Annotated in this window: 49 protein-coding genes (1 of these 49 only partly in view); 31 read left to right on the top strand and 18 right to left on the bottom strand. The window is 66.7% G+C overall.

The genetic code is table 11. The annotated features are described in order from the left end of the window. The 3 genes from pbpC to EPK82_RS22370 all read right to left on the bottom strand — a co-directional run. Nucleotides 1-2,100, bottom strand: the 5' portion of a protein-coding gene (gene pbpC / locus EPK82_RS22380) for a peptidoglycan glycosyltransferase PbpC (protein WP_134678077.1). The gene continues 222 nt to the left of window position 1, outside the view; the window shows 2,100 of its 2,322 coding nt (coding positions 1-2,100); it begins with the start codon at nucleotides 2,098-2,100; its stop codon lies off the left edge, out of view. A gap of 81 nt (nucleotides 2,101-2,181) precedes the next feature. Then, nucleotides 2,182-2,526, bottom strand: a complete 345-nt coding sequence (locus EPK82_RS22375) for an endonuclease domain-containing protein (protein WP_037052631.1) — start codon at nucleotides 2,524-2,526, stop codon at nucleotides 2,182-2,184. Between the two features lie 125 nt (nucleotides 2,527-2,651). Then, entirely contained in the window at nucleotides 2,652-7,550 is a 4,899-nt protein-coding gene (locus EPK82_RS22370; RefSeq protein ID WP_134678076.1) for an alpha-2-macroglobulin family protein, read from the bottom strand. 163 nt (nucleotides 7,551-7,713) lie between these two features. Between EPK82_RS22370 and EPK82_RS22365 the strand changes: the two genes are divergently transcribed. From EPK82_RS22365 to EPK82_RS22355, 3 genes are read left to right on the top strand one after another with little or no spacing between them, the layout of a single operon-like run. Next, nucleotides 7,714-9,093, top strand: a complete 1,380-nt coding sequence (locus tag EPK82_RS22365; RefSeq protein ID WP_134678075.1) for an MATE family efflux transporter — start codon at nucleotides 7,714-7,716, stop codon at nucleotides 9,091-9,093. Then, entirely contained in the window at nucleotides 9,065-10,093 is a 1,029-nt protein-coding gene (locus EPK82_RS22360) for a GGDEF domain-containing protein (protein WP_134678074.1), read from the top strand. The genes EPK82_RS22365 and EPK82_RS22360 overlap by 29 nt, the downstream gene beginning before the upstream one ends. Nucleotides 10,094-10,110: 17 nt before the next feature. Continuing rightward, a complete protein-coding gene (locus EPK82_RS22355) occupies nucleotides 10,111-10,572 on the top strand; it encodes a DUF2214 family protein (RefSeq protein ID WP_134678073.1) in 462 nt (153 codons plus the stop codon). A gap of 3 nt (nucleotides 10,573-10,575) precedes the next feature. Here EPK82_RS22355 and EPK82_RS22350 read toward each other — a convergent pair whose 3' ends face one another. Genes EPK82_RS22350 through EPK82_RS22340 form a run of 3 tightly spaced genes read right to left on the bottom strand, consistent with a single transcriptional unit; the run spans nucleotide 10,576 to nucleotide 12,063 of the window. Beyond that, nucleotides 10,576-11,007 (bottom strand): carboxymuconolactone decarboxylase family protein, encoded by a 432-nt coding sequence (locus EPK82_RS22350; protein ID WP_037052619.1) that lies wholly within the window; start codon nucleotides 11,005-11,007, stop codon nucleotides 10,576-10,578. After that, nucleotides 11,004-11,627, bottom strand: coding sequence for an FMN-dependent NADH-azoreductase (locus tag EPK82_RS22345; protein WP_134678072.1), 624 nt, complete (start codon nucleotides 11,625-11,627; stop codon nucleotides 11,004-11,006). Before EPK82_RS22345 ends, EPK82_RS22350 begins: the two co-directional genes overlap by 4 nt. A gap of 1 nt (nucleotide 11,628) precedes the next feature. Continuing rightward, nucleotides 11,629-12,063, bottom strand: a complete 435-nt coding sequence (locus EPK82_RS22340; RefSeq protein ID WP_134678071.1) for a GNAT family N-acetyltransferase — start codon at nucleotides 12,061-12,063, stop codon at nucleotides 11,629-11,631. 91 nt (nucleotides 12,064-12,154) lie between these two features. Here EPK82_RS22340 and pdxR point away from each other — a divergent pair, with 91 nt between their 5' ends. Further along, nucleotides 12,155-13,567 carry a MocR-like pyridoxine biosynthesis transcription factor PdxR gene (pdxR, locus tag EPK82_RS22335; protein WP_134678070.1) on the top strand — a complete coding sequence of 471 codons (1,413 nt, stop codon included), beginning with the start codon at nucleotides 12,155-12,157 and terminating at the stop codon, nucleotides 13,565-13,567. Between the two features lie 3 nt (nucleotides 13,568-13,570). Here the strand turns inward: pdxR and speA are convergent, their stop codons facing one another. From speA to EPK82_RS22315, 4 genes are all read right to left on the bottom strand, one after another. Then, on the bottom strand, nucleotides 13,571-15,484 hold the full coding sequence (gene speA / locus EPK82_RS22330; protein ID WP_134678069.1) for an arginine decarboxylase: 1,914 nt from the start codon (nucleotides 15,482-15,484) through the stop codon (nucleotides 13,571-13,573). Between the two features lie 123 nt (nucleotides 15,485-15,607). Further along, entirely contained in the window at nucleotides 15,608-15,979 is a 372-nt protein-coding gene (locus EPK82_RS22325) for a translation initiation factor Sui1 (RefSeq protein ID WP_037052608.1), read from the bottom strand. 297 nt (nucleotides 15,980-16,276) lie between these two features. Further along, nucleotides 16,277-16,825 carry an NUDIX hydrolase gene (locus EPK82_RS22320; protein ID WP_047590801.1) on the bottom strand — a complete coding sequence of 183 codons (549 nt, stop codon included), beginning with the start codon at nucleotides 16,823-16,825 and terminating at the stop codon, nucleotides 16,277-16,279. Continuing rightward, nucleotides 16,825-17,892, bottom strand: a complete 1,068-nt coding sequence (locus EPK82_RS22315) for a DUF2333 family protein (protein ID WP_037052604.1) — start codon at nucleotides 17,890-17,892, stop codon at nucleotides 16,825-16,827. Before EPK82_RS22315 ends, EPK82_RS22320 begins: the two co-directional genes overlap by 1 nt. Before the next feature lie 319 nt (nucleotides 17,893-18,211). Here EPK82_RS22315 and EPK82_RS22310 point away from each other — a divergent pair, with 319 nt between their 5' ends. From EPK82_RS22310 to ureC, 27 genes are all read left to right on the top strand, one after another. Then, nucleotides 18,212-19,825 (top strand): response regulator, encoded by a 1,614-nt coding sequence (locus EPK82_RS22310; RefSeq protein WP_134678068.1) that lies wholly within the window; start codon nucleotides 18,212-18,214, stop codon nucleotides 19,823-19,825. A 134-nt stretch (nucleotides 19,826-19,959) separates the two neighbouring features. After that, a complete protein-coding gene (locus EPK82_RS22305) occupies nucleotides 19,960-21,924 on the top strand; it encodes a methyl-accepting chemotaxis protein (protein WP_037052602.1) in 1,965 nt (654 codons plus the stop codon). 153 nt (nucleotides 21,925-22,077) lie between these two features. Beyond that, nucleotides 22,078-23,853, top strand: coding sequence for a protein-disulfide reductase DsbD (locus EPK82_RS22300; RefSeq protein ID WP_134678067.1), 1,776 nt, complete (start codon nucleotides 22,078-22,080; stop codon nucleotides 23,851-23,853). 175 nt (nucleotides 23,854-24,028) lie between these two features. Continuing rightward, nucleotides 24,029-24,475 carry a type II 3-dehydroquinate dehydratase gene (gene aroQ / locus EPK82_RS22295; protein ID WP_037052599.1) on the top strand — a complete coding sequence of 149 codons (447 nt, stop codon included), beginning with the start codon at nucleotides 24,029-24,031 and terminating at the stop codon, nucleotides 24,473-24,475. Nucleotides 24,476-24,525: 50 nt separating this feature from the next. Then, nucleotides 24,526-24,990: an acetyl-CoA carboxylase biotin carboxyl carrier protein gene (gene accB, locus EPK82_RS22290; protein ID WP_037052597.1), complete on the top strand. Its 465-nt coding sequence runs from the start codon at nucleotides 24,526-24,528 to the stop codon at nucleotides 24,988-24,990. 17 nt (nucleotides 24,991-25,007) lie between these two features. Then, nucleotides 25,008-26,363, top strand: a complete 1,356-nt coding sequence (accC, locus tag EPK82_RS22285) for an acetyl-CoA carboxylase biotin carboxylase subunit (protein ID WP_037052595.1) — start codon at nucleotides 25,008-25,010, stop codon at nucleotides 26,361-26,363. Nucleotides 26,364-26,490: 127 nt separating this feature from the next. Continuing rightward, the gene (prmA, locus tag EPK82_RS22280; protein ID WP_134678066.1) at nucleotides 26,491-27,369 is read left to right on the top strand and encodes a 50S ribosomal protein L11 methyltransferase; all 879 of its coding nucleotides are present in this window, start codon (nucleotides 26,491-26,493) and stop codon (nucleotides 27,367-27,369) included. 53 nt (nucleotides 27,370-27,422) lie between these two features. Then, nucleotides 27,423-28,664: a DUF3426 domain-containing protein gene (locus EPK82_RS22275; protein WP_134678065.1), complete on the top strand. Its 1,242-nt coding sequence runs from the start codon at nucleotides 27,423-27,425 to the stop codon at nucleotides 28,662-28,664. A 229-nt stretch (nucleotides 28,665-28,893) separates the two neighbouring features. Then, nucleotides 28,894-29,892 (top strand): tRNA dihydrouridine synthase DusB, encoded by a 999-nt coding sequence (dusB, locus tag EPK82_RS22270; protein ID WP_037052578.1) that lies wholly within the window; start codon nucleotides 28,894-28,896, stop codon nucleotides 29,890-29,892. After that, a complete protein-coding gene (gene fis, locus EPK82_RS22265; protein WP_037052576.1) occupies nucleotides 29,889-30,209 on the top strand; it encodes a DNA-binding transcriptional regulator Fis in 321 nt (106 codons plus the stop codon). Before dusB ends, fis begins: the two co-directional genes overlap by 4 nt. 75 nt (nucleotides 30,210-30,284) lie before the next feature. After that, nucleotides 30,285-31,892 carry a bifunctional phosphoribosylaminoimidazolecarboxamide formyltransferase/IMP cyclohydrolase gene (gene purH, locus EPK82_RS22260; RefSeq protein ID WP_134678064.1) on the top strand — a complete coding sequence of 536 codons (1,608 nt, stop codon included), beginning with the start codon at nucleotides 30,285-30,287 and terminating at the stop codon, nucleotides 31,890-31,892. A gap of 131 nt (nucleotides 31,893-32,023) precedes the next feature. Next, complete coding sequence (purD, locus tag EPK82_RS22255) at nucleotides 32,024-33,313, top strand: phosphoribosylamine--glycine ligase (protein ID WP_134678063.1); 1,290 nt, start codon at nucleotides 32,024-32,026, stop codon at nucleotides 33,311-33,313. 208 nt (nucleotides 33,314-33,521) lie between these two features. Then, nucleotides 33,522-36,302, top strand: coding sequence for a hybrid sensor histidine kinase/response regulator (locus EPK82_RS22250; RefSeq protein WP_134678062.1), 2,781 nt, complete (start codon nucleotides 33,522-33,524; stop codon nucleotides 36,300-36,302). Nucleotides 36,303-36,368: 66 nt separating this feature from the next. Next, nucleotides 36,369-36,962, top strand: a complete 594-nt coding sequence (locus tag EPK82_RS22245) for a MarC family protein (RefSeq protein ID WP_037052568.1) — start codon at nucleotides 36,369-36,371, stop codon at nucleotides 36,960-36,962. 206 nt (nucleotides 36,963-37,168) lie between these two features. Further along, complete coding sequence (gene atzF, locus EPK82_RS22240; protein ID WP_134678061.1) at nucleotides 37,169-38,968, top strand: allophanate hydrolase; 1,800 nt, start codon at nucleotides 37,169-37,171, stop codon at nucleotides 38,966-38,968. 4 nt (nucleotides 38,969-38,972) lie between these two features. Next, nucleotides 38,973-39,677: a GntR family transcriptional regulator gene (locus EPK82_RS22235; protein ID WP_037052563.1), complete on the top strand. Its 705-nt coding sequence runs from the start codon at nucleotides 38,973-38,975 to the stop codon at nucleotides 39,675-39,677. A gap of 75 nt (nucleotides 39,678-39,752) precedes the next feature. Continuing rightward, complete coding sequence (urtA, locus tag EPK82_RS22230; protein WP_037052561.1) at nucleotides 39,753-41,018, top strand: urea ABC transporter substrate-binding protein; 1,266 nt, start codon at nucleotides 39,753-39,755, stop codon at nucleotides 41,016-41,018. A gap of 208 nt (nucleotides 41,019-41,226) precedes the next feature. Continuing rightward, complete coding sequence (urtB, locus tag EPK82_RS22225; protein WP_134678060.1) at nucleotides 41,227-42,795, top strand: urea ABC transporter permease subunit UrtB; 1,569 nt, start codon at nucleotides 41,227-41,229, stop codon at nucleotides 42,793-42,795. Nucleotides 42,796-42,905: 110 nt separating this feature from the next. After that, complete coding sequence (urtC, locus tag EPK82_RS22220) at nucleotides 42,906-43,991, top strand: urea ABC transporter permease subunit UrtC (RefSeq protein ID WP_047589862.1); 1,086 nt, start codon at nucleotides 42,906-42,908, stop codon at nucleotides 43,989-43,991. A gap of 145 nt (nucleotides 43,992-44,136) precedes the next feature. Then, nucleotides 44,137-44,979, top strand: a complete 843-nt coding sequence (gene urtD, locus EPK82_RS22215) for an urea ABC transporter ATP-binding protein UrtD (protein ID WP_134678059.1) — start codon at nucleotides 44,137-44,139, stop codon at nucleotides 44,977-44,979. An 89-nt stretch (nucleotides 44,980-45,068) separates the two neighbouring features. Beyond that, the gene (gene urtE, locus EPK82_RS22210; protein ID WP_047589864.1) at nucleotides 45,069-45,767 is read left to right on the top strand and encodes an urea ABC transporter ATP-binding subunit UrtE; all 699 of its coding nucleotides are present in this window, start codon (nucleotides 45,069-45,071) and stop codon (nucleotides 45,765-45,767) included. 248 nt (nucleotides 45,768-46,015) lie between these two features. Next, nucleotides 46,016-46,774: an SDR family NAD(P)-dependent oxidoreductase gene (locus tag EPK82_RS22205; RefSeq protein ID WP_037052541.1), complete on the top strand. Its 759-nt coding sequence runs from the start codon at nucleotides 46,016-46,018 to the stop codon at nucleotides 46,772-46,774. 115 nt (nucleotides 46,775-46,889) lie between these two features. Then, a complete protein-coding gene (locus tag EPK82_RS22200; protein WP_134678058.1) occupies nucleotides 46,890-47,726 on the top strand; it encodes an urease accessory protein UreD in 837 nt (278 codons plus the stop codon). Between the two features lie 84 nt (nucleotides 47,727-47,810). Then, nucleotides 47,811-48,113, top strand: a complete 303-nt coding sequence (gene ureA / locus EPK82_RS22195) for an urease subunit gamma (RefSeq protein ID WP_037052536.1) — start codon at nucleotides 47,811-47,813, stop codon at nucleotides 48,111-48,113. Nucleotides 48,114-48,115: 2 nt separating this feature from the next. After that, complete coding sequence (locus EPK82_RS22190; RefSeq protein ID WP_134678057.1) at nucleotides 48,116-48,616, top strand: GNAT family N-acetyltransferase; 501 nt, start codon at nucleotides 48,116-48,118, stop codon at nucleotides 48,614-48,616. Nucleotides 48,617-48,623: 7 nt separating this feature from the next. Further along, on the top strand, nucleotides 48,624-48,932 hold the full coding sequence (locus EPK82_RS22185; protein WP_134678056.1) for an urease subunit beta: 309 nt from the start codon (nucleotides 48,624-48,626) through the stop codon (nucleotides 48,930-48,932). A 141-nt stretch (nucleotides 48,933-49,073) separates the two neighbouring features. Continuing rightward, complete coding sequence (gene ureC / locus EPK82_RS22180; RefSeq protein WP_037052527.1) at nucleotides 49,074-50,774, top strand: urease subunit alpha; 1,701 nt, start codon at nucleotides 49,074-49,076, stop codon at nucleotides 50,772-50,774. An 84-nt stretch (nucleotides 50,775-50,858) separates the two neighbouring features. Here the strand turns inward: ureC and EPK82_RS22175 are convergent, their stop codons facing one another. The 8 genes from EPK82_RS22175 to EPK82_RS22140 form a co-directional block, all read right to left on the bottom strand. Beyond that, complete coding sequence (locus tag EPK82_RS22175) at nucleotides 50,859-51,404, bottom strand: REP-associated tyrosine transposase (RefSeq protein ID WP_134678055.1); 546 nt, start codon at nucleotides 51,402-51,404, stop codon at nucleotides 50,859-50,861. 92 nt (nucleotides 51,405-51,496) lie between these two features. Then, nucleotides 51,497-51,940, bottom strand: coding sequence for a hemerythrin domain-containing protein (locus EPK82_RS22170; protein WP_134678054.1), 444 nt, complete (start codon nucleotides 51,938-51,940; stop codon nucleotides 51,497-51,499). 72 nt (nucleotides 51,941-52,012) lie between these two features. Further along, nucleotides 52,013-52,279: a DksA/TraR family C4-type zinc finger protein gene (locus tag EPK82_RS22165; protein WP_037052517.1), complete on the bottom strand. Its 267-nt coding sequence runs from the start codon at nucleotides 52,277-52,279 to the stop codon at nucleotides 52,013-52,015. A 75-nt stretch (nucleotides 52,280-52,354) separates the two neighbouring features. Then, nucleotides 52,355-53,218, bottom strand: a complete 864-nt coding sequence (locus tag EPK82_RS22160; RefSeq protein WP_037052663.1) for an isocitrate lyase/PEP mutase family protein — start codon at nucleotides 53,216-53,218, stop codon at nucleotides 52,355-52,357. Nucleotides 53,219-53,355: 137 nt separating this feature from the next. After that, a complete protein-coding gene (locus EPK82_RS22155; protein WP_134678053.1) occupies nucleotides 53,356-54,357 on the bottom strand; it encodes a type II secretion system F family protein in 1,002 nt (333 codons plus the stop codon). A 55-nt stretch (nucleotides 54,358-54,412) separates the two neighbouring features. After that, a complete protein-coding gene (locus EPK82_RS22150; protein ID WP_134678052.1) occupies nucleotides 54,413-55,165 on the bottom strand; it encodes a substrate-binding periplasmic protein in 753 nt (250 codons plus the stop codon). Between the two features lie 40 nt (nucleotides 55,166-55,205). Continuing rightward, nucleotides 55,206-55,979, bottom strand: coding sequence for a substrate-binding periplasmic protein (locus EPK82_RS22145; RefSeq protein WP_134678051.1), 774 nt, complete (start codon nucleotides 55,977-55,979; stop codon nucleotides 55,206-55,208). Between the two features lie 79 nt (nucleotides 55,980-56,058). Beyond that, nucleotides 56,059-56,898, bottom strand: coding sequence for a substrate-binding domain-containing protein (locus EPK82_RS22140; protein WP_244230087.1), 840 nt, complete (start codon nucleotides 56,896-56,898; stop codon nucleotides 56,059-56,061). Nucleotides 56,899-57,171 lie beyond the last annotated feature (273 nt).

Below are 57,171 nucleotides of genomic sequence, written 5' to 3'. Positions count from 1 at the left end.
ACCGTCGCGCACACCGACGATGGACAGCGGCGCCGCCTGGTTGCGCGGCGGCGGCGGGCAATCGGCATCCACGCCCGGCAACCGCGCACTGCGCCGTTCGCGGCGTGGCAACCAGGGCTCCAGCGGCGCCGGCCACAGGTCCAGTTCCCGCGCCTCGGCCCCCGCACAACCGGGGCCGACGCGCTGGCCCTGGGCGTTGACCCAGTAGCGCTCGCGCAGGCCGCTGCCCAGCGGCTGATCGGCCGCCAGCAGGGTCGGTGGCGTGGTGCCCTCCAGCGTCCAGGCGAAACGCAGGCGCCGGCAGTTGGGATCGTCCTTGCTCATCGGCTGCCCCAGTGGCCAGCAGACGGCGGCGACACCGACCTCGGCCGGCTGCGGATCGGGCGGCACGGCGATGCCGCGCTGGCTGTCACGGTTGACCAGCAGATCATGCACCTGCAGCAGCAGCGGCGCGGCAGAGGCCAGGCCGAACTGGCCGGGCACCGGCGTACCGTCGGGACGACCGATCCACACACCGATCAGGTGACGCGGACCGACGCCGATGGCCCAGGCATCGCGAAAACCGTAGCTGGTGCCGGTCTTCCAGGCCAGCGTCGGGCGCTGCGCCAGGTAGGCACGCGGGTCGCGGTCGGGACGGGCCTGGCCGCTGAGAATACGGCGGATGATCCAGGCCGCCCCCGGGGACAGCAGGCGTCGCTCACGCAGCACATCGCCGGGCTGCAAACGCGGTTTGGCGGCCATACCGCCGCGGGCGAAGGCGCTGTAGCCGGCCACCAGGGACTCCAGTCGCGCCCCACCACCGCCGAGAATCAGCGCCAGGTTCGGCTCGGCCAGCGGCGGCAGGCGGATCGGCACGCCAGCACCGCGCAGCTCGCCGGCAAAACGCTTCGGCCCATAGGCTTCGAGCAGTTGCACGGCAGGCAGGTTGAGCGACGTGGCCAGCGCCTCGCTGGCCGACACCGGGCCGATGAAGCCCGCAGCGAAGTTGCCGGGACGGTAGTCGCCGTAATGGCGCGGCACGTCCTGCAACAGCGACTCGGAATGGATCAGCCCCGCATCCAGCGCCATGCCATAGAGGAAGGGTTTCAGCGTCGAGCCGGGCGAACGCAGCGCTCGAACCATGTCGACATGACCGAAGCGCGCGGTATCGCCGATGTCCACCGAACCCAGGTAGGCACGCACGGCCATGCTCGGATGCTCGACCACCAGGATCGCCGCCGAGGTGCGCTCGGGCAGACGCGCGCGCCAGCCCAGCAGCAGGTCTTCCAGGCGCAGCTGTAGGCCGGCGTCGAGCGTGGTGCGGATCAGCGGCGGGCTGCCGGCGCGATTCAGGCGCCTGGCCAGCAGCGGCGCCAGGCTCGGCTCGCGGCGCGGGGCCAGGAACACCGGCTCCTCCAGCGCCTCGTCCACCTGCGCCTGTGGCCACACCTGGAACTCGCCCAGGCGGCGCAGCACCTTGTCACGTGCGGCCTGGGCGCGCTGCGGATGGCGGTCCGGGCGCAGCCGGCTGGGCGCCTGCGGCAGTACCGCGAGCAGGGCCGCCTCGGCGCGGGTCAGCTGGCTCGGCGGCTTGCCCAGGTAACTCCAGCTCGCCGCCGCCACCCCCTGCAAGGTGCCGCCGAACGGCGCCCGGTTCAGGTAAAGGGCGAGGATCTCGTCCTTGGACAGGTGCCACTCCAGCTGTGCGGTACGCCACAGCTGCTTGAACTTGCCGGGCAGATCGCGACTGTGCGGGTCGAGCAGACGCGCGACCTGCATCGACAGCGTGCTGCCGCCGGACACCACGCGCCCACCCGTCAGGTTCTGCCAGGCCGCCCGTGCCAGCGCCAGCGGATTCACCCCGGGGTGCTGGCGAAACCAGCGGTCCTCGTAGGTCAGCAAGGCCTCCAGGTAGTAGGGTGAGACCTCGTCCGGCGTCACCGGGTAGCGCCACACGCCGTCATGGTCAGCGAAGCGCCACAGCGGCGTGCCATCCTCGGCCAGCACCACACGGGCCAGATCGTCCTCGGGCAAGGGCAGCGGGAACAACTGGTCGGCGAGCCAGAGCAGGGCCAGGGGCAGCAGAAAAATCAGGAGCCAGCGACGGACTAGGCGGTGCATGCACAACCCTCTCCCCCAGCCCCTCTCCCATAAATGGGAGAGGGGAGCAGATCAGTATTCTGCGAAGCCTCGCGGCAACGTTCACGAACCATCTTGCTCGCCGATTTCAAGACGAATCTGTTCAAGTACGGCCTCTGTTTCAGCCAGTAGCTGATGATTCCAGAAGCGCAGCACACGATAACCTCGATTTTGCAGATAACGTTCACGCTGTTGATCGTATTCCCCCTGCTGCAGGTGCTGCCCACCATCGAGCTCGATGACCAGCCAGCGCTCGGTGCAGATGAAATCGACGATGTAAGGACCAATGGGTTTCTGCCGTTTGAACTTCAGACCGAGGAAACGATGCCCACGCAGGTAGTACCAGAGCCGTTGCTCGGCATCGGTCATCTCGCGACGCAGGCGTTTGGCGTTGTCGAGTAACGTCATGGTTCCTCCCTGAACCCTTGCCCTCTCCCGCAAGCGGGAGAGGGCGCGGTCTGACGCGCAAGTAGAACCTGATGCGGTCGTCCCCCTCTCCCATTTATGGGAGAGGGTTGGGGAGAGGGCCGCTTCTAACGCCCCCGCACCACCAGAGTACCCGGCGAGCTGCCCAGCGCCTGCCAGCTGGGCCGGTACATCGACTCCACCTGGGGTGGCGGCACGCGGTAGCTGCCGGGGGTCACGGCGCGGGCCAGGTACAGCAGGTGGGTGGTGCCGTAGCCCTCGACGTCCACGGCGGCCACGTAGCGGTCACCGCGATATTCCTGGTGCTTGATGCGGGCGTTCTGCATGGAGCGGCGCCATTCCTTGACGCTGCTGCCCGCGTCGTCGAGGCTCGCGGCGCTTTGCGCCAGGTTCTGGTTTTCCAGCTCCAGGCCGGCGGGCAGCAGGTCGACCACCAGGGCATCGGGCACGCGCTGCTTGGCGCGCACGGCCAGGTGCACCAGCACCAGTTCGCCGCTGTCCAGGCGCTGCAGGTCGAGCGGGCGACCATCCATGCCGAGGTACTCGCGCTCGATGCTCAGGTTGTCACCTCCAGCTCGCGGCGCCTGGGTCGGGTAGCCGGACAGGGTCAGCTGCTGGTACAGCGTGGCGCTGCCGGCGTTGCTCACGCTCAGCGGCTCCGCCAGTTCGGCGCGTTCCAGCTTGATGCCCGGCTGCTGGTCGCTCAGTTCGAACTGGAAGGCACCGCTGGCGAGCGCTGCGCGCCAGTTCTGCTCCGGCTTGCTGAGAATGCCGCGACCGGCGAGGAACAGCGAGTTGCGCTCCTGGGTCGACAGCCAGCGCCTGCCGGCCAGTTCATCGGCCAGATCGAACAGGCGCTGCTCGCTCTGCTCGGCAGCCAGGTCGTTCTCCTCGAGCACCGACAGGATCAGCGCCTGGTCACGCAGCGGGCTGCCATAGTCGGCCATCCAGCGCTCGCCATCACGCTTGCGGCTCAGCCCGGCAGCCAGAGCCTGACCCGCGCGCGGGCCATCGCCCATCAGCTTCAGCGCCGCCGCCAGTTGCACCAGCGGCAGACCGGAACGGGCGTCGTTGCGCCGGTCGAACAGGCTGCGCAGGGCCCCCAGCGGGGCCTGCTGGCTGCGCGCCAACACGTAGCCGGCATAGGCCTGCACGGCGAAACGGGTGTGCGCGAAGTCCTGGCTGTAGCTGGCCTCGATCAGGCTGCTCTGCTGCAGGTAGCGCAGCAGGCGATCGTTGGCTTTCTTCAGCGCCTCGGCCGGCACGCCGAAGCCCTGCTCGCGGGCGCGCAGGAGGAAGTCGGTGACGTAGGCGGTCAACCAGTACTCTTCCTCGCTCTCGGCACTCCACAGGCCGAAACCACCGCTGTGGCGCTGCATGCCGAGCAGGCGTTCGATACCCAGCTCGATGCTCTTGCGCCGCTGCTCGTCGGGCTCGCCTTCCAGGCCAAGTCGCTTGAGGCTGGCGGCATCGGCGTACAACGAGGGGTACAGGCCACTGGTGGTCTGCTCCAGGCAGCCGTAGGGATAGGCCTTGAGTGCGCGGATCTGCTCGCCGAGGTTCAGCGGCGGCCGGCTCGACAGCGCCAGCACCGCCTCCAGACCGGCCGGTTCGAACTGGTTCAGGGTGCCAGCCGGCATGCTCCACGGCTCGCCCTCGCCCAGCACGGCACGGAAGTGCTGCAGCTGCGCCGGGTAGGCCGGACGAATGCCCAGCGTCCACTCGCGGGTGAAATCACCCAGTGCCTCGTTCGGCAACGCCAGGCCCTGCACCTCGACATGGATGCGCCCCTGGCCCAGGCCACCTTCGGCCCGTACCGGGATGCGCAGCGTGGTGCGTTCACCGTCCTTGAGGTTGATCGGCGACTCGCCCTTGCCGAGCAGACGCAGCTGACCTTCCACGCCCAGTTGCACGTCGAGCTTCTGCTCGCTGCCGGAGAGGTTGGTCAGGTCCAGCGCCAGCGTGGTTTCGTCGCCGCCGGCGAGGAAGCGCGGCATTGACAGTTCGGCGACCAGCGGCGCCGCCACCACCGTCTTGGCCTCGGCCATGCCGAAGCGCTCGTCGGTCCAGGCCTGCGCCATCAGCCGCAGTTCACCGTTGAAGTCGGGGATGTCCAGGCTGACTTCGCCTTCGCCCTTGGCGTCGAGCTTCAAGGCATCGCTCTGCAGGGCGACGATCAGCACGCTGGTGTCCGGGCGCTTGCCACCGGCGGCGAGGCCGGCGTCACCCCCGAAGGCCAGGCTGGCGACGCGGCCCTGCGCCTCGATCAGCTGGCCATAGATATCCAGCTGGTCGGCGCCATAGGCCTTGCGCCCGAAGAAGTTGGCGAACGGGTCGGGCGTCGCGTAGCTGGTGATGTTGAGGATGCCGACGTCCACCGCGGCAACCAGCACGCGCACCGTCTCGGGAATGCTGCCATCGGCGTTGCGCGCGCTGACCTTGACCTTCAGCGGCTGCTTGGGTCGCATCTTCTCCGGCGCGTCCAGGCTCACCGCCAGCTTGCGCGGCGCACGCTCCAGCGGCAGGTGCAGCAGGCCCACGGCACGCTTCGGCGTGACTTGCGCCTTGCGCTCACCGGGGCGCACCACCAGGGCACTCAGGTACAGGTCATGCCGCGCCCACTGCTTGTCGATCGGCAGCTCGAAGGTCTTGCCTTCGGCCGGCACGCTGATTTCCTGCCACCACAGCGGCCCCTCGCTGGATTCGACCAGCAGGTAGCCATTGCCGGCAGCCGGCGGAGTGACGGTGATCTTGGCCACGTCGCCGGCGGCGTAGGCCGGTTTGTCCAGCGCCAGCTTGACCTGGTCCGGGCGCACCGCGCCGCCGTCGGCGTTGTCCTGCCAGCGGTAGCCGGCCCAGAAGCGCAGGTTGCTGACCAGACCGGTCTGGTTGTCCACCACCTCGACCCGATACGGGCCCCACTCCACCGGGAAACTGACCTTGGCGGTGCCGCCGGCGGCGATCTTCAGCGGCTCGTCGCTGAGGGTGAGGAATTTCTCGTTGTAGTTGTGGCGCCAGCCCTCGCCATCGGAGAAGCTCCAGAAGTAGTCGCGGCGCTCGCGCACCAGACGCACGTTGAGGTTATCGGCGGCCAGCTTGTTGCCGGCGGCGTCGGCCACGAGAATTTCGAACTCGGCGAGGCTGTCGGCATCGACCTCTTCACCGTCGAACAGGCCGCGCACACCGGGCAGGCGCTCGGCCGGCCATACCGGCTGCACCAGGCGCCGGGTGATCGGGCGACCACCGGACTCCTGCAGGCTGGCCTGGAGGATCAGACGCAGCGGCGACTTGGCGTCGCTCCAGCGGTTCTCCGGACGCAGCACGGCACGCCCTTCATCGTCGAGGTTCTGTTCGTCGAGCTCCTGGTCCTGGCTCAGGTCGGCCTCGGTGATATCGCCGAACTGGTAGCCGGGCAGGCTCGCCACGGCTTCACGCAGCGGGCGCACGTAGAGCTGCCCGCTCAGGCGATTGCCGGCGGCCGGCGCGCCGTAGAGGTAACGCCCGGTCACCGCGAACTCGGCGCTGTCGCTCGGTGCGTAAGGTTGCTCCTGGCCCTTGAGTTCCAGCGCCATGCGCTCGGGCAGGAAGTCCTCGACGAGGAATTCATAGAGTTGCGGGCTGCCGTCGCCGAGATCGAGCAGCAGTTGCCAGCGCCCGGTCGGCGCTTCCTCGGCCAGCGGCAGCTGGTATTGATAGAGGCCACCCTCGTCGGCATTCCAGACGAACTTGCGGCTGACCTGCTCATCCGGGCGACGCACCTCGACGCTGATCGGCTGGGCCTTCACCGGGCTGCCATCGGCATCGCGCAGCAGGCCATTGAGCAGCACGGTCTCGCCTGGGCGATAGAGGTCACGCGGGCCGAACACGAAGAACTGCAGGGCGTGGGCCTTGGGACCGGTGATATCGAATTCGGCCAGGTCCAGCGCCGGGGTATTCAGGCGCAGCAGGCTGGTCTGCTCGTCCTGCTTGGCCAGCAGCACCTGGGCCTTGGCCGGCAGCGGCAATTGCGCATGGCCGGCGGAATCGGTCTTGCCCTCGGCGAGCAGTGCGCCTTCGCCGTCGAGCAGCTCCAGCTGCACGCCGGACTGGGCCTTGCCGCCCTCCAGCGCCTGGGTGAAGACATCCAGGCGATCCTGGTAGCGATGCGCCGACAGGCCGATGTCGCTGAGGCTGAACAGGGTCGCCGGCTGCGAATAGCTGTAGCTGCCGGCTTCACGCATCACCGCCAGGTACACGCCGGGCTGCTTGAACGGCTCCAGGCCGGCGATCGGCAACAGCAGGGTCTCGCGGGTGTTGCGCGCCGGGTTGAGGTCGAAGCGTCCGCCGTAGACCAGATCGGCCATCGGCAGCAGCTCACGGGCTTCCCAGGTATCCAGGTTGCTGGCGCGGCCCCAGCGCGAGAGGAAACGTGGCAGCATATCCGGCTTGATGCGGAAGAACTCGACATTGACCTTGTCGACGTTCAGGGCGATCACCGGCAGGCCCTCGGCCAGGCGGGTGGGCAACAGCGAGCCACGACTGGCGAAGCCGACGCTGGCCTGCAGGTCGCGGGTCTGGAAACGGCTGACATGCTCGCTCGCCAGTTTGCCGCCATTGATCGATTGCAGGCCGGCATCGACGGTCAGCACCAGCTTGCGCTTGGGCTCCAGGTGGCGCAGGCGCAGTTCGCTGAGGTTGTCGGTCAGCTCCCAGGCGCCGTCGACCTTGCCGCTGGTGCTGTCGACCAGATGCAGGCGCTCGGCGAAGGGCTGCTCGGGATCGAGGGGAATGGAAAAGGTCACCGACAGCGTGCTGGCGCCGTCGAGCTGCACTTCGGAAACGTCGACCACCTCCAGCTCGCGACCGGCGTAGCGCTTGGCCAGCGCCTCGCGATCGACTGCGGGTCTCGCGGCCTCGGCCTGCTGCGCGGCAGGGGCGGCGGGGGTCACAGTGGCGGGAGGTTGAGAGGAATCACAGGCACTGAGCAGACTCAGTACCAAGGCCAGAAGCAGTCCTTTGTTCGGCATTGCGGGCTCCATGATCGGGGGGCGCAGAAGCCGACAACTATAGCCGAGGCATCCCCCCAGCGACGAGCCGTCCCGACGAATTCGCCAAGCCACTCACACTCCTGCCACGGCATGCGGGCAGCACAGCGCTGTGCCTATAATCGCCGCTTTGCCGGAGCCGTCCATGTCCGCCCTGCTCGACGCCTGGCGCCACGCCCCGACCCAGCGCAAGGTCTGGGCCCTGGCCGCGCCGATGATCCTCTCCAACCTCTCGGTGCCGCTGGTGGCCCTGGTGGACACCGCCGTGGTTGGCCACCTGCCGCATGCGCACCAGCTGGCGGCGGTGGCGGTCGGCGGCAGCCTGTACACCCTGCTGACCTGGGCCATGGGCTTCCTGCGCATGGGCAGCACCGGCTTCGCCGCCCAGGCGGCCGGCCGTGGCGACGGCGGCGCGCTGCGCCAGGTGCTGCTGCAGGGCCTCGGCCTGGGCGTGTGCCTGGCATTGCTGCTGAGCCTGCTGGCCATTCCCTTCAGCAGCGCGGCGCTGAGCCTGATGCAGCCGTCGGCCGAGCTGGATCAACTGGCGCGCCAGTACTTCCAGATTCGCCTGTTCGGCCTGCCCGCCAGCCTGGCGACCTATGCCCTGATCGGCTGGCTGCTGGGCACGCAGAGCGCACGTGGGCCGCTGGCCATTCTGCTCACCGCCAACCTGCTCAACGTCGGGCTGGACCTGCTGTTCGTGCTCGGCCTCGAATGGGGCGTGGCTGGCGCGGCCTGGGCCTCGGTGATAGCCGAATGGAGCGGCGCCCTGCTCGGCCTGTGGCTGACCCGCGGCGCCCTCGCACGCTACCCCGGCCACCTGGACGGCCGCGCACTGCAACGCTGGAGCAGCTGGCGCCCGCTGCTGGCGGTCAACCGTGACATTTTCATCCGCACGCTGGCGCTGCAACTGGTGTTCTTCCTGATCACCGTGCAGGGCACGCGCCTGGGCGACGCCACGGTGGCAGCCAATGCCCTGCTGCTCAACGGCCTGACGCTGACCGCCTATGCCCTCGACGGCCTGGCGCATGCCGTCGAAGCGCTGTGCGGTCATGCGCTCGGCGCCCGTGATCGCCATGCGCTGCGGCGCGCCCTGCTGGTGGCCGGTGCCTGGTCATTGCTGGCCAGCATCGGCTTCGCGCTGTTCTTCCTGTTCGGCGGCCACTGGTTCGTCGCCCTGCTCACCGACATCAGCGAGATACGCGCGCTGGCCCAGGTGTTCCTGCCATACCTGGCCGTGCTGCCCTTGCTGGCCGTGTGGAGCTACCTGCTCGACGGCCTGTTCATCGGTGCCACGCGGGCCCGCGAGATGCGCGACGCCATGCTCATCGCCCTGGCGCTGAGCCTGCCGCTGGCCTGGTGGCTGCAGAGCCTGGGCAACCACGGGCTGTGGTTGGCATTTCTGGCATTCATGGGGCTGCGAAGCCTGGTTCTCGGGGGCTATGCTTGGAACATGAATCGTCGCAACCTCTGGTTTCCACCTGGAGAGATCACCGATGCTCAGTGCGCCGCTACCCGCGAATGAAGCTGAACGCCAGCAGGCCCTGGAGAGCCTGGACGTGCTCGACACACCGGCCGACCCCTACCTGGATGCGCTCACCCGTCTGGCCCGCGACCTGTTCGGGGTCAAGACGGCGCTGATCAGCCTGATCGACAACGAGCGCCAGTGGTTCAAGAGTCGCCAGGGCCTGGAGGTCGCCGAGACCCCGCGCACGGTGTCGTTCTGCGCCCACGCGATCCTGCAGGACACGCCGCTGGTGGTCGAGGACAGCCACCGCGACAGCCGTTTCTGCGACAACCCGATCGTACTGCGCGCCCCGCACGTGCGTTTCTATGCCGGCCACCCGCTGTTCGATGCCCAGCAGCAGGCGCTCGGTACGCTCTGCCTGATCGATCCGGCACCGCGCCGCCTCGATCGCCAGGAGCTGATGCGACTCAGGGATCTGGCCTACGTGGTGCAGGGCTACCTGCAACTCCGCCACTGCGCTCACCAGGCCGATGACCTGCGCGATGCGCTGAGCCGCGAGCAGCGCAAGGGCATGCTCGACCCCCTGACGCAGCTGTGGAACCGTGCCGGGCTGCTGCATTTCCTGCCGCTGGAGCAGGCGCTCGCCGAGCGCAGCGGCTTGCAGCTCGGCCTGATCTACTGCGACCTGGACCACTTCAAGCGGGTCAACGACGAGCATGGCCACGACGCCGGCGACCACGTGCTGTGGGAAAGCGCACGGCGCATGAGCGCGACGGTACGCCCGCAGGACGTGGTCACGCGCAACGGCGGCGAGGAGTTCGTCATCCTCGCCCTGGTGAAGGATGACCAGGAGCTGCTGCTGATCGCCGAACGCATCCGCCTGGCCATCGCCAGCCAGCCCATCGTGCTCGAGCAAACACAATTGCAGCAGACCGTCAGCCTCGGCTGTGCCCTGCTCGGCCCCGGCGAGAGCAGCGGCGCGGCGCTCAAGCGCGCCGACCAGGCGCTGTATCGCGCCAAGCACGAAGGCCGCAACCGCAGCCTGCTCGCCCCCTGATCCGGAGAGGAACCCGCATGGCCGCTGCCCTCGTCGCCTACCTGCACTACCTGTCGATCTTCGCCCTGTTCGCTCTGCTCAGCATCGAGCATGTGCTGTTCAAGGCGCCGCTGGACCTGTCACGCGCGCGCAGCCTGATGATCACCGACATCGCCTACGGCATCTGTGCCGGCGTGGTCCTGGCGACCGGCGTCGCCCGCGTACTGTGGTTCGCCAAGGGCACCGACTATTACCTGGGCAACAGCCTGTTCCATGCCAAGGTCGGCCTGTTCATCCTGGTCGGCCTGCTGTCGATCCTGCCGACCTATGTCTTCTTCAACTGGCGCAACGCGGTTCAGGCCGGCCAGGTCCCGGAGCCCAGCCCCAGGCAACTGCGCCTGGTGACCTGGAGCATCCGCCTGGAACTGCTGCTGTTGCTGGTGATTCCCCTGCTGGCCGCGCTGATGGCGCGTGGCTATGGCGTGATCAGCGCAGGCTGAGCGTCACAGACGCATGCCGATGGCCAGGCGATTGAGGCCACTCATCAGGGCCACGGCAATGGTCAGGTCGGAGATTTCCCTGGCACTGAAGTGCGCCTCCAGCGGCTGGTAGTCCTGATCGTCGGCATGGCTGCGGGCGATCTCGCTCAACGACTCCGCCCAGGCCAGCGCCGCTCGCTCACGCGCCTGGAAATGACGACTCACGCGCCAACCGGCCAGGCCGTCCAGCTTGGCCTGGGGCACGCCCTCCGCACGTAGCGACTCGCTGTGTTTCTCCAGGCAGTAGGCACAGCCGTTGATCTGCGAGACGCGCAGATAGAGCAGTTCGATCAGTTCCTTGCCCAGCGGGCCACGCTCCAGCGCGGCCTTGGTGGCGAGCAGACCCTGCATCGCCTCGCCGGACAGATCGTAATAGGGCTGGCGCAACGCGCTCATGGCAGGACTCCTGGCGCAGCAAGATGGGGGTTGGCATCCAGCTGCGCGCGCGCCTGCACCAGCATCGCCTCGGCATGCGCCTGGCCGCGAACCAGGCCCTGCAGGTGAATGAACTCCAGGTCGTGGATACCGATGGTACTCAGCACATGGCGCAGGTAGGAGGTGAGGAAGTCCGGCTGCCGCGCCTGCTCGCCACGGTAGAAGCCGCCCGAGCTGACCACGACGAAGGTCGGACGATCCGCCAGCAGCCCCACCTTGCCAGCCTCGGTGGCGGCGAAGCTGCGCCCGATGCGCAGCACGTAGTCGATCCACAGCTTCAGCGCCGCCGGCACCGTGAAGTTGTGCATCGGCGTGGCGATCACCAGGCAGTCGCTGCCTTCCAGCTCGCCGATCAGTCGCTCGGAGACCTGCAACGCCGGATCGTCGCCAGGCGCCTGCGCCACCAGTGCCTCGGCATAGGCCGCTGCCAGTGCCGGCAACGGTTCGCTCGCCAGGTCGCGCTCCAGCACCTGGGCCTGGGGGTGACGCTGACGCAGACGCTCGACCAGCTCCTGCGCCAGGCCACTACCGCGACTCTGGCGACCGAAGGGGCCGCATTCCAACAGGAGGATTCGCTGCATTTCAAAGCACCTCGCGAAAGTGCATGCCGATGGCCAGCAAACCCTGACGGTAGTAGAAACGCTGCCCGCGTGCGTTGCCCAGCGCCGTGTCCAGCACGAAGTTGGCGCAGCCCAGGCGGCGTGCCTGGGCCCGCGCCTCATCCAGCAGCCGCTCGCCGATGCCCTGGCAACGCAGGTCCTCGCGCGTCACCAGGTCATCGACATAGAAGAAGCGCCCGTGCAGCAGGTTCTCCTGCAGGCGACAACCGGCCAGGCCCAGCACCTCGTCGCCCTGGCGCGCCGCCAGCAGGCGATAACCCTGCTCGGCCTGGCGTTGCAGGCGCTGGACGAAATCGTCGGCGTCGCTCAGGTGTGGGCGCAATACGCGCATCAGGGGCAGGCAGGCACGCAGTTCGTCCGGGTCGTCGAGCCAGTCGCAGCGGTAGTCGGAAATCATGGCGGTTCTCCATCGAAGATGGCCGCCACTCTAGGCGGAACATGGCATAGTCAGTAGAGCCAAGAATCATCGAATCGATCAGGACATAGGCATGTACAGCATTCGCCTGGAAAGCGCACGCGACAAGGCGACACCGATCTACCTGCAGCTCTATCAGCGCCTGCGCGAAGCGATCGCCGAGGGCCGCCTGCAGCCAGGCGAGCGCGTGCCCTCGGTTCGCGCCCTGGCCAGCGAGCTCAATCTGGCGCGCGGAACGGTAGAGGCGGCCTACCAGTTGCTGGTCGGCGAGGGTTATCTGCTGCCGCGCGGGCCGGCCGGCACCGTGGTCTCCCCGCAGTTGCCGCATGCCCCCGGCAACCCTGTGCTGCCCGCCAAACAGCACCAGGCCTCGCGCTCAGGCGATGAGCCGAGCGCAGAGGCGCTGCCGTTCCAGCTCGGCCTGCCGGCCCTGGACAGCTTCCCGCGCAAGCTCTGGAGCCGGCTCGGTGCGCGCCACCTGCGCCAGCTGAGCAGCCCCGACCTCAACTACCCGCCCGCGCAAGGCCTGCCCGCGCTGCGGCGCAGCCTGGTGCGCTATCTGGGGGTGTCGCGCGGCATCGCCTGCGAGCCGGAGCAGATCTTCATCACCGCCGGCTATCGCAACGCCCTGCTGCTGATCCGCCAGGCCTTGCTGCAAACCGGCGACCGCTGCTGGTTCGAAGACCCGGGTTATTTCAAGGCACGCCAGATGCTCGAGGGCAGCGAGGTCACGCTAGTCCCGGTGCCGGTGGACGAACAGGGACTCTGCGTGGAGCGCGGGCGGGCGCTCGCCCCGGATGCCCGCTGCGCGCTGGTCACGCCGTCCCACCAGAGCCCCCTGGGCGTGTCGCTGAGCCTGCCCCGGCGACTGGCCCTGCTCGACTGGGCGGCGAACCGCCAGGCCTGGATCATCGAAGACGACTACGACAGCGAGTACCGCTACGTCGGTCGCCCATTGCCGGCCCTGAAGAGCCTCGACCATGCCGGCCGCGTGCTGTACTGCGGCACCTTCAGCAAGGTGCTGTTCCCCGGCTTGCGTCTGGCCTACCTGGTGGTACCGCAGGCACAGGTGGCGCGCTTCGCCGCCTGCGCACAGGACTTCGATCACGGCTGTCCGGCGTTGCCTCAGGCAATCACCGCGGACTTTCTCGACCAGGGCCACTTCGCCCGCCACCTCAAGCGCATGCGTGCACTCTATGCCGAGCGCCGCGCTCATCTGGCCTCGGCGCTGCAACACGTCCTGGGTTCACGCCTGCGCGTCGAGTTGCAGGCCGGCGGCATCCATCTGCTGGCCCGGCTCGACGAGCGCGAGGACGACCGCGCCCTGGCAGCCCGCGCACAAGGCGCCGGGCTGGCGGTGATGGCATTGTCGGAGTGGTCGCGGCAGCACCCCTGCGGCAGCGGGCTGCTGCTGGGCTTCACCAACATCGCCAGCGCCGAGCAGGCGTTGCACCTGGCTCGACGCCTGGCCGAGGCGATCAGTTGAGCGTCAGGACGCCAGGTAGGAGGAGCGGGTCAGCCCCAGACGCAGCGCGTCGAGGAACTGAGTGCGCTCGCGGGCACTGATCCGGGCGCTGGCCACCTTGTCGCGGTAATGCGTCATCAGCTCCTCGGGCGACAGGTGCACGTAGCGCAGCATGTCCTCGATGGTGTCGTGGGTCTCGATGCCGGCATGCACCGCACTGCCATCGGCGGCCTGGTAGATGTTCACCGAGTCGGTATCACCGAACAGGTTGTGCATGTCGCCGAGAATCTCCTGGTAGGCGCCGACCAGGAAGATGCCCAGCACATAGTCCTCGCCCTCCTTGATCTCGTGCACCGGCAGGCTGGTCTCGATGGACTGCTCGTCGACGTACTGGCGGATCTTGCCGTCGGAGTCGCAGGTCAGGTCCTGCAGCACGGCACGGCGCAGCGGCTCCTCGTCCAGGCGCGACAGCGGCAGGATCGGCAGGATCTGGCCGATGGCCCAGGTGTCCGGCAGGCTCTGGAACACCGAGAAGTTGCAGATGTACTTGTCGGCCAGCTTGTCGTTGAGCTCGTCGAGCACGGCGCGGTGCGAACGCTGACGGGCCTTGAGCTGGTTGTGCAGGCGACGGCAGATGGCGAAGTAGCACTGCTCGGCCAGGGCCTTCTGCGCCAGGCTCAGCTTGCCGGCGGAATACTGCGCGGCCACTTCCTCGATGTAGTGGGTGGCACGCCAGTAGGTCTCGGCGACCATTTCCGGATCGCTGTCGTCGAGCAGCTCGATCAGCACCTGGAGGATTTCCGGCTGTTCGACGCTCGGATCGATCTCCGGCACCTTGTCGTTGTGCCGCTCGACATCGGTGACCTGCACCAGCAGCACGGCGTGGTGCGCGGTCATCGCCCGGCCGCTCTCGGAGAAGATGTGCGGATGGGGGATTTCCTGGCGGTCGCAGAACTCCTTGAGCATGTCGACCACGGCATCGGCGTAGTCCTGCATGTCGTAGTTGATCGAGCTGGCGTTGCGCGAGTGGGTGCCGTCGTAGTCCACGCCGAGGCCGCCGCCGACATCGATGTGATCGACCGGCAGGCCCATGGCGCGCAGCTCGCCGTAGTAGCGGATGGCCTCGCGGAAGCCCTTGCGGTAGTCGGCGATGTTGGCGATCTGCGAGCCCATGTGGAAGTGCAGCAGGCGGATGCCCTGGTCCAGCCCGGCCGCGCGGAAGCGCTCGACGACCTGGAGGATCTGCGCGGCCGAGAGACCGAACTTGGATTTCTCGCCGCCGGTGTCGGCCCACTTGGAGGAGGCCAGCGAGGACAGGCGCACGCGCAGGCCGATCTGCGGCGCGACCTTGAGCTCGGCCGCCTCGTCGATCACCAGGCGCACCTCGGATTCCTTCTCGATGACGATGAACACGTTGTGGCCGAGCTTCTGCCCCATCAGCGCCAGACGGATGAACTCGCGGTCCTTGTAGCCATTGCAGACGATGGTGCCGCCCTTCGGCGCCAGCGCCAGCACGGCCAGCAGCTCGGGCTTGGAGCCGGCTTCCAGGCCGATGGAAACGTTCTGCGTGGCGATGATGTTCTCGACCACCGCTTCCTGCTGGTTGACCTTGATCGGGTACAGCGCGGTGTAGCGGCTCTGGTATTCCAGGCGCTCGATGCTGGAGTCGAAGGCGCCGGTGAGGCGACGCACGCGGTCCTGCAGGATGTCCGGGAAGCGCACCAGCAGCGGCAGCGACAGACCGCTCTGGCGCAGCTCCTCGACCTGCTGGCTGAGGTCGATGGGCTGGCTGTCGGGCCCGTTGGGACGCACCTCGACGCGACCGGCATCGTTGATCGAGAAATAGCCGGCGCCCCAGTGGCGAATGCCGTAGACACTGCGGCTATCGGCTACGGTCCATTGGCTGCCGTCGTCTTTGCGGGTGCGTCGTGCGGACATCGGGTTCTCCCATGAGAAAGCCTGGCCTGCGGGCGGCCAGTCGGAAAATTTAAGCAAGCAAGATGACGTTTGCTCGGCGGTTGACCCTCCGAGCTTCATCGAAGTTTAGAAAATAATGGCGCGTCAGCCGCCGGACTTCTTCGCGGTGAAACCGCGCTTGCCCAGTTCGGCCAACAGCAGGTCGACGTGATCGCCCTGGATCTCGATCACGCCGTCCTTGAGCGCACCACCGGTGCCGCAGCGCTTCTTCAAGGCGCTGGCCAGCTCCTTGAGCGGCTCCTCGGCCAGCGGCACACCGCTCACCGTGGTGACGGTCTTGCCGCCACGCCCCTTGGTTTCACGGCGTACGCGGGCGATGCCATCGCCTTCGGGAATGCGCGTCTGCTTGCAGACACAGGCATCCACCGGCTGGTTGCAATCCGGGCAATGGCGACCACCATCGGTGGAATAGACGAGACCGCTCAGAGCGGAGAATGAAGAGGCTTTCTTGACCACCGGCTTGTCCTCGTAGGGGTCAGGATAGCGACTGGCCGACGCAGGTCGACCGCGAAGCCCCACTCAGGCAGGGGCAGCGCTGGCGGATAGAGGTCCGCCGAAAAGGTCGCGCAGTGTAACGGCAAAGACCGAGCTTGCTAAGTACGTATTTGCGTCATTGTCCGGCACGATGGCGACGCTGTTCGCCATCGTGCACGAAGCGCTCGGAATCCGCGACACCACAGGCGTGCAAGCGCCCAACTGGCATGCCCTACGAGGCGTTGCCGGGCTTGCTGCGACCGCCCAGTAACAAAGGCATCAGACAGCCGCAGGCGGTCTGTTCATGTAGCGTTCCAGCGCCGCCAGCGAGTCCGGGCAGTACGGCATATGGCGGGTTTCCTCCAGGGCCTGTTCGACGCTGATGAAACGCGCTTCGAGCACCTCCTCCGGCTGCAGCACCAGCGGCGCATCGGACACCGCTGAATAGGCCATGCACCACAGGCGACTCTCCGGCGCGTCGTAGAGAAAGTGCGCATGCTCGACCAGCTCGGCATCGACGATCCCCAGCTCCTCGGCCAGCTCGCGCTCGGCGGAGAGGCGATAATCCTCGCCTTCGAGCACCATGCCGCCTGCCGCGACATCCCAGTAGCCTGGGTACAGCGCCTTGCTCAGGGTACGCCGGTGCACGCACAGCAGGCCGGCAGAGTTGAACAGCAGGATATAGGTGCCACGGCCGATCAGGTGACGCTCACGCAGCTGCGCCCGCGAGACGCCACCCAGCGGCCGGTCGTTCTCGTCGACCCAGGCGACCCGCTCGCTGTCGGAGGCGGCACGATGCGCCGCCTCCGCTGCCGAGATCCTGCTCATCAACCCTGGCTCAACAGCTGACGCAGATCGATGATGCCGGCGTTGGCACGCGAGATGTAGTTGGCCATCACCAACGAGTGGTTGGCGAGGATGCCGTAGCCACTGCCGTTGAGGATCATCGGGCTCCACAGCGTCGCCTGCGCCGCCTCCAGCTCGCGGATGATCTGGCGCACGCTGACGGTGGCGTTCTTCTTGGCCAGCACATCGGCGAAATCGACTTCGACGGCACGCAGCAGGTGAGCCAGCGCCCAGGCCTGGCCACGGGCCTCGTAGAACACGTTGTCGATCTGCAGCCAGGGGGTCTCGTACACGCCGCCCTCACCGATCAGGCCCGACTCCGCGGCATCGTTGCCGACCTGCTGGTTGTCGCTCAGGCGTACCTGGCCGACGCTGGCCGACAGACGCTGCGACAGCGAGCCGAGACGGGTGCCGGCGTCGCCCAGCCAGTTGTTGAGGTTGTCGGCACGCGCATAGAACTGCGCATTCTTCTGCCCCGGATCGGCCAGACGGGCGAGGTAGCGGTCCAGCGACTTGATCCCTTCACGGTACTCGGATTCGGAGGCAGGCAGCGCCCAGCTCTTGTGGTCGAAGTGGAAACGCGGCTCGGCCTTGGCCAGGTCCGGGTCTTCCGTGGACTGCGACTGCGAGCGAGAGAAGTCCTTGCGCAGCGCCCGGGCGAAGTCGCGCACCTGCACCAGTGCGCCGTATTCCCAGTTCGGCATGTTGTCCAGCCACAGGCCCGGCGGTGCCAGGTCGTTGGACAGATAGCCGCCCGGCTTGTCCAGCAGGGTGCTGGCGACCTGCTTGAGCGTTTCCACCGTGGTATAGCCGGTGACCATCTGCCGCTGCGCCTGCTGCGCGGCCGCCTGGGCATGTTGTTGCACCTGAAAGGCGCCAGGTTCCTGGCTCCAGTACCAGCCCACGACCAGGGTCACCAGCAGGTACACACCGAGCAGCCCGCCGAGCGCGCGTCCGATCAGGCTGGAGCTGCTGCGCTCACGCCCCAGTTTCGCGGTCTTGTCGGTACCGTCGGGCGAGCTCGCCGCGCGATTCTTCCAGTCCAGCATGGCAATGTCCTTTTTAAGCGAATTCGAATGTTCGACCACAAGCCGACCAACGGGTTGCGGCCTGTCCAGCACTATAAGGCAAGCTCGCAGCAAAACGCAGGGCACGCGGGCAAACTTACCGCCGGTACGAGGAAAACCGTTTTTTGTGACCCGCCTCGCCTGACGCGCCGGTACGTGCGACGTCAAAATAGCCCAATGCACATTTTTGTCGCCTATTCGACAGAAATACCGCCGCCAATTGATCGGCGGCAATGCCAGCACCGCCGACAAGTGATAGCATCAAGCCACCACTGACTTAACACTCGATAGAAGTCGGCCCATGACCGAGCACCCGGATCCCAGTCGCGACCGCCTCAAGCACCACTTCGCCCAGCGCGTGATCCATCAGGCGCGTCAGGTGCTGGAAGTCTGGCAGCGTCTGCAGCGCAGCGAGTGGAGCGATGCCGGCATGGCCGAGCTGACCGAGGCCAACCTGCGCCTGCTGCGCTACGCCGAGCGTTTCGAGCAGATCGAGCATGCCCAGCTGGCGAAGACCATCAGTACCAGCCTGGATGAGGTGGTGGAGAATCGCGGGCGCCTCAACAGCAGCCTGATCGCCCGCCTCAACCAGGCCATGCAGCGCCTGTCTCGAACGGGTCTGCGCCACAGCGATGCCTTCGAGCAGACCTTCCTGCCGCCCCTGCGCAAGCCGGTCTACCTCGCCCTGCAGGATGCCCAGCGCGCCGAGCGCCTGGCCCAGCAACTGGAGTTCTTCGGTCTCGCCGCGCAGCCACTCGGTAACGAGCGCGCCTTCCGCGCGGCCATCGCCGAACGCCACCCGGCGGCCATCGTCATGGACGTGGACTTCGCCGGCATCGGCCTGGAACTCGCCGACTCCATCCAGCAGGGCCTGGAACAGAAGATTCCCCTGCTGTTCTTCAGCCATTGCGACACCGACACCCCGACCCGCCTGGCAGCGGTGCGTGCCGGCGGGCAGGAGTTCTTCACCGGTTCGCTGGATGCTTCGAGCCTGCTCGAACGCATCGAGGTGCTGACCCATGTCTCCCAGTACGATCCGTACAAGGTGCTGATCGTCGATGACTCCAAGGCCCAGGCCACGCATACCGAACGCGTGCTCAACAGCGCCGGCATCCTGACCCACACCCTCACCGAGCCGATCAAGGCGATGGACGCGCTGGCCGAGTTCCAGCCGGACCTGATCATCCTCGACATGTACATGCCCGAGTGCAATGGCACCGAGCTGGCCAAGGTGATCCGCCACAACGACCGCTACGTCAGCGTGCCGATCATCTACCTGTCGGCCGAGGACGACCTGGACAAGCAGCTCGACGCGATGAGCGAAGGCGGCGACGACTTCCTCACCAAGCCGATCAAGCCACGCCACCTGATCGCCACCGTGCGCAACCGGGCGGCGCGCGCGCGCAACCTCAAGGCGCGCATGGTGCGTGACAGCCTCACCGGCCTGTACAACCACACCCACACCCTGCAGTTGCTCGACGACGCCTGCTACCGCGCCCGCCGCGAAGAGCAGCCGCTGGCCTTCGCCATGCTCGACATCGACCATTTCAAGAAGGTCAACGACACCTACGGCCACCCCATGGGCGACCGGGTGATCAAGAGCCTGGCGCTGTTCCTCAAGCAGCGCCTGCGCAAGACCGATCACATCGGTCGTTACGGCGGCGAGGAATTCGCCGTGGTGCTGCCGGACACCGACGAGCAGTCGGCGCTCAAGGTGCTCGAGGAAATCCGCCAGCGCTTCGCCGAGATCCACTACCCGGCGCAGCCACAGGACCTCTCCTGCACCTTCAGCTGCGGCATCGCCATGCTGCAACCGGGCCTGGACGGCAACGCCCTGTCCAAGCGGGCCGACGAGGCGCTGTACAAGGCCAAGCATGGCGGGCGCAACCGGGTCGAGCTGTACAGCGGCGACTGAAACGCTCGACCGTGCGGCCCATCGACGGCGGCAGATGGACAGGCGGAAAACGTGACGCAGCGCACGCCGTCATCAGGCTGTAACCAAATCGCAATAACCTCGCAGGCATCGTTCAGTCTTCGTTCGAGCCCGCCATGCGCCTCAAGCTGCTCACCAACCTCAACACCCTGCTGCTGGTCACCGTCTGCGTAGCCCTGGCAGCTACCCTCTGGTGGTCGCAACGCGCCCTGCAGCAACCGGTCCAGCTGATGGAGCGCTACCTGACGCTGTCGCAGCAGTTCCAGCGCGAGGTCGCCGACAACATCCAGGCCTACCTGGCCAGCGGCAACGCCGTGCAGCACAGCACCGCGACCCAGGCCATCGACGCGTTCAAGCAGGCGCTCGACCAGCTTCCGCCGCAACTGGCCGACGAACTGCGCCCCAGCCTCGAACAGCTCCGCGAATTCAGCGGCAACCAGCTGCTGGCCGCCGGCAAGCTGGCGGGCGACCCACAGGGCCTGCTGCTGCAGGCAGAACGGGAAATGCTCGCGGCGATGGAACAACTGACCCAGTACGCCGATAGCGCCGACACGCCAGCCGCCAGCGCCTACCGCAAGCCCCTGCGGGAGGCGGGTTCACGCCTGCTGAAACTGGTGCATGCACGCGAGCGCTTCATCAGCCAGGGGCGCAGCGAGCTGCTGGGCGATGTCGAGCGCGAGCTCAAGGCGCTCGGCCAGCAGGTCTCGGCGCTGGACGCCCTGCCGCTGCTCGGCGTGCAGGAAACCGACAGCTCAGCCAGCATCGGCTTCGCCGCCCTGCTCGGCCTGGACGAAGGCCAGCAGGAACAGCAGGCGCAGGACCGGGGCATCGACCTCAAGCGCGAGCTGAGCACGCTGGTGCGCCGCTACCCCAATGAACTGCAACGCACACGCGAACTGGTCGAGCAACGCCAGCAACTGGCCCAGACCACCAGCGAACGCGTGACCCAGGTGCAGCAGGCGCTGGCCGGGCTGGAACCGCTGGTCAGAGCCGAATACGCACGCATCCAGGGCGAGGTGCGCCTGATCCAGGGCCTGATGATCGGCCTGATCCTGCTCATCGCCCTGGTCATCGACCGTATCCAGCGCCGCCTGTCACGGGTCCTCGGGCACCTGGTCCCGGCGCTGTCGAAGTGGGCCCATGGCGACTTCGCCGAGGCCATCACCATCAACTCGCGCACCCGCGAGCTGAGCGATATCGAGGATTCGCTCAACCACCTGCGCCGCTACCTGGTGGAGCTGGTCGCCAGCATTCGCGGCCATGCCGAACAGGTTGCCGGCTCCAGCCGCACCCTGGCCGAGCTCAGTGGCGGCCTGCACAGCGGCGCCGAGCGCCAGGCCGGCGACACGGCCCTGATTCGTGACGCCCTGGGCGAGCTGGAGGCGACCATCGGCCAGGTGGCGCAGGACGCCAGCCAGACGGCGGACGCCAGCCGCGACGCCGACCGCGCCCTGGTCCAGGGCCAGCAGGTCATCGGCCAGAGCCTGGAGGGCCTGCACGCCCTGGTGACGGAAGTTCAGGGCAACGCCCAGGCCATCGAGCGCCTGGCCGATGAAACCGCCACCATCGGCAGCGTGCTGACGGTGATTCGCGGCATCGCCGAACAGACCAACCTGCTCGCCCTCAACGCCGCCATCGAGGCGGCGCGGGCCGGCGAGGCCGGGCGAGGTTTCGCCGTGGTCGCCGACGAAGTCCGCTCGCTGTCGCAACGCACCGGCAGTGCCACCGCCGAGATCCAGGACGTGATCGGGCGTCTGCAGCAGGCGGCGCACCAGTCGGTGCAGGCCATGCGCGCCCAGGTCGAGCACGCCGAACAGACCGCAGGCAAGGCCGAGGCCGCCGACGGCGCGCTCGACGAGATCGTCAGCGCGATCCGCACCATCGCCAGCATGGCCGAACGCATTGCCGAGGCCACCGCCCAGCAGAGCGACTCGGTCGGCGAGATCCGCGAACACGGTGAGCGCATCCACCAGCTGGGCGACGACAACCTGCAGCGCATCGGCCAGGGGCGTGACCAGGGAGAGCAGCTGATGCAGCTGGGCGGCCAACTGCACGAGGCCGTGCAGGCGTTTCGCGTCTGACCTGCGGCATACCGGCGCAGGCCTGGAACTCGGCGCGCGGCCGCCGATCCAAGCGACGCTCATCCGAGCAGATCGGCAGTCCGTTCAGCTGGCGAAATGTGCATGGGCGCTTTCCGGTATCATGCCGCCACCTTCCGCCGAGATAGTCGCCCGATGTCACTGCGTCGTCTGCTCCTTCCCCTGCTCCTGCTGTGCCTGAGCCTGCCGGCCAGCGCCAACCTGTTCGACCAGCGCCCGGCCGCGTCGCCGCTTGGCGCCCCGCTGAACAACAGCAGCGATTTCCTGCCGGTACGGGAAGCCTTCAAGCTGAGCCTGGTGAGCAGCGATGCGCAGAGCGTGACCCTGCGTTTCGTCGCGGCCGAGGGCTACTACCTGTACCGCCACCGCCTGAATTTCAGCGTGGAGCCGGCCGGCTTCGACCTCGGCGAGGCGCAACTGCCTGCCGGCAAGGCCAAGCACGACGAGTTCTTCGGCGATGTCGAGGTGTACTACGGCGTGCTCGACGTGCGCCTGCCGCTGGACAACCCGGACAACCGCCCGCTGCGCCTGCAGGTGGGCTACCAGGGCTGTGCCGACAAGGGCCTGTGCTACCCGCCCGAGACCGAGTACATCGAAATCGGCGAGATGCCCGCCAGCGTCGCCGACCTGCAGCAGAGCGAGTGGACCTGGAAAGATCTGGCGCTGTTCTTCCTCGCCGGGCTGGGCCTGACCTTCACCCCCTGCGTGCTGCCCATGCTGCCGATTCTCTCCGGCGTGGTGCTGCGCGGTCGCCCGAGCAATGCCCGCGGGCTGATCCTGTCGCTCGCCTACGTGCTGCCGATGGCGGCCTGCTATGCCGTGCTCGGTGCGCTGATGGGGCTGTTCGGCGCTGGTCTCAACCTGCAGGCCATGCTGCAGTCGCCCTGGGTGCTGGTACCCTTCGCCGCCTTCTTCGGCCTGTTCGCCATGGCGATGTTCGGCGTCTTCGAACTGCGCCTGCCGGCCTTCATACGCGACCGCCTCGACCAGCGCGCCAGCCAGACCCGCGGCGGCACCATCGCCGGTGCCGCGACCCTGGGCGTGCTGTCGAGCCTGATCGTGTCGCCCTGCATCACCGCGCCCCTGACCGCCCTGCTGCTCTATATCAGCAGCACCGGCGATGCCGTCGGTGGCGGCCTGCAACTGTTCGCCCTGGGCCTGGGCATGGGCACGCCGCTGGTGCTGTTCGGCGCGGGCGGCGGCGCCCTGCTGCCGAAGTCCGGCCCGTGGCTGGTCACCGTGCGCAACGCCTTCGGCGTGATGCTCCTGGCCGTGTCCGTCTGGCTGCTCGAACGCGTGCTGCCGGGCAGCCTCAGCCTGGCGCTGTGGGGCCTGCTGGCCGGCGGCGTGGCGGTGTTCCTCGGCGCGCTGGAGTTCGGCCCGAAGACGCACCGGCAGAAACTCGGCCAGATCGTCGGCCTGGCCCTGCTGGTCTACGCCCTGGCCGCCTGGGTCGGTGCCCTGCAGGGCACGAGCGATCCGCTCAAGCCGCTCGGCCAGCTATCGGCCACTGCCAGCCAGGGCAGCTCCAAGAGCGGTGCCTGGCAGACCCTGAGCAGCCCTGCTGAGCTGGACGCTGCGCTGGCCGAGGCCAAGGCCGCCGGGCAACCGCTGCTGCTGGACTGGTACGCCGACTGGTGCATCAGCTGCAAGGTGATCGAACGCGAAGTGTTCGGCAATGCCGAAGTGGGCAGCAAGCTGGCCGGCTGGAGACTGATACGCTTCGACATCACCGAAAGCAGCGCCGCGCAGCGCGCCCTGCTGGATCGCTACCAGCTGTTCGGGCCGCCCGCGATCCAGCTGTTCTCCGCCCGGGGTGACGAACTGCTCGATCTGCGTGTCGTAGGTGAAGTCGACGCCGCCACCTTCGGCGTGCGCCTGGATCGAGCCGCGGCACGCAGCAGCCGCTGACCAGCCACACCGCGGACATTGCGACCTCACAGGGGCAGCGCAACGATCCGATAGCGACCAGACCAGCTGCTATAGTCATATTCTTGCCGCAAACGGCAGGCATCGTGTCGACTATTGCTGACATCGCACGGCTGCGGCATAGTCCTGCGCAGCCCGAACAACAAGGAACGCGTCCATGGCCACTCTACTGGTACTTCACGGCCCCAACCTGAATCTGCTGGGTACCCGTGAGCCAGACAAATACGGCGCCACCACGCTGGCCGAGATCAATCAGGACCTGGAGCTGCGCGCCCGCGAAGCCGGCCACCACCTGATGTACCTGCAAAGCAATGCCGAGTACGAACTGATCGACCGCATTCACGCCGCAAAGGGTGAAGGCGTCGACTTTATCCTGATCAATCCTGCCGCTTTTACCCATACGAGTGTCGCATTACGTGACGCGTTGCTGGCAGTGAGCATCCCATTCATCGAAGTGCACCTGTCCAACGTGCACAAGCGTGAACCATTCCGCCATCACTCCTATTTTTCCGACGTTGCAGTAGGGGTGATCTGCGGCCTTGGCGCCAGCGGTTATCGGCTGGCCCTGGAAGCGGCACTCGAACAACTGGCCGAGCGCGCCTGACGCGACGCTCGGTAGACAAGTCCTACCTCACCTCTGGGAGTTGAACCTTCATGGATATCCGTAAAGTCAAGAAACTGATCGAGCTGCTGGAAGAGTCCGGTATCGACGAGCTGGAGATCAAAGAGGGCGAAGAGTCCGTACGCATCAGCCGTCACAGCAACAAGCAGCCGGCCTACGCCGCGCAGCCCATCTATGCACCGGCCCCGGCCGCTGCTCCGGTTGCCGCCCCGGCTCCGGCCGCCAGCGCTGAAGCCGCCCCGGCTGCCGCACCGAAGCTGAACGGCACCGTCGCCCGTTCGCCGATGGTCGGTACCTTCTACCGCGCCGCTTCGCCGACCTCGGGCAACTTCGTCGAAGTGGGCCAGAGCGTGAAGAAAGGCGACATCCTGTGCATCGTCGAAGCGATGAAGATGATGAACCACATCGAGGCCGAAGCCAGCGGCGTGATCGAGTCCATCCTGGTGGAAAACGGCCAGCCGGTTGAGTACGACCAGCCCCTGTTCACCATCGTTTGATGCACGGGGAGCCTGCAATGCAGAAGCTGGAAAAAGTCCTTATCGCCAACCGTGGCGAAATCGCCCTGCGCATCCTGCGCGCCTGCAAGGAACTGGGGATCAAGACGGTGGCCGTGCACTCCACCGCCGACCGCGAACTGATGCACCTGGGCCTGGCCGACGAGTCCGTCTGCATTGGTCCGGCACCCGGCGCACAGTCCTACCTGCACATCCCGGCGATCATCAGCGCGGCTGAAGTCACCGGCGCCACTGCCATCCACCCGGGTTACGGCTTCCTCGCCGAGAACGCCGACTTCGCCGAACAGGTGGAGAACTCCGGCTTCGCCTTCATCGGCCCGAAAGCCGACGTGATCCGCCTGATGGGCGACAAGGTGTCGGCCAAGGACGCCATGATCAAGTCCGGCGTACCGGTGGTACCCGGCTCCGACGGCCCGCTGCCGGAAGACGAGGAAGAAGCCCTGCGCATCGCCCGTGAAGTGGGCTACCCGGTGATCATCAAGGCCGCCGGTGGCGGTGGTGGTCGCGGCATGCGCGTGGTGCACAAGGAAGAAGACCTGATCAAGTCGGCCAAGCTGACCCGCACCGAAGCCGGTGCCGCGTTCGGCAACCCGATGGTCTATCTGGAAAAATTCCTCGGCAACCCGCGCCACGTCGAAGTCCAGGTGCTGTCCGACGGCCAGGGCAACGCCATTCACCTGTACGACCGTGACTGCTCGCTGCAGCGTCGCCACCAGAAGGTGATCGAAGAGGCCCCGGCCCCGCTGATCGACGAGAAGGCCCGCGCCGAAGTACTCAAGCGCTGCGTCGATGCCTGCGTCGAGATCGGCTACCGTGGCGCCGGCACCTTCGAGTTCCTCTACGAAGATGGCCGTTTCTACTTCATCGAGATGAACACCCGTGTTCAGGTGGAGCACCCGGTCACCGAGATGGTCACCGGCATCGACATCGTCAAGGAGATGCTCAGCATCGCCGCCGGCAACAAGCTGTCGATCAAGCAGGAAGACGTGAAGATCCTCGGTCACTCGGTCGAGTGCCGGATCAACGCCGAAGACCCGGACAACTTCATGCCCAGCCCCGGCAAGGTCAAGCATTTCCATGCCCCGGGCGGTAACGGCGTTCGTGTCGACTCGCACCTGTACAGTGGCTACAGCGTACCGCCGCACTACGACTCGCTGATCGGCAAGCTGATCACCTTCGGCAAGGATCGCGACGAGGCCATGGCGCGCATGCGCAATGCCCTGGACGAGATCGTCGTCGACGGCATCAAGACCAACGTGCCGCTGCACCGCGACCTGACCCGCGACAAGGGTTTCGTCAAAGGCGGCGTGAACATCCACTACCTGGAAAAGAAACTGGGTATGGACAGGCACTGAGCCTGATACGCGTTGCAACAAGGGCTGCCCACGGGCGGCCCTTGTCGTTTCGGCGGGCACGCTGGCAAGCCGGCCGTCCGTTCAAGTAAGCTGCGCGGCCAAACGCGCCCCGTTCATGAGGTTTTCCATGCCCTGGTTACAAGTCCGTCTCGCCATCACCCCCGAGCAGGCGGAAACCTACGAAGATGCCCTGCTGGAAGTGGGCGCCGTGTCGGTGACCTTCATGGATGCCGAAGACCAGCCGATCTTCGAACCGGACCTGGGCACCACGCCGCTGTGGTCGCATACCCACCTGCTGGCGCTGTTCGAAGCCGACACCGATGAAACCGCGCTGCTCGCCCACCTGCAGCTGCTGTGCGGCGGCGCACTGCCCGAGCACCAGGTCGAGCGCATCGAGGACCAGGACTGGGAGCGCAGCTGGATGGACAACTTCCAGCCCATGCGTTTCGGCCGGCGCCTGTGGATCGTCCCCAGCTGGCACGCCGCGCCGGAGCCGCAAGCCGTGAACCTGCTGCTCGATCCGGGCCTGGCCTTCGGCACCGGTACCCACCCCACCACCGCCCTGTGCCTGGAATGGCTCGACGGCCAGCAGCTCGAAGGCTGCAGCGTGATCGACTTCGGCTGCGGCTCGGGCATTCTCGCCATCGCCGCCCTGCTGCTCGGCGCACCACAGGCGGTCGGTACCGATATCGACCCGCAGGCGCTGGAAGCCTCGCGCGACAACGCTTCGCGCAATGGCATCGACCCGGCGCGCTTCCCGGTCTACCTGCCTGCGGACATGCCCCAGCAACAAGCCGATGTGGTGGTCGCCAACATTCTCGCCGGCCCGCTGGTAGCCCTGGCCGCGCAGATCACCAGCCTGGTCAGGGGCGGTGGACGCCTGGCACTGTCGGGCATTCTCGCCGAGCAGGCCGAGGAAGTCCGTGCCGCCTACGCAGAGGCGTTCGACCTCGACCCGACGGCCGTCAAGGATGGCTGGGTGCGCATCAGCGGCGTCAAGCGCTGAACCGCACATAGCCGTTGCGTTAGACTAGCCGCCTCGTTTTCCCGGACCCGCGCATGAGCGAAAGCCACGTCACCCAGTGCCCCAATTGCCGCACCAGCTTCCGCGTCAGCCAGGCGCAGCTGGCTGCGGCCCATGGCGCAGTCCGCTGCGGTGCCTGCCTGCACGTGTTCAACGCCGCCGAGCAACTGTTCGGCCCGCGCAGTGCGGCAGCGGCGACCAGCGTCAAGCCGGTCAGCGCCCCCGCCAGCAAGCCGCAGCCGCCAGGCAGCCCCAAGGCACCTGCGGCGAAGGCCGTCGACGAGACCCTGTGGATTCATGACGACCTCGACCTGGACAGCCTCGACCTGGACGAGGAGCTGGCCAAGCTGGAAGAGCAGGAGCAGCAGCTGTCGCAGCAGTTCCTCGCCCTGGAGCGCGCGCCGCGCTACAGCGAGAGCTTCGGCAGCGCCACGGCACAGGACGACGACGATGTGCATGACGAGGCCTGGGCCGAAGCACTGCTGCGTGACGAACAGGTAAAGCGCGACAGCTTCGAGCTGGAGCCGACGAACGCCCCCGAGCCTGCGCCGCGCCAGAGCGACGAGCCGCTCGCAGCGGCCTCGCCAGCCGCGAGTGCCGTCGAACGCGAGCAGCCGCAAGAGCCTCGCATCGGCGCACTGGACGCGGCGGATGCGGAGGACGACCAGCCTCACGACGAGCCCGAGCCCGAGCCCGACGACGCCGCACGCAGCGAGCCTGCACTGCGCGAGGAACGCCTGTTCGACCTCGACGACGAACCGCTGCAACTCGACTGGCAGCAGCAGAAGGAGACGGCCTGGGGCCGCCTGTTCGGCTGGGGCCTGCTCAACCTGCTGGCCGCAGCTGGGCTGCTGGCGCAGTACGCCGCCTACAACTTCGACGAACTGGCGCGTCAGGATCGCTATCGCCCCTGGTTCGAACAGCTCTGCCCGAACATCGGCTGCGAGCTGCCGTCGAAGGTCGACATCAGCCAGATCCGCAGCAGCAACCTGGTGGTGCGCAGCCACCCGGAGTTCTCCGGCGCACTGATCGTCGACGCCATCCTCTACAACCGCGCGCCCTTCGCCCAGCCCTTTCCGCTGCTGGAAATGCGCTTCGCCGACCTCGGCGGACAACTGGTCGCCAGTCGTCGCTTCAAACCCAGCGAATACCTCGCCGGCGAGCTCGCCGGGCAGAGCGAAATGCCGCCGCAGACGCCCATTCACATCTCGCTGGACATCCTCGACCCGGGCACCCGCGCGGTGAACTACAGCCTCAGCTTCCACTCCCCGGAATAGCCTGGAGGCCACGCGGCCTGTGGTCGCAGGCCGTCCATCTAACTACTGGCGATAAGCCCATAGCTGTTCAGAATTTGTTCAAAACAGCCTTTATCCGGTCACCCAGAGCGGGTATCATGCCCACCCTTTCGCGAGCACCGACCCACCATCGTTTCCCCTGAGGACACAGTGGAGGGCAGGTGTTGATCGCCCTTTGTCTCAACTGCGAACCAACAAGCAGGGACGCCCCATGTCGGCCCCACGTATTGGCCCCTACACATTGCCCAATCGGTTGATCCTGGCCCCCATGGCCGGTGTCACCGATCGCCCGTTCCGCCAGCTGTGCCGCAACCTCGGCGCCGGCCTGGTGGTGTCGGAGATGGTCACCAGCGATGTGCGCCTGTGGAATAGCCGCAAGTCCAGTCTGCGTCTGCTGCACGCCGGTGATCCCGAGCCACGCTCGGTGCAGATCGCCGGAGGCGACCCGCAGATGCTCGCCGAAGCGGCGCGCAAGAACGTCGAGCTGGGCGCACAGATCATCGATATCAACATGGGCTGCCCGGCCAAGAAGGTCTGCAACAAGGCCGCCGGCTCCGCCCTGTTGCGCGACGAGCCGCTGGTGCGCGAGATCCTCGATGCCGTGGTCGGCGCGGTGAGCGTGCCGGTGACCCTGAAGATCCGCACCGGCTGGGACCGACAGAACAAGAACGGCGTGACCGTGGCGAAGATCGCCGAGGACGCCGGCATCAGCGCACTGGCCGTACACGGTCGCACCCGCGCCGACCTGTACACCGGCGACGCCGAGTACGAGACCATCGCCGCCATCAAGCAGGCGGTCAGCATCCCGGTGTTCGCCAACGGCGACATCGACTCCCCACAGAAAGCCAAGGCCGTGCTCGACGCCACCGGCGCCGACGCGCTACTGATCGGTCGCGCCGCACAGGGCCGGCCGTGGATCTTTCGTGAAATCGAGCATTACCTGCGTACCGGCAGCACCCTGCCGGCGCCCGGTCTGCTCGAAGTGGAACGCATTCTGCTAGAACACCTGGCCGCACTGCACGCCTTCTACGGCGAATTGATGGGCGTACGCATCGCCCGCAAGCATGTCGGCTGGTATCTGGCAACCCTGCCGGGCGCCAGGGAGTTTCGCGCCCAGTTCAACCGTCTGGACAGTACGGACGCACAGTGCGCCCACGTTCGCGAGTTCTTCCGCGAGCGGCACGATGATGGAAACGAGGTGGCCGCATGACGTTGATGACAGAGACCTTAGTGAGTGGAATTGCACCCGTGAGTGACAACACCAGCCTGAAACAGCACCTGAGCACGCCGAGCGAAGAGGGCCAGACCCTGCGCGGCGCCGTGGAGAAGGCGCTGCATAACTATTTCGCCCACCTGGAGGGCGCGGACGTCACCGACGTGTACAACCTGGTGCTCACCGAAGTGGAAGCGCCGCTGCTGGAAACCGTCATGAATTATGTGAAAGGTAACCAGACCAAGGCCTCCGAACTGCTCGGCCTCAACCGCGGCACGCTGCGCAAGAAGCTCAAGCAGTACGATCTGCTGTAACCCTGAACTCCTGAAAAGGGCGGCCCGCATGAGCCGCCTTTTTTGCTGATATCCCCCGCTCTGATGGATAGTGACATGACCGACCAGACCACCCTTCTGCCCGTCCGCCGCGCGCTGATCAGCGTTTCCGACAAGACCGGCGTCCTCGAGTTTGCCCGTGAACTGAGCGCCCTCGGTGTCGAGATCCTCTCCACCGGCGGCACCTACAAGCTGCTCAAGGACAACGGCGTAGCCGCAGTGGAAGTGGCGGACTACACCGGCTTCCCGGAGATGATGGACGGCCGCGTGAAGACCCTGCACCCGAAGATCCACGGCGGCATCCTCGGCCGTCGCGCCCTCGACGCGGCGGTGATGGACGAGCACGGCATCAAGCCGATCGACCTGGTGGCGGTCAACCTCTACCCCTTCGAGGCCACCGTGGCCAAGCCTGACTGCGATCTGGCCGACGCCATCGAGAACATCGATATCGGCGGCCCGACCATGGTCCGTTCGGCTGCGAAGAACCACAAGGACGTGGCCATCGTGGTCAACACCGGCGACTACACCGGCATCGTCGCCGCGCTGAAAGCCGGTGGCCTGAGCTATGCCCAGCGTTTCGACCTGGCCCTCAAGGCCTTCGAGCACACTGCCGCCTATGACGGCATGATCGCCAACTACCTGGGCACCATCGACCAGGCGCGTGACACCCTGTCCACCGAAGGCCGTGGCGCCTTCCCGCGCACCTTCAACAGCCAGTTCGTCAAGGCGCAGGAAATGCGCTACGGCGAGAACCCGCACCAGAGCGCGGCGTTCTACGTGGAAGCGAAGAAGGGTGAAGCCAGCGTCTCCACCGCCATCCAGCTGCAGGGCAAGGAGCTGTCCTTCAACAACGTGGCCGACACCGACGCCGCGCTGGAATGCGTGAAGAGCTTCGTCAAGCCGGCCTGCGTCATCGTCAAGCACGCCAACCCGTGCGGCGTCGCCGTGGTTCCGGAAGACGAAGGCGGCATCCGCAAGGCTTACGACCTGGCCTACGCCACCGACACCGAGTCGGCCTTCGGCGGCATCATCGCCTTCAACCGCGAGCTGGATGGCGAAACCGCCAAGGCCATCGTCGAGCGCCAGTTCGTCGAAGTGATCATCGCCCCGAAAATCTCCGCTGCAGCCCGTGAAGTGGTCGCGGCCAAGGCCAACGTGCGCCTGCTCGAGTGCGGCGAATGGCCGGCCGAACGTGCCGCCGGCTGGGACTTCAAGCGGGTCAACGGCGGCCTGCTGGTGCAGAGCCGCGACATCGGCATGATCAAGGCGGAAGACCTGAAGATCGTGACCCAGCGCGCACCGAGCGAGCAGGAAATCCATGACCTGATCTTCGCCTGGAAAGTGGCCAAGTTCGTCAAATCCAACGCCATCGTCTACGCCAAGAACCGTCAGACCGTGGGTGTCGGCGCCGGCCAGATGAGCCGCGTCAACTCCGCCCGCATCGCCGCGATCAAGGCCGAGCACGCCGGCCTGCCGGTACCGGGCGCGGTCATGGCTTCGGACGCCTTCTTCCCGTTCCGCGACGGCATCGACAACGCCGCCAAGGCCGGCATCACTGCCGTGATCCAGCCAGGTGGCTCGATGCGCGACAACGAAGTGATCGCGGCGGCCGACGAAGCCGGCATTGCCATGGTGTTCACTTCGATGCGCCATTTCCGCCATTGATTGGCTGGTGGATGGCTTCGGCCATCCACCCTACGTCACCCGAAATGTGTAGAACGTAGCCCGGATGAAATCCGGGGGACGCCCTAATTGAAAGCCCCGGATTGCATCCGGGCTACGCTCAGGAGAACCCCATGAACGTACTGATCATCGGCAGCGGCGGCCGCGAGCACGCCCTGGCCTGGAAAGTGGCGCAGGACAAGCGCGTCGAGAAGGTTTTCGTTGCCCCGGGCAACGCCGGCACCGCCGTCGAGGCCAAGTGCGAGAACGTCGCCATCGACGTGCTGGCCATCGAGCAACTGGCGGACTTCGCCGAGAACAACGTGCAGCTGACCATCGTCGGCCCGGAAGCGCCGCTGGTCAAAGGCGTGGTCGATCTGTTCCGCAAGCGCGGCCTGGACATCTTCGGCCCTACCGCCGCGGCTGCTCAGCTGGAAGGCTCCAAGGCCTTCACCAAGGACTTCCTGGCGCGCCACCGGATCCCCACCGCCGACTACCAGAATTTCACCGAGATCGACCCGGCGCTGGCCTACCTGCGCGAGAAGGGTGCGCCCATCGTGATCAAGGCCGATGGCCTGGCCGCCGGCAAAGGCGTGATCGTCGCCATGACCCTCGAAGAAGCCGAGGCAGCCGTGCGCGACATGCTCGCCGGCAATGCCTTCGGTGACGCCGGTTCGCGCGTGGTGATCGAAGAGTTCCTCGACGGCGAGGAGGCCTCCTTCATCGTCATGGTCGACGGCGAGAACGTCCTGCCGATGGCCACCAGCCAGGACCACAAGCGGGTCGGCGACGCCGATACCGGCCCCAACACCGGCGGCATGGGTGCCTACTCCCCGGCTCCCGTGGTCACCGCCGACGTGCACAAGCGCGTCATGGACGAAGTGATCTACCCCACCGTGCGTGGCATGGCCAGCGAAGGCAACGTCTACACCGGCTTCCTCTATGCCGGCCTGATGATCGACAAGAGCGGCGCGCCGAAGGTCATCGAGTTCAACTGCCGCTTCGGCGACCCGGAAACCCAGCCGATCATGTGCCGCCTGGAAAGCTCTCTGGTGCTGCTGGTCGAAGCCGCGCTGGCCAAGGCGCTGGACAAGGTCGAAGCGACCTGGGACCCGCGTCCGACCGTGGGCGTGGTGCTGGCAGCTGGCGGCTACCCGGGCGACTACGCCAAGGGCGACGTGATCAGCGGCCTGGATGAAGCGGCCCAGCTCGACGGCAAGGTGTTCCATGCCGGCACCGCGCTGAAGGACGGCCAGATCGTCACCGCAGGCGGCCGCGTGCTGTGCGCCACGGCCATCGGCGCCAGCGTCGCCGACGCCCAGCAGCAGGCCTACCGCCTTGCCGAGAAGATTCGCTGGAACGGCATATTCCACCGCAACGACATCGGCTACCGCGCCATCGCCCGCGAACGCGGCGAGGACTGAGGCACAGGTGCGGACCGGCCAGCGAGCCGGCGAGTTCGACTCGCCGATCACGCCTGCTGGCTCGCCAAGCAGCCGCCACGGGCCCGGAACGCCCGTGGCGAGCCGCGTTGCCAGTTGGCCTGATGGGTCACAAAAAGCCGCTCTGTAGCGTATTCCCCCAAACGGATGCTTGGCTATAATCCGGCCACTTATATAGAAGGACTTGCCCGTGCGCCGGCTCAGGATTGCCATTGGACTCATCGCCAGCTTGCTGCTGCTCGGCCTCGCCGTGACAGCAAGCGCCAGCGTAAGCCCGACGGGTACTACGACCTGGTCCTACCTGGTCGACGCCAGTGCACGGCTGGGGCTCGATGAGGTTCGCGCGCAACGCCAGCAGTTCAAGCCTCTGACCAAGCAGTCCTTCACCTTCCCCCCCAGCAAGCATGCCGTCTGGTTGCGGGCCGAACTCGCGCCGCAGCAGCAACCGGCCTGGCTGTGGGTGTTCTCGCCACGGGTTCAGTACCTCGACTATTACCTGCTCAGGGACGGCCAGCTCGAGCAGAACCTGCACACCGGCGAGGCCATGCCGCAGGAATCGCGACCGCTGCCGTCGCGCTTCTACCTGATGCCCCTGCCCAACGATGGCCAGGCCCGCGTCGCCTACGTACGCCTGACCTCCAATCACCCGCTGATGACCTGGTTCAAGGTGATGGACCAGGCCGAGCTGGTCAGCCTGGAGAAGCCCGTCTACCTCTACGGCATGCTCTTCGGCGCGCTGTTGCTGCTGACCCTGTACAACCTCATCCGCTTCATCTACACCCGCAGTGGCAGTGCGCTGTGGCTGGCTGGCGTCAACATCGGCCTGGCCATCTGCTCCTCGGCCAACCTCGGCATCTTCGCCCAGTGGCTGCCCAGCCTGGGCTACAACCAGTCGCTGATCGCCGACCTTTCGGCGCTGTTCGCCGCCTTCAGCGTGCTGGCCTTCGGCCTCGGCTTCGTGCACAGCACGCCGGTGCAGAACAGCCGCCTGAATCGCCTGCTGATGGGCAACGCCGCGCTGGTGCTGGCCTATGCACTGTGCATCGCCCTCACCGGCTTGTACTGGTTCAGCTCGCTGGTCTACCTGCTGGTGGTAGTGAGTTCGCTCAACCTGCTGCTGGTCAGCAGCCTGCACTGGCGCTCCGGCTACACACCGGCACGCCTGATCGCTGTGGGCATGCTGGTGTTCAACCTCGGCTTCGGTTTCTTCGTGCCGGTGCTGCTCGGCTTCGACCAGCTCACCCCCGGCTGGCTGGTGCTCGGCGTGTTCAGCGTCGCGACCCTGGCCGGACTGATCCTCAGCATCTCGCTGACCGAGCGCCAACGGCAGATTCAGCAGGACACCCTGCAACAGAGCACGGCGCTCGCCGCGAGCAGCGCTGAGCTGCGGGCCAAGGCCGAGTTCCTGGCCAAGATCAGCCACGAAATCCGTACCCCGATGAACGGCGTGCTGGGCATGACCGAGCTGCTGCTGGGCACGCCGCTGTCGGCCAAGCAACGCGACTACGTGCAGACCATCCACAGCTCGGGCAACGAGCTGCTCACCCTGATCAACGAAATCCTCGACATCTCCAAGCTCGAATCCGGCCAGATCGAGCTGGACGACGTGCAGTTCGACCTCGGCGCGCTGATCGAGGACTGCCTGGACATCTTCCGCGCCAAGGCCGAGCAGCAGAAGGTCGAACTGATCAGCTTCATCCAGCCGCAGGTGCCACGGGTGATCAGCGGCGACCCCACGCGTCTGCGTCAGGCCCTGCTGAGCCTGCTGGACAATGCGTTCAAGCAGACCGACGAGGGCGAGATCCTGCTGGTGGTGGCGCTGGACAACAGCGACGGCAACTACCGCCTGCGCATCGCCGTACAGGACAGCGGCCGCCCGCTGCTGCCCGAAGAGCGCGACGCCCTGCTCAACGCCGAACTGCAGAGCCGTGACTTCCTCGCCGCCACCCGTCTCGGCGGCCGCCTGGGCCTGATCATCGCACGCCAGCTGGTGCGCCTGATGGGCGGCGAATTCGGCATCCAGGGCAGCGGCAACCAGGGCACCACGCTGTGGCTGACCCTGCCACTGGACGCGGCCCGCCTGGAGCAACCGGAAGCCGACCTGGACAGCCCGCTGCAGGGCGCACGCCTGCTGGTGGTGGACGACAACGACACCTGCCGCAAGGTGCTGATGCAGCAGTGCAACGCCTGGGGCATGCAGGTCAGTGCCGTGCCATCGGGCAAGGAGGCGCTGGCACTGTTGCGCACCAAGGCGCACATGCGCGAGTACTTCGACGCGGTGCTGCTCGACCAGGACATGCCCGGCATGACCGGCATGCAGCTGGCCGCCAAGATCAAGGAAGACCCGAGCCTCAACCACGACATCCTGATCGTCATGCTGACCGGCATCAGCAATGCGCCGAGCAAGGTGATCGCCCGCAACGCCGGGATCAAGCGCATCCTGGCCAAGCCGGTGGCCGGCTACACGCTCAAGACCACCCTGGCCGACGAACTGGCCCAGCGCCCCAACGACACCCCCGCCCAGGCCGCGCCGACGCCGGTGAGTACGCCGCTGAACGTGCCGGCCGACTTCCGCATCCTGGTGGCCGAAGACAACAGCATCTCCACCAAGGTGATTCGCGGCATGCTCGGCAAGCTCAACCTGCAGCCGGATACCGCCAGCAACGGCGAGGAAGCCCTCAGCGCGATGAAGGCGCAGCCCTACGACCTGGTGCTGATGGACTGCGAGATGCCGGTACTCGACGGTTTCTCCGCCACCGAGCAGCTGCGCGCCTGGGAACAGAGCGAACAGCGCCCGCGCACCCCGGTGGTGGCGCTGACCGCGCACATCCTCAACGAACACAAGGAACGTGCCCGCGCCGTGGGCATGGACGGGCACATGTCCAAGCCGGTCGAGCTGTCGCAGTTGCGCGACCTGATCGAGCACTGGATCGCCGAGCGCGAACTGCGTCGCCAGCGTGAAGTGTCATAAGGCGGGTGAACCCCGCCTGACCATCGATGGCGGCTTGCCCCCGCCCTACTCTCAAACGAGCCCCCCATGTCCGAGTTGTTCAGCCTGTACCTGAAGATGCTGGTGCTCTACAGCCCCTTCTTCGTCCTTTCCTGCTTCATCGGCCTGAGCCGCGGCTACACCCTCAAGGAGCGCAAGCGCCTGGCCTGGAAAGTGGCGCTGGCAACGCTGGTCGCCAGCGTGCTGCTGTACCTGTTCGGCAAGCACATCTTCACCCTGTTCGGCATCACCATCGACGCCTTCCGCATCGGTGCGGGCTCGGTGCTGTTCATCTCCGCGCTGGGCATGGCCCAGGGCAAGTCGGCGGTACAGAGCGACAACGTGCAGCAGGACGTCACCATCGTGCCGCTGACCATTCCCATCACCGTCGGCCCCGGCACCATCGGTGCCCTGCTGCTGATGGGGGCCAGCCAGCCGCACTGGGATGACAAGCTGGTGGCGGTGGCGGCGATCCTCCTCGCCAGCCTGACCGTGGGCGTGGTGCTCTACCTGTCCAACCAGTTCGAACGCCTGCTCGGCGACCAGGGCCTGCAGATCGTCAGCCGCCTGATGGGCCTGTTCGTCTGCGCCCTCGCCGCGCAGATCATCTTCACCGGGGTGAAGAACTACCTGGCGCCATGAAGGACCTGTCCCGGATTTCATCCGGGCTACGCCGTTGCAACGGCATTCGCGCACCACAAGCTCGCAGCCCGGCCCCGGCACGGTGCGCCCGGGCCGTGCCGGCCTCTGCCAATCCGCGCCCTGCCCCTTGAAAACAGCGGGCTGAACAGACCTGGCACCTTCGTTGCTCTGCTGATCCCAACTTGGATACAAGATGGGATCAGCACATGCTCACCGCTCCTCACGCCCTCACCCTCGGCCAATGGCAGCAGGCCTACCGCGACGGCCAGTCGCCAGCCGCACTGATCGGCGCGCTGCGCGCCGAACTCGACCACGCCGACAACGCCTGGATCGCCCTGGCCAGCGATGCCCAGCTGAGCGCGCAGCTGGAAGAACTGGCAGCCGCGCTGGACGCGGCGGCCGGCGACCTGAGCAGGTTGCCCCTGTATGGCGTGCCCTTCGCCATCAAGGACAACATCGATGCCGCCGGCTGGCCGACCACTGCCGCCTGCCCCGAGTTCGCCTACGCGGCCGCTGCCGACGCCACCGTGGTCGCCCGCCTGCGTGCGGCCGGCGCCATCCTCATCGGCAAGACCAACCTCGACCAGTTCGCCACCGGCCTGGTCGGCACCCGTTCGCCTCACGGCGCGGTGCCCAACAGCTTCGACCCGGCCTATGTCAGCGGCGGCTCCAGTTCCGGCTCGGCCAGCGTGGTCGCGCGGGGCCTGGTGCCCTTCTCCCTGGGCACCGATACCGCCGGTTCCGGCCGCGTGCCGGCAGGCTTCAACAACATCGTCGGGCTCAAGCCGACCAAGGGCTGGCTGCCCAACACCGGGCTGGTGCCGGCCTGCCGCACGCTCGACTGCATTTCAGTGTTCGCCCTGACCGTCAGCGACGCCCTGGCGGTGGCCAATATCGCCGGTGGCTACGACGCTGCCGATGCCTACAGCCGCAGCAACCCGAACAGGGCCAAGGTCGGCATGCCGGCCAAACCACGCCTGGCGGTGCCGAGCAACCCTGAGTTCTTCGGCGACAGCCAGAACCAGGCGGTGTACAGGGCTGCACTGGACAAGCTGCAAGGGCTGGGCGCCGATCTGGTGGAAATCGATTTCGCCCCCTTCCAGCAACTGGCCGAGCAGCTCTACTACGGATCCTGGGTTGCCGAGCGCAGCGTCGCGGTGGAAGGCGTGAACCCCGAACACATCAACCCGGTGGTGCGTGGCATCGTCGCGAACGGCCACAGGTACAGCGCCTGCGATGCCTACAAGGCCGAATACATCCGCGCCGAACTGAGTCGCGTCATCAACGACGCCCTGGCCAGCTTCGACGCCCTGGTGGTGCCCACCTCGCCAACCCTCCGCACCCTGGCCGAGATGGACGCAGAACCGGTGCTGTACAACAGCCAGTTCGGCACCTACACCAACTTCACCAACCTCGCCGACCTGTCCGCCCTGGCCGTTCCGGCGGGCCTGCGCGCCGACGGCCTGCCCGCCGGCATCACCCTGATCGCCCCGGCCTGGCATGACCAGGCGCTGGCCGCCTTCGGCCAGCGCTGGCAACAGGCACTCGATCTGCCCATGGGCGCCACCGGCAAGCCGCTGCCCGCACAGACCACCCGCGACAAGCCGGCCCCCGGCAGCATTCGCGTCGCCGTGGTCGGTGCGCACCTCACCGGCATGCCGCTGAACTTCCAGCTCACCACACGCGATGCCGTACTGGTGGAACAGACCTGCAGCGCCGCACACTATCGCCTCTTCGCCCTGCCCGGCAGCGTGCCGCCCAAGCCGGGCCTGGTGCGGGTCGCCGCCGATGGCGCGGAGATCATCGTCGAGCTGTGGGACGTACCGCAGGCGCGCTTCGGTGAGTTCGTCGCGGAGATTCCGCCGCCGCTGGGCATCGGCAACCTGGAGCTGGCCGACGGTCGCTGGGTCAAGGGCTTCATCTGCGAGCCCTATGCCCTCGACGGCGCCCGCGATATCACCAGCTTCGGCGGCTGGCGCGCCTTCATCGCCAGCACCCAGGCCTGAGCCCATGTCGCGCAGCGCACCACGTCCACCGAGCCTGGCCGAGCGTATCTACGCTCGGCTCAAGGACGACATCTTCGAGTTTCGCCTGATGCCCGGCGACCGCTTCTCCGAAGGCGAGGTCGCCGAGCGCATGAGCGCCAGCCGCACCCCCGTGCGCCAGGCCCTGCATCGCCTGCAGCGCGAGGGCTTTCTCGACGTGCACTTTCGCAGCGGCTGGCAGGTACGCCCCCTGGACTTCGCGCAGTTCGACGAGTTGTACGAGCTGCGCATCCTGCTCGAACTGGACGCCGTGCGCCGGCTTTGCCAGCGCCCCAGCGATGAACAACCCCCTGCACTGCAAGCGCTCGCGCGCACCTGGATGGTGCGCAAAGAGAATCAACTGCAGGACGGCAGCGCCGTTTCACGCCTCGACGAAGCGTTTCACTGCCAGTTGCTCGAGGCAGCCGGCAACCGCGAGATGGCCCGCGTACACCGCGAGGTCAGCGAGAAGATCCGCATTCTAAGGCGGCTGGACTTCACCCAGGCGCGGCGCATCGAGCTGACCTACGCCGAGCATGGGCAGATTCTCGAGGCAATCCTGACTCATCGCTCAGAAGAGGCACAGCAATTGCTCAAGAGCCATATAGAGGTCAGCCAGGCAGAGGTGCATTCGATCACCTTGCACAAGCTTTACGCCGCGAGACAGCGCGTGGAGCGGATGCCGGAATAACCGAGCCATGACCTTCACTGCATGACCCATAACAACGCTGTCCACTTACTCACACTTGTGAATGGAGATCGCACCATGCAACGTCGCAGCCTGATCAAGGCCTTCACCCTTTCCGCTTCCATCGCCGCCATGGGCCTGAGCTGGTCCATCCAGGCCGCCGAGACCATCAAGGTCGGCATCCTGCACTCGCTGTCCGGCACCATGGCCATTTCCGAAACGTCGCTGAAAGACATGGCGCTGATGACCATCGACGAGATCAACGCCAAGGGCGGCGTGCTCGGCAAGCAACTGGAGCCGGTGGTGGTCGACCCCGCGTCGAACTGGCCGCTGTTCGCCGAGCGCGGGCGCCAGCTGCTGACTCAGGACAAGGTCGCCGTGACCTTCGGCTGCTGGACCTCGGTGTCGCGCAAATCCGTGCTGCCGGTCTATGAAGAACTCAACGGCCTGCTGTTCTACCCCGTGCAGTACGAAGGCGAGGAAATGTCGCCGAACGTGTTCTACACCGGTGCGGCGCCAAACCAGCAGGCCATTCCGGCGGTGGAATACCTGCTCAGCGAAGACGGCGGCGGCGCCAAGCGCTTCTTCCTGCTGGGTACCGACTACGTCTACCCGCGCACCACCAACAAGATCCTGCGCGCCTTCCTGCACAGCAAGGGCATCGCCGACAAGGACATCGAAGAGGTCTACACCCCCTTCGGCCACAGCGATTACCAGACCATCGTCGCCAACATCAAGAAGTTCGCTGCGGGCGGCAAGACGGCCGTGGTCTCCACCGTCAACGGCGACTCCAACGTGCCGTTCTACAAGGAACTGGCCAACCAGGGCCTGGAAGCCACCGACGTACCGGTAGTGGCCTTCTCCGTGGGTGAAGAAGAGCTGCGCGGCATCGACACCAAGCCGCTGGTCGGCCACCTGGCGGCCTGGAACTACTTCCAGTCCGTGGAGAACCCGGTCAACGAGAAATTCGTCGCCGACTGGAAAGCCTACGCCAAGGCCCAGAAGCTGCCGAACGCCGACACCGTGGTGACCAACGACCCGATGGAAGCCACCTACGTGGGTATCCACATGTGGGCCCAGGCCGTCGAGAAGGCCGGCACCACCGACGTCGACAAGGTTCGCGAGGCCATGGCCGGCCAGGAGTTCGCCGCGCCGAGCGGTTTCACCCTGAAGATGGACGAGAAGAACCACCACCTGCACAAGCCGGTGATGATCGGCGAAATCCAGGATGACGGTCAGTTCTCCGTGGTCTGGGAGACCGAGGGGCCGATCCGCGCCCAGCCGTGGAGCCCGTACATCGAAGGCAACGACAAGAAAGCCGACACCCCGGTGAAGTCGAACTAAGGCAAAAGCCCCTCTCCCCCCAGCCCCTCTCCCGCAAGCGGGAGAGGGGAGACACGCTGCACGGAGCGATGCACTGCAGCGTACCGGTCCCCTCTCCCCCCTTTCTTTTGTGAAGAGGGGCAGAGGGCCAGGGAGAGGGCCGCCGTAGCCCGGATGCAATCCGGGACGCTCACCCCGGATTGCATCCGGGCTACGCCAAGGACACCTTATGCCCACTGCCCTTACCCGAATTCTCCTCAGCCTGTTGCTGTTGCTGCCACTGGCCGCGACGGCTGGCGAGGCCGACGATTTCGCCGCAGCCAACGCCAGCAAGCAGGCCAAGCTCCTGCAAGGCTGGGCGGCAGCCCCCACCATCGAGCGCATGCCGCTGCTGCAGGCCCTGCAGCAGGGTCGCGTCGCCAGCGATGCCGACAAGCGCGCCTTCATCGATCAGGACGGCACCTGGCAGGCCGCCATTGGCAAGGGTGAAGCCAACGGCACACCACGCAAGCTGCGCCTGAACAATCGCCTGCGCGGCCTGATCGGCGTGGCCGTCGCCAGCCATCAGCTGCTCGACGATGCCGCCGCCGTGCGCCTCGAGGCGGCCCGGCAACTGCAGCGCAACACACCGCCCGCCCTGCTGCCGCTGCTGGAGAGCCGCCTGAGCATCGAAGCGGACGACGCGGTGCAGGACGCCATCACCCTGGCCCTGGCCAACCTGCAGCTGAGTGACGCCGACCCGGCGGTGCGCCTGGCGGCGGTCAAGCGCCTGGGGCAGACTGGCGACCCGCAGGCGCGCACCCGCCTGCAAGGTCTGCTCGACGGCGACGAAAGCGACGCCGACGTGCGCGCCGCAGCCGAGCAGAGCCTGGCGCAGGTGAAGAACAAACTGCTGATCGGCGAGCTGCTCGGCCAGGCGTTCAGCGGCCTGTCGCTGGGCTCGATCCTGCTGCTCGCGGCGCTCGGCCTGGCCATCACCTTCGGCCTGCTCGGGGTGATCAACATGGCCCACGGCGAGATGCTGATGCTCGGCGCCTACACCACCTACGTGGTGCAGCTGGCCTTCCAGAAGCTCGCTCCCGGCTACCTCGAACTCTATCCGCTGGCGGCGCTGCCAATCGCCTTCCTGGTCACCGCCTGCATCGGCATGGCGCTGGAGCGCACGGTGATTCGCCATCTCTACGGCCGTCCGCTGGAAACCCTGCTGGCCACCTGGGGCATCAGCCTGATCCTGATCCAGCTGGTGCGCGTCACCTTCGGTGCGCAGAACGTCGAGGTGGCCAACCCGGCCTGGCTGTCCGGTGGCGTGCAGGTGCTGCCGAACCTGGTGCTGCCGTACAACCGCATCGTCATCATCGGCTTCGCGCTGTTTGTCGTGGTCCTTACCTGGTTGCTGCTGAACCGGACGCGCCTGGGCCTGAACGTGCGCGCGGTGACGCAGAACCGCAACATGGCCGCCTGCTGCGGCGTGCCCACCGGTCGCGTGGACATGCTGGCCTTCGGTCTCGGCTCGGGCATCGCCGGCCTCGGCGGTGTCGCCCTGAGCCAGATCGGCAACGTCGGCCCCGACCTCGGCCAGAGCTACATCATCGACTCCTTCCTGGTGGTGGTGCTCGGCGGCGTCGGCCAGCTGGCCGGCAGCGTGCTGGCCGCCTTCGGCCTGGGCGTGGTGAACAAGTTCCTCGAACCGCAGATCGGCGCCGTGCTCGGCAAGATCCTCATCCTCGCGCTGATCATCCTGTTCATCCAGAAACGCCCGCAAGGCCTCTTCGCACTCAAGGGCCGGGTGATCGACTGATGGTGGCGCCATCGACCGTGGGGCGGGTGAAACCCGCCCCCCCGAGCGGGCCATCGCTGCAGCGGCGGGTTGCACCCGCCCTACGCCAATAAAGGACGAGTGATCGACTGATGAATGCGCTAAACCAAACCTTGCTGGCCCGCGCCAGCGCCAAGCTCGGCCCCCGCGTCTGCATGGCCGTCGGCGTGCTGGTACTGGCGCTGCTGCTGGCCATGCCGCTGCTGCACCTGCTGCCGGCCGAGCATGCCCTGCATGTGACGGCCTACAGCCTGACCCTGGTGGGCAAGATCCTCTGCTACGCCATCGTCGCCCTGGCGCTGGATCTGGTCTGGGGCTACGCCGGCATGCTGTCGCTGGGCCACGGCCTGTTCTTCGCCCTCGGCGGCTACGCCATGGGCATGTACCTGATGCGCGAAGCCGCCGGTGACGGCCTGCCGGCGTTCATGAGCTTCCTCGCCTGGAACGAGCTGCCCTGGTACTGGTACGGCACCTCCAGCTTCCTCTGGGCCATGTGCCTGGTGGTACTGGCGCCCGGCCTGCTGGCCCTGGTGTTCGGCTTCTTCGCCTTCCGCTCGCGGATCAAGGGCGTGTATTTCTCGATCATGACCCAGGCGCTGACGTTCGCCGGCATGCTGCTGTTCTTCCGCAACGAGACCGGCTTCGGCGGCAACAACGGCTTCACCGGCTTCACCCGCATCCTCGGCTTCGACATCACCGCGCAGGGCACCCGCGCCGCGCTGTTCTTCGCCACCGTGCTGCTGCTGGTCGCCAGCCTGTACCTGGGCTTTCGCCTGGCGCGCAGCAAGTTCGGCCGCGTGCTCACGGCCCTGCGCGACGCCGAGAATCGCCTGATGTTCTGCGGTTACGATCCACGCGGCTACAAGCTGTTCATCTGGGTGCTGTCCGCCGTGCTGTGCGGCCTGGCCGGAGCGCTGTACGTGCCGCAGGTGGGCATCATCAACCCCAGCGAGATGGCGCCGACGCAGTCCATCGAAGCGGCCGTGTGGGTCGCCCTCGGCGGGCGCGGCACACTGATCGGCCCGCTGCTCGGCGCTGGCCTGGTGAACGGCATGAAGAGCTGGTTCACCGTGGCCTTCCCCGAATACTGGCTGTTCGCCCTGGGCGCCCTGTTCATCGTCGTCACCCTGTTCCTGCCGCGAGGCGTCGTCGGCCTGCTGCAGAGGAAGTCATCATGATCGCTACTGCACTTTCCATCTGCGGCGTTGCGCGGTGCCCGCTCCTCAGCGTACCCACTCGTACTGCTTCGTCGCTGCGCGACTCGCGCCTCGCAGCTGAAAATGCTCGCGACGCGCTCCTGACGACCTCCACGGAGAAGGATCAATGAGAGCTACTCCGGTACCCGAAACCATGCTCGAAGCCGCTTTCGACCCCACCGGCCTGTCGCTGGACACCGGCAAGACCGTCGGCAAGGGCGTCAATGTCCGTCACGGCACCATCCTCACCCTGGAAGACATCAACGTCAGCTTCGATGGCTTTCGTGCGCTGACCGACCTGACCCTGTACATCGGTGTCGGCGAGCTGCGCTGCATCATCGGCCCCAACGGCGCCGGCAAGACCACCATGATGGACGTGATCACCGGCAAGACCCGCCCGGACAACGGCGTGGCCTACTTCGGCGAACAGTACGACCTGACCGCCATGAGCGAGGTGGAGATCGCCCAGGCCGGCATCGGCCGCAAGTTCCAGAAACCCACGGTATTCGAGGCACTGTCGGTGTTCGAGAACCTGGAGCTGGCACAGAAGGCCAACAAGTCGGTATGGGCCAGCCTGCGCGCCAGGCTCAGCGGCGCACAGAAGGACCGCATCGAAGAAGTGCTCACCACCATCCGCCTGGAAAGTTCGCGCCACAGCCCGGCTGGCCTGCTCTCCCATGGCCAGAAGCAGTTCCTCGAGATTGGCATGCTGCTGATGCAGGAGCCGCACCTGTTGCTGCTCGATGAACCGGTGGCCGGCATGACCGACGCCGAGACCGAGTTCACCGCCGAGCTGTTCAAGTCACTGGCGCGCAAGCACTCGCTGATGGTGGTGGAGCACGACATGGGCTTCGTCGGCTCGATCGCCGACCACGTCACCGTGTTGCACCAGGGCAGCGTGCTGGCCGAAGGCTCGCTGGAGCAGGTGCAGAACGACGAGCGGGTGATCGAGGTTTATCTGGGGCGCTGACGCGCCAGCTACAAGCTGCAAGCCTCAAGCCGCTTTTACGTGTGGCTTGCAGCTTGAAGCTTGCAGCGCCAAGAACGAGGAATTGAATCATGCTCCAAGTCCAACAACTGCATCAGTACTACGGCGGCAGCCACATCCTGCGCGGGCTGTCGTTCGACGTGAAGGTCGGCGAGGTCACCTGCCTGCTCGGCCGCAACGGCGTGGGCAAGACCACCCTGCTCAAGTGCCTGATGGGCCTGATCCCGGCCAAGGACGGCAGCGTGCAATGGGAAGGCAAGGCCATCACCGGCTTCAAGCCGCACCAGCGGGTGCACGCCGGCATCGCCTACGTTCCACAGGGACGCGAGATCTTCGGCCGCCTGACCGTGGAAGAGAACCTGCTGATGGGCCTGTCGCGGTTTCCCGGCAGCCAGGCCAAGGTCGTCCCGGAATTCATCTACGAGCTGTTCCCGGTGCTGCGCGAGATGAAGCAGCGGCGTGGCGGCGACCTCTCCGGCGGCCAGCAGCAACAGCTGGCCATCGGCCGTGCCCTGGCCAGCCAGCCACGCCTGCTGATCCTCGACGAACCCACCGAGGGCATCCAGCCCTCGGTGATCAAGGAAATCGGCGCGGTGATCCGCAAACTGGCCGAGCGCGGCGACATGGCCATCCTGCTGGTCGAGCAGTTCTACGACTTCGCCGCCGAACTGGCCGACCAGTACCTGGTGATGAGCCGTGGCGAGATCGTCCAGCAGGGCCGTGGCGAGAACATGGAAACCGAGGGCGTACGCGGCTTGGTGGCGATCTGAGGCAGGTCGCGGGCGGTGCGCAGCGACGCCTGACACCGCGGCATCATCTGTGCGACAGTACCGGCCTGCCCTTACCGACGGGCCTCCAGGCGCCCACCGCAGCGGCCCGAGGCCGCCCGCCCCGGTAACCGGGGCCAGTGGCGAACGCCGTGTGCGCCTCGCCCCACGCCAAGCCCCGACTGCCGGGGCCAGCGCTGCTGTGGCAGCGCCGCGTCACCCTCCACTCCAGAACCTGTACAGGACACTCCATGAGCAACGTGATCTTCATCACCGGCGCCACCTCCGGCTTCGGCCGCGCCGCCGCCCGCCGTTTCGCCGAGGCCGGCTGGTCGCTGGTACTTTCCGGCCGCCGCGAGGAGCGCCTGCAGGCGCTGCGAGACGAGCTGGCAGCCAAGGTCCCCGTGCACATCGCCACCCTCGACGTGCGTGACGCAGAGGCCGTGCAAGGAATGGTCGATGCCCTGCCGGAGGCCTTCCGCAAGGTCACCGTGCTGCTCAACAACGCCGGCCTGGCCCTGGCCCCCGAACCGGCGCAGAAGGTGGCCCTGCAGGACTGGCACACCATGATCGACACCAACGTCACCGGCCTGGTCAACGTCACCCATGCCGTACTGCCGCTGCTGCTGGAAACCGGCAAGGGCACCAGCATCATCAACATCGGCTCGGTCGCCGGCGAGTGGCCCTACCCGGGCGGCCACGTGTACGGCGCCACCAAGGCCTTCGTCAAACAGTTCGGTTTCAACCTGCGCTGCGATCTGGTCAGCACCGGCGTGCGCGTTACAGACATCGCCCCCGGCATGGCCGAAACCGAGTTCACCCTGGTCCGCACCAAGGGCAACCAGGCTGCTTCCGACGCCCTGTACAGCACCACCACGCCGCTCAGCGCCGAGGACATCGCCGAGCAGATCTTCTACGTGGCCACCCTGCCCGCGCACATCAACATCAACCGCCTGGAAATCATGCCAAGCCGTCAGGCCTGGTCGTCCTTCGCCGTGGATCGCGACTGACCCGCCCGGCGCCGACCGCTTCAGGCCGGCGCCCGCAACGGCGCACCGAATTGGTTCAGGGCACGCCTCTTGCTTGCCCACTCGGTCAACTATCGAGTGGAATCCCTGCCCCACCATGAATCTGCCTGCAGCCCTGTTCACGCCAAGCTGGCCCGCCGAACTGGAACTGGCCTACGCACGCCATGGCGAGCGCACCACCCCGGTGCAGAGGCGCCACCTCGGCCCACTTAGGGTGCAGAAGCACCTGTATGCCGAGGGGCCGCAGGTCTGCCAGCACATCATCGTGCACCCGCCCGGTGGCATCGCCGGCGGCGACCGCCTGGACATCTCGGCAGACGCCGGGGAGAACACCTGGGTGCAGCTCACCAACCCGGGCGCAGCCAAGTGGTATCGCGCCAGCGAGGTGGCCCGCCAGGATCTGCGCCTGAGCGTTGCGGCCGGCGCCACCCTGGAGTGGCTGCCGCAGGAAACCATCCTCTATGCCGGCGCCCAGGCCGAGCTGCACACGCAGATCGAGCTGCAGGGCGATGCCCGGCTGTTCTACTGGGACATCATCGCCCTCGGCCGCCCGGCCGCCGACGAGCGCTTCAGCAGTGGCCATTTCCAGGCCGCACTGGACATCCGCCGCGACGGCAAGCTGCTGTGGCACGAGCGCCAGCGGGTCACGGGCGACGACGGCCTGCTCGACTCGCCGCTCGGCCTCGATGGCCAGCCGGTATTCGCCACCCTGCTGGTCAGCGGCGAGGTGCCCGGCGAGCTGCTGGAGCGCTGCCGTGAAGTGCAGGTCGCGGGCGTACGTGGCGATTTCAGCCAGTTGTCCGGGCTGTTGATCGCACGCTGCCTGGCCAGCGAAGCGCTCAAGGCCCGCGCCTGGCTGATCGCCCTGTGGCGCCTGCTGCGACCGGCGCTGCTCGGCCGCGAAGCCGTGCCGCCACGGATCTGGAGTACCTGAGCGGATGAACATTCAGCCATCGCTGGCCACCCACCACTTTCGCCACGCAGGGCTGCCCTGCCACGCCATCTGACTGGAGTTCTCATGGACCTATCGCCAAGAGAGAAAGACAAGCTGCTGATCTTCACCGCCGGCCTGGTGGCCGAGCGTCGCCTGGCCCGAGGGGTAAAGCTGAACTACCCGGAGGCCATGGCCTACATCTCCGCAGCGCTGCTCGAAGGCGCGCGCGATGGGCAGACCGTCGCCGAGCTGATGCATTTCGGCACCACCCTGCTGAACCGCGACCAGGTGATGGAAGGCGTGCCGGAGATGATCCCGGAAATCCAGATCGAAGCCACCTTCCCCGACGGTACCAAACTGGTCACCGTCCACCAGCCGATCGCCTGAGCATGAGTTACTCGATCATGGACGCCAGCGAAGCCGACCTGCCCGGCATCCTGGCCATATACAACGACGCGGTGGAGTTCACCACGGCGATCTGGAACGAAACGCTGGTGGACCTGGCCAACCGACGTGCCTGGCTGGCCGAGCGCACGGCCAGAGGCTTTCCCGTGCTGGTGGCGCGCGACGCCGACGACGAGGTGCTCGGCTATGCCAGCTATGGCACCTGGCGCAGCATCGAGGGCTTTCGTCAGACCGTCGAGCATTCGGTCTACGTGCGCGCCGACCAGCGTGGCCGTGGCCTTGGCCCGACCCTGATGCAGGCGCTGATCGCGCGCGCCCGCGCCGCCGACCTGCACGTCATGGTCGCTGCCATCGAGTCCGAGAACAGCGCCTCGATCCGCCTGCACCAGCGCCTCGGCTTCGTCACCACGGGGCAGATGCCCCAGGTCGGCCGCAAGTTCGGGCGCTGGCTGGACCTGACCTTCATGCAACTGATTCTGGAGTGAGCACCTGATGATTCCCGGCGAATACCAGATTGCCGACGGCGAGATCGAGCTCAATGCCGGTCGCCGCACCCTGACCCTGTCCGTGGCCAACAGTGGCGACCGTCCCGTGCAGGTCGGCTCGCACTACCACTTCTTCGAAACCAACGATGCGCTGCTGTTCGACCGCGCGACGACGCGCGGCATGCGCCTGAACATTCCGGCCGGCACGGCGGTGCGCTTCGAGCCAGGGCAGAGCCGCGAGGTGGAGCTGGTCGAGCTGAGCGGCGCACGCCGCGTGTTCGGCTTCGCCGGGCGCGTGATGGGCGACCTGGATTGAGGTGAGGTTTGTAGGAGCGGCTTTAGCCGCGATAACGGTTTCGCGGCAAAAGCCGCTCCTGCAGAAGAACCGCAGCGCCTCATGCCCTGACAGACAGAAAGACAAACACGCGCCAGCCTTCGCACCACAAGGGAAGCGAATATGAAAATCAGCAGACAAGCCTACGCCGACATGTTCGGCCCCACCGTCGGCGACAAGGTGCGCCTGGCCGATACCGACCTGTGGATCGAAGTGGAGAAGGACTTCACCACCTACGGTGAAGAAGTGAAGTTCGGCGGCGGCAAGGTAATCCGCGACGGCATGGGCCAGGGCCAGCTGTGCGCCGCCGATGTGGTCGACACCCTGATCACCAACGCGCTGATCATCGACCACTGGGGCATCGTCAAGGCCGACGTCGGCCTCAAGGACGGGCGTATCGCCGCGATCGGCAAGGCCGGCAACCCGGACATCCAGCCCGATGTGAGCATCGCCATCGGCGCCGGTACCGAGGTGATCGCCGGGGAAGGCATGATCCTCACCGCCGGCGGCATCGACACCCACATCCACTTCATCTGCCCGCAGCAGATCGAAGAAGCGCTGATGAGCGGCGTCACCACCATGATCGGTGGCGGCACCGGGCCGGCCACCGGCACCAACGCCACCACCTGCACCTCGGGCCCCTGGCACATGGCGCGCATGCTGCAGGCCGCCGATGCCTTCCCGATGAACCTCGGCTTCACCGGCAAGGGCAACGCCTCGCTGCCGGAGCCGCTGATCGAACAGGTCAAGGCCGGCGCCATCGGTCTCAAGCTGCACGAAGACTGGGGCACCACCCCGGCGGCCATCGACAACTGCCTGAGCGTGGCCGACCAGTACGACGTGCAGGTGGCGATCCACACCGACACCCTGAACGAATCGGGTTTCGTCGAAACCACACTCGGCGCCTTCAAGGGCCGCACCATCCACACCTACCACACCGAGGGTGCCGGTGGCGGCCACGCGCCGGACATCATCAAGGCCTGCGGCTTCCCCAACGTGCTGCCGTCGTCGACCAACCCGACCCGGCCGTTCACCAAGAACACCATCGACGAGCACCTGGACATGCTCATGGTCTGCCACCACCTCGACCCGAGCATCGCCGAGGACGTGGCCTTCGCCGAAAGCCGCATTCGCCGCGAGACCATCGCCGCCGAAGACATCCTGCATGACCTCGGCGCGTTCAGCATGATCAGCTCCGACAGCCAGGCCATGGGCCGTGTCGGCGAAGTGATCACCCGTACCTGGCAGACCGCCGACAAGATGAAGCAGCAGCGCGGCCCGTTGCCCGAGGATGCCCCAGGCAACGACAACTTCCGCGCCAAGCGCTACATCGCCAAGTACACCATCAACCCGGCGATCACCCACGGCATCAGCCACGAGGTCGGCTCCATCGAAGTCGGCAAGTGGGCCGACCTGGTGCTCTGGCGCCCGGCCTTCTTCGGGGTGAAACCGACGCTGATCCTCAAGGGCGGAGCCATCGCCGCCAGCCTGATGGGCGACGCCAACGCCTCGATCCCGACGCCGCAACCGGTGCACTACCGGCCGATGTTCGCCAGCTATGCCGGCAGCCGCCACGCCACCAGCATCACCTTCATCAGCCAGGCCGCATTCGACGCCGGCGTGCCGCAGCAGCTTGGTTTGCAGAAGCAGATCGGCGTGGTCAAAGGCTGCCGCGAGGTACAGAAGACCGACCTGATCCACAACGGCTACCTGCCGAGCATCGAGGTCGACGCGCAGAACTACCAGGTCAAGGCCGACGGCCAGTTGCTCTGGTGCGAACCGGCCGAGGTGCTGCCGATGGCGCAGCGTTACTTCCTGTTCTGATTCGCTGGCGGGTTTCACCCGCCCTACGGCACAGGTGATTGCCCCGCCTGACGAACGCCAGTAGGGCGGGTGCAACCCGCCGCTTCACTCACCGGCGCCCAGATCGTCGGTCCTGGTATCCCCGGCCCAATCGATGGGGTAGACGCCCCTGTTCACCCAACGGTGAAACGACGACCAGGGCCAGTCGCGCACCCGCGTCACCAGCCCATGCTTGAGCGGGTTGCCATGCAGGTAGTCGAAGTGCCGCCCGTAGTCGTGCTCATCGCGAATCAGGTGCTCCCAGAAGCGCTGCTGCCATAACGTGCCCTGCCCCTTCAGCCGGCGCCGCTCGCTCATCAGGTCGTCACGCAGGTGAGCGCGGCCACAGGCATGGGTGACATGTCGCTTGATCAGCCGCCAGCGATTGGAGAAGTCCTTGTCATCGGGTGGCAGGCGCCAGATGGCATGCAGGTGATCTGGCAGCAATACCCAGGCGTCGATGGTGAAAGGTCGAGTGAGGCGCACCGTCTCGATGGCCGCGCGCAGGGCCAGGCGAACATCGGGATGGGTGAGGATGGGCTGGCGTCGTTCGCTGACCAGCGTGAAGAAATAGCAGCCACCGGAAACGGCGGCACGTCGATAATCGGGCATGGCAACATCCTTGTTGCGGATCTGGCTGTGGCGGGTTTCACCCGCCCTACGGATGAGCTGCAGGGCGGGTGCAACCTGTCCGGCGGGCCGATTCAGGAGGCCTGTTTCATCTCGTCGTAGGCGCTCAGGTAATCACCTGCCAGTTGCTCCTTCTGCCGTTCGCGCAGCAGCTTGCCGGCCATCTGGAAGAAGGTGCGTTCCTCTTCCCGGAGGTGATGTTCGACCTTCTCCGCCAAAGCTTTGGCCTGTGCCAGCCAGCTCGGGCTGCTGGGGTCGGTCGCCTCCAGGTCCTCGATCATTTCATCCATCTGGTGATGCTCGGCAATCGCATGGCGCGACAGGTCGACGCCGGCATCCTGCTGCATCAGGGGAATGTAGAAATGGCGCTCCTCGGCCACCGAATGCACGGCCAGCTCCTGCTTGAGCTGGGCGAACAGGGCGTGGCGTTCGGAGCTGTCCCCGTGGGTGGCGACCAGCTTCTGCGCAAGCTCGCGCTGAAGGTCATGGCTGAGTCGCAGCGCTTCGAAAATCGTCATGCAGGCACCTCTTCCTGAGTGATGGTCGTAGTAGAACTAGACCCTCGACACGCCGAGAGGTGCCGCATTCGTTCAACGCAGCTGGCTATCCTTGCTGCCGCGCCGGTTGTAGCCGGTGAACGCGGCGTTCTCGCGGTCATGCTCGGCCTGGCACGTCACGCACAGGCGCACGCCGGGAATCGCCTGGCGGCGCGCTTCGGGAATGAGCGCGTCGCACGCCTCGCAATGACGCAGGCTCTCGCCCTTCGGCAGCTGGCTACGGGCACGCGCAACGGCGTCCTCGATGCTGCTGTCGATCTGCTCCTGTACCGCGTCGTCGTTCGCCCAGCCACTGGCCATGCTCAGCCTCCTGTAGTTCACCGCACAGATATGCGCCCGGTGAACCCGAAGTGCAAGCGCAGCCCATCGGCAGGGCTACTCGCGGACTTCCATGAACTCCTTGGCCCAGACGATGTAGTCCTCGGGCATGGTGTACTTGTGCGTCAGCTCGGTGGCGTTGAGGTCGCAAGGCTGGGCACCGCGCTGCTCGCGCAGGCAGTCGTAGGTGGCCTTGATCGCGGCGAAGTAGGCAGCGTGACCGTTGACCACGATACGCACGCCCAGGCGCGCCAGGCGCTGGTTGTCACGCAGCTCCGGGTTGCCGTAGGTGACCAGCATCAGCGGCACCTTGAGGCCCGCGGCGATCTGTTCCAGATGAGCGAAGTCCTTCACGCCCACCAGGCAGATGCCGTCGGCGCCAGCGGCTTCGTAGGCGCGGGTACGGCGGATCACCTCGTCCACCTCCAGTACACCGGCGTGGGTCCGGGCGATGATCGCCAGGTCCGGATCGACACGCGCCTCGAGCGCCGCGAGGATCTTGCCGACCCCTTCCTCGATAGAGATCAGGTCGGTGGACTTGCGTCCGAACTGGGCCGGCAGCAGGGTGTCCTCGATGGTCAGCGCGGCGACGCCGGCGCGTTCCAGCTCGACCACCGTGCGCATGACGTTGAGCGCGTTGCCGTAGCCGTGGTCGGCGTCGGCGATCACCGGCAGGCGCGACACGCGACCGATGCGCGCGGCCTGCTCGACGAACTCGCTGAGGGTGATCAGCGCGAAGTCCGGGGCGCCCAGCACCTGAAGCGAGGCGACGGAGCCGCCGAGGATGCCGACCTCGAAATCGAGGTCGGCGGCGATGCGGGCGGACATGGGATCGAAGACCGAGGCGGTGTGGTAGCAGCGGTCGGAAGCCAGCAGGGCACGAAAGGCGCTGCGTAGCTCATGATGGGATGCACGTTGCAGGATGGGCATGGGGCGTATTCCAAAGTCGGTTGAATCGCTTTTTTCTCTTTTTAGTAATGGCGTAGACGTGACGAATGCTAGCGCAAGGCACTTGCTGCCAGCTTTCAGCCAGGCCCGCCTGGCCAATGACCAGCAAATTACCGGCCAGCCAGCTCCGCCGGCAGCGTCGGGAAGAAACCTCCGCCGGTCAGCAGCCCGTAGGCCATCCAGCCGGCGACGCCGAGGTAGAACAGGCGCGGCAGCCAGGTCGCCAGCATCTGCTGCTGCGAAGCCAGCTGCTGCGCCTGCATGCGCGCGAACCGCAGCAGCGCCTCTCCCGGCCGGCCTGTCGCCTCGCCCGTGTTGAGCACGCCGATCAGCATCGATTTACCGGCGAAGGACAGGCCATCGAAGGCGCGCACCAGCGACTGCCCCGCCGCGACACGAGGCGCCAGGCTGGCGAAATCCCGCCGCAAGCGCGGATTGCTCACGGCGCTGCAGGCACGTGGCAAGGCGTCGAGCGCCGGCATCCCCGCCTCCAGCAACAGGCCGAGGCTGTCGCAGAAATTGCGGATATCCGCCCGGCGCAGCAGGCTGCCGAGCACCGGCAGCGCCAGCAGCAGGTCGTCGAGCGGGCCTGGGCGTTCCGTGCGACGGCGCTGCAGACGCTGCCACGCCAGGCGCACGACGAACAGCACGGCCAGCAGCCAGAGCAACGGCAGCAGCACGGCCAGCAGGTAGCCGCCGACACCCAGGCTGCCGGCGACCAGCGCCGGCAGGGGTTTGACCAGCAGTGCCAGCAACAGCACACCCACCGGCATCAACAGGCGGGAACGCAGTTCCCTGGCCTGGCGCGCCTGCTCCTCGTAGCGCTGCGCCAGCTGCTGGTGGATATGCGCCAGCGCGCCCGCCTCCTGGGCCGCCCGCAGCAGGCTGCTTTCCAATGGCGTGAACACGCCACTCAGCTGGCCGGAACTCGCCAGGTCACGGCCTGCGCCGACCATCTGACGCAGGCGCTGCAGCGCCGGCTCGTGCCGCGACCCCAGGTTCAGGCTGGCCAGCGCTCGATCGACGGGTACGCCAGCCTGCTCCATGGCATGCAGGTGCGCGAACAACTCGGCGCGGCGGGACAGGGCAAGCGGGGGAAGACGACGCGGCATGATCGGACTCGCTACGGATTGCAGCGCTCAGGTTAACCAGTCGAGACAGCGCTCGCTACGGTTCGACCGGCGGCATCGGTGCGTGCGGCAGCCAGCGCCGGAGAATGGCGGCGAGACTGCCATCCTCGTGCATCTGCCGCAGCGCACGCTGCCAGCGCGCCACGCGCACCACCGAGGTCTGCGGCGAGAAGGCGATGTAGTAGGCCGAACGCATGAACGGCACATGGGCGGTGACGTCCTGCGGCTTCAGGTCGACGGTGGCCAGCTCGCCAGCCAGGGTCAGGTCCTCGGTGGCGATCAGCTTGACCCGCCCATGCTTGAGCATGGTCATCATCTGCTTCGGCGTGGACACCCCGTAGAGGTTGTCGAAACCACGCGCGCTGAGCGTCTCGAAGGTGTACCACTGCTTGGGCAGGGCGAGCGGCCCGCTCGCAGCGGCCTGCTGCAGGTCGTCGATGACCAGCTTGCGCGACCTGAGCGAGTAGAAGCTGGTCGTCCCGACCACGATGGGGCCGACCCAGAGAAACTTGCCCTCACGCTCCGGGGTGCGCACGGTGGAGAACAGGGCGATGTCCGCCTGCTGCTGGGCGAGGTAGAAGGCGCGGGTCCAGGGCATCAGTTCGATCTTTCCGCTGTCGCCGGTACGCGCCAGCAGGGCCCGGACCACCTCGACGGAGAAGCCGCTGACCTCGCCGTCGCGCATGAAGCTCATGGGCGGGGTGTCTTCGGTGAGCAGCTGCAACTCTGCCAGCGCAGGGCTGCACAGCATCGCCAGGCAAACGCACGACAGCCACCTCACCAGCTTCATTCCTCCCTCCCGTCTGCGGCCGGGCACTCAGCGCAGCACATCACTCGACACTCAGCAGGTCGGCCAGGGCCTGCTCATCGGCCTCGGGAAACCAGTGTCGATAGATGCGTTCCAGACTACCGTCATGCCGCATTTCCTGCAGCGCCCGCTGCCAACGTGCGACACGGGCAGCCTGGGTGCGCCGGGAAAAGGCGATGTAGGAGTCGTTGGCCATCAGGTCGAACTGTTCCTGCAACTGACAGGGCCTCATGCCCTGCTCGGCGAGCATGCCATTGAGCGTCAGGTTGTTGGCCAGCAGCAGCTTGACCCGGCCATGGCGGAACAGGCGCAGCATGTCCTGGGGGGTCGACACACCGTACAGGTTGTCCAGTTTCTGCTCGGCCAGCAGCTCGTAGCTGTACCAGCGCTTGGGCACCGCCAGGGTGCCGAGGCGACGCACATCGTCGAGGTTGGTGACCTGCAGCCCGGCCTCCTTGAGCGTGTAGAAGCGCGTATGGCCGTGGGCGATCGGCCCGACCCACTGGAAATCGGCCTCTCGCTGGGCCGTGCGGACAGTGGAGAAGATCGCTGCGTTCGCCTGCTGGCGAACCTGGTGGTAGCCACGCGTCCAGGGCACCAACTCGATACGCGCCGGCTCGCCGGTACGGCGGATCAGTTCCTCGACCACCGCCACGGCCATGCCGCTCGGCTTGCCATCCTCGAGATAGCTGAAGGGTCGATAGTCCTCGGTATAGAGCTGCAGTTCGGCGGCAGACAGGCAGGTGCAGACACTGCAGAGCAGCGTCACGACACAGGCCTTGAACGTCGGATTCATTGCACACCACCATCTGGATCGGGCCCTGCAGCGATTTCAGGGCGATCGGTCAGGCGATGATAAACACCCGTCCCCGCTCTCACCAAGAACCTCCTGGCGCGGTCACCGTCATCACCTGCGGCTCCAGCAACAGTTGCAGCGGCGTGGCCGCGCGTTCACCGCTGAGCGCGCGCTGCACCAGGCGCACCGCGTGATCCCCCATGGCCTGCGGCTGCTGCAACAGCAGCGCCTGGAGCTGCCCGTCGTGCAGGGCATCGAACAACAGCTCGCCACCGTCGAAGCCGACGAAGGCCACCTGGCCCGCCCTGCCCATCTGCCGCAATGCCGCCAGGGCCGCACGGGTGCTGCTGCCGTTGGGGCTGAACAGGCCATCCAGCTCCGGCAGCATGCGCGTCAGCGCCGCGACCATGCGCTGTCGGTCAGCGCCCAGGTAATCATCGAAGACCACCTGCAGGCCCGCTGCATGGGCCGCCAGCAGGAAGCCGCGCTCGCGCTCCTGGGTCGACTGCAACCCCGGCTGCAGGCGCAGCAGCGCCACCCGCTTGCCGGCGCCCAGCTGCTCGGCCAGTTGCTGTCCTGCCAACTGACCGGCGAGGAAGTTGTCCGTGGCGACCAGCGCATAGGCCCCGTCGCCGGCGACGCTGCGATCGACGTAGACCGTGGGGATGCCCTGCTCGCGCAGGGCGACGACACGCGCATCGATGGCGTCGCCGGCCGGCGCGATGATCAGGGCCTTGCAGCCATGCGCGAGGACGCGCTCGATCAGTTGCAGCTGCACGTCGACGCTGCCCTCGTTGGTCGGGGCTCGCGTGTAGATATCCATCTGCAGATCATCGGCGCTGCGACGTGCGCCCGCCTCCAGGTCCGTCCAGAAGGCCGAGGTGCTGGCCGGTATCAGACCGATGCAGTCGCGCGCCATGGCCACCTCCGGGAGCAGGAGGGCGGCTGTCAGCAGCAGGCAAACGAAAGAAAGGACTCTTGGCATGTTCGACTCCCAGCCATTGCCATCACTTTAGCATCAGGCGTTGACCTCATGCCCCTGTCGCGAAGCTGTCGGCTCATACTTTTTAACCTTCCAAACCGACGGTCGGACTAGCCCTGACGCCTCAGGCAGGCGATCATCCGGGTTCCGTCGCAGACTCCAGCTACCATGACCACCACCATCGACAGCCCCACCCCGACGCACAAGCCC

The sequence above is a fragment of the Ectopseudomonas khazarica genome (assembly GCF_004521985.1).
Taxonomy (GTDB): domain Bacteria; phylum Pseudomonadota; class Gammaproteobacteria; order Pseudomonadales; family Pseudomonadaceae; genus Aquipseudomonas; species Aquipseudomonas khazarica.
This window is presented reverse-complemented; position numbering and strand designations above follow the sequence as displayed.

What these genes read in the sequence shown, in the direction of transcription:
- EPK82_RS22375 (WP_037052631.1), bottom strand. Translation starts at nt 2,526, where the DNA reads ATGACGTTACTCGACAACGCCAAACGCCTGCGTCGCGAGATGACCGAT.
- EPK82_RS22370 (WP_134678076.1), bottom strand. Translation starts at nt 7,550, where the DNA reads ATGCCGAACAAAGGACTGCTTCTGGCCTTGGTACTGAGTCTGCTCAGT.
- EPK82_RS22365 (WP_134678075.1), top strand. Translation starts at nt 7,714, where the DNA reads ATGTCCGCCCTGCTCGACGCCTGGCGCCACGCCCCGACCCAGCGCAAG.
- EPK82_RS22360 (WP_134678074.1), top strand. Translation starts at nt 9,065, where the DNA reads ATGCTCAGTGCGCCGCTACCCGCGAATGAAGCTGAACGCCAGCAGGCC.
- EPK82_RS22355 (WP_134678073.1), top strand. Translation starts at nt 10,111, where the DNA reads ATGGCCGCTGCCCTCGTCGCCTACCTGCACTACCTGTCGATCTTCGCC.
- EPK82_RS22350 (WP_037052619.1), bottom strand. Translation starts at nt 11,007, where the DNA reads ATGAGCGCGTTGCGCCAGCCCTATTACGATCTGTCCGGCGAGGCGATG.
- EPK82_RS22345 (WP_134678072.1), bottom strand. Translation starts at nt 11,627, where the DNA reads ATGCAGCGAATCCTCCTGTTGGAATGCGGCCCCTTCGGTCGCCAGAGT.
- EPK82_RS22340 (WP_134678071.1), bottom strand. Translation starts at nt 12,063, where the DNA reads ATGATTTCCGACTACCGCTGCGACTGGCTCGACGACCCGGACGAACTG.
- pdxR (WP_134678070.1), top strand. Translation starts at nt 12,155, where the DNA reads ATGTACAGCATTCGCCTGGAAAGCGCACGCGACAAGGCGACACCGATC.
- speA (WP_134678069.1), bottom strand. Translation starts at nt 15,484, where the DNA reads ATGTCCGCACGACGCACCCGCAAAGACGACGGCAGCCAATGGACCGTA.
- EPK82_RS22320 (WP_047590801.1), bottom strand. Translation starts at nt 16,825, where the DNA reads ATGAGCAGGATCTCGGCAGCGGAGGCGGCGCATCGTGCCGCCTCCGAC.
- EPK82_RS22315 (WP_037052604.1), bottom strand. Translation starts at nt 17,892, where the DNA reads ATGCTGGACTGGAAGAATCGCGCGGCGAGCTCGCCCGACGGTACCGAC.
- EPK82_RS22310 (WP_134678068.1), top strand. Translation starts at nt 18,212, where the DNA reads ATGACCGAGCACCCGGATCCCAGTCGCGACCGCCTCAAGCACCACTTC.
- EPK82_RS22305 (WP_037052602.1), top strand. Translation starts at nt 19,960, where the DNA reads ATGCGCCTCAAGCTGCTCACCAACCTCAACACCCTGCTGCTGGTCACC.
- EPK82_RS22300 (WP_134678067.1), top strand. Translation starts at nt 22,078, where the DNA reads ATGTCACTGCGTCGTCTGCTCCTTCCCCTGCTCCTGCTGTGCCTGAGC.
- aroQ (WP_037052599.1), top strand. Translation starts at nt 24,029, where the DNA reads ATGGCCACTCTACTGGTACTTCACGGCCCCAACCTGAATCTGCTGGGT.
- accB (WP_037052597.1), top strand. Translation starts at nt 24,526, where the DNA reads ATGGATATCCGTAAAGTCAAGAAACTGATCGAGCTGCTGGAAGAGTCC.
- accC (WP_037052595.1), top strand. Translation starts at nt 25,008, where the DNA reads ATGCAGAAGCTGGAAAAAGTCCTTATCGCCAACCGTGGCGAAATCGCC.
- prmA (WP_134678066.1), top strand. Translation starts at nt 26,491, where the DNA reads ATGCCCTGGTTACAAGTCCGTCTCGCCATCACCCCCGAGCAGGCGGAA.
- EPK82_RS22275 (WP_134678065.1), top strand. Translation starts at nt 27,423, where the DNA reads ATGAGCGAAAGCCACGTCACCCAGTGCCCCAATTGCCGCACCAGCTTC.
- dusB (WP_037052578.1), top strand. Translation starts at nt 28,894, where the DNA reads ATGTCGGCCCCACGTATTGGCCCCTACACATTGCCCAATCGGTTGATC.
- fis (WP_037052576.1), top strand. Translation starts at nt 29,889, where the DNA reads ATGACGTTGATGACAGAGACCTTAGTGAGTGGAATTGCACCCGTGAGT.
- purH (WP_134678064.1), top strand. Translation starts at nt 30,285, where the DNA reads ATGACCGACCAGACCACCCTTCTGCCCGTCCGCCGCGCGCTGATCAGC.
- purD (WP_134678063.1), top strand. Translation starts at nt 32,024, where the DNA reads ATGAACGTACTGATCATCGGCAGCGGCGGCCGCGAGCACGCCCTGGCC.
- EPK82_RS22245 (WP_037052568.1), top strand. Translation starts at nt 36,369, where the DNA reads ATGTCCGAGTTGTTCAGCCTGTACCTGAAGATGCTGGTGCTCTACAGC.
- atzF (WP_134678061.1), top strand. Translation starts at nt 37,169, where the DNA reads ATGCTCACCGCTCCTCACGCCCTCACCCTCGGCCAATGGCAGCAGGCC.
- EPK82_RS22235 (WP_037052563.1), top strand. Translation starts at nt 38,973, where the DNA reads ATGTCGCGCAGCGCACCACGTCCACCGAGCCTGGCCGAGCGTATCTAC.
- urtA (WP_037052561.1), top strand. Translation starts at nt 39,753, where the DNA reads ATGCAACGTCGCAGCCTGATCAAGGCCTTCACCCTTTCCGCTTCCATC.
- urtB (WP_134678060.1), top strand. Translation starts at nt 41,227, where the DNA reads ATGCCCACTGCCCTTACCCGAATTCTCCTCAGCCTGTTGCTGTTGCTG.
- urtC (WP_047589862.1), top strand. Translation starts at nt 42,906, where the DNA reads ATGAATGCGCTAAACCAAACCTTGCTGGCCCGCGCCAGCGCCAAGCTC.
- urtD (WP_134678059.1), top strand. Translation starts at nt 44,137, where the DNA reads ATGAGAGCTACTCCGGTACCCGAAACCATGCTCGAAGCCGCTTTCGAC.
- urtE (WP_047589864.1), top strand. Translation starts at nt 45,069, where the DNA reads ATGCTCCAAGTCCAACAACTGCATCAGTACTACGGCGGCAGCCACATC.
- EPK82_RS22205 (WP_037052541.1), top strand. Translation starts at nt 46,016, where the DNA reads ATGAGCAACGTGATCTTCATCACCGGCGCCACCTCCGGCTTCGGCCGC.
- EPK82_RS22200 (WP_134678058.1), top strand. Translation starts at nt 46,890, where the DNA reads ATGAATCTGCCTGCAGCCCTGTTCACGCCAAGCTGGCCCGCCGAACTG.
- ureA (WP_037052536.1), top strand. Translation starts at nt 47,811, where the DNA reads ATGGACCTATCGCCAAGAGAGAAAGACAAGCTGCTGATCTTCACCGCC.
- EPK82_RS22190 (WP_134678057.1), top strand. Translation starts at nt 48,116, where the DNA reads ATGAGTTACTCGATCATGGACGCCAGCGAAGCCGACCTGCCCGGCATC.
- EPK82_RS22185 (WP_134678056.1), top strand. Translation starts at nt 48,624, where the DNA reads ATGATTCCCGGCGAATACCAGATTGCCGACGGCGAGATCGAGCTCAAT.
- ureC (WP_037052527.1), top strand. Translation starts at nt 49,074, where the DNA reads ATGAAAATCAGCAGACAAGCCTACGCCGACATGTTCGGCCCCACCGTC.
- EPK82_RS22175 (WP_134678055.1), bottom strand. Translation starts at nt 51,404, where the DNA reads ATGCCCGATTATCGACGTGCCGCCGTTTCCGGTGGCTGCTATTTCTTC.
- EPK82_RS22170 (WP_134678054.1), bottom strand. Translation starts at nt 51,940, where the DNA reads ATGACGATTTTCGAAGCGCTGCGACTCAGCCATGACCTTCAGCGCGAG.
- EPK82_RS22165 (WP_037052517.1), bottom strand. Translation starts at nt 52,279, where the DNA reads ATGGCCAGTGGCTGGGCGAACGACGACGCGGTACAGGAGCAGATCGAC.
- EPK82_RS22155 (WP_134678053.1), bottom strand. Translation starts at nt 54,357, where the DNA reads ATGCCGCGTCGTCTTCCCCCGCTTGCCCTGTCCCGCCGCGCCGAGTTG.
- EPK82_RS22150 (WP_134678052.1), bottom strand. Translation starts at nt 55,165, where the DNA reads ATGAAGCTGGTGAGGTGGCTGTCGTGCGTTTGCCTGGCGATGCTGTGC.
- EPK82_RS22145 (WP_134678051.1), bottom strand. Translation starts at nt 55,979, where the DNA reads ATGAATCCGACGTTCAAGGCCTGTGTCGTGACGCTGCTCTGCAGTGTC.
- EPK82_RS22140 (WP_244230087.1), bottom strand. Translation starts at nt 56,898, where the DNA reads ATGGCGCGCGACTGCATCGGTCTGATACCGGCCAGCACCTCGGCCTTC.